The 57671-nt window shown below is 73.3% G+C and carries 44 protein-coding genes and 1 riboswitch (2 of these 45 running past the window's edge); of the genes, 14 read left to right on the top strand and 30 right to left on the bottom strand.

What is annotated here, in order from left to right; translation table 11 throughout:
* Positions 1-246, top strand: the final stretch of a protein-coding gene (locus ACFYQQ_RS11975) for a carboxymuconolactone decarboxylase family protein (RefSeq protein WP_355792371.1). 264 nt of this gene lie to the left of the window's left edge; 246 of the gene's 510 nt are visible here — the last part of the coding sequence; its start codon lies beyond the left edge, outside the window; it ends in the stop codon at positions 244-246.
* A gap of 61 nt (positions 247-307) precedes the next feature.
* Here ACFYQQ_RS11975 and ACFYQQ_RS11980 read toward each other — a convergent pair whose 3' ends face one another.
* The 5 genes from ACFYQQ_RS11980 to ACFYQQ_RS12000 form a co-directional block, all read right to left on the bottom strand.
* On the bottom strand, positions 308-1273 hold the full coding sequence (locus tag ACFYQQ_RS11980) for an ABC transporter substrate-binding protein (RefSeq protein ID WP_355792369.1): 966 nt from the start codon (positions 1271-1273) through the stop codon (positions 308-310).
* A gap of 1 nt (position 1274) precedes the next feature.
* Positions 1275-3233: an ABC transporter permease subunit gene (locus ACFYQQ_RS11985; RefSeq protein WP_355792366.1), complete on the bottom strand. Its 1959-nt coding sequence runs from the start codon at positions 3231-3233 to the stop codon at positions 1275-1277.
* The gene (locus ACFYQQ_RS11990; protein ID WP_388904336.1) at positions 3233-4330 is read right to left on the bottom strand and encodes a glycine betaine/L-proline ABC transporter ATP-binding protein; all 1098 of its coding nucleotides are present in this window, start codon (positions 4328-4330) and stop codon (positions 3233-3235) included. Before ACFYQQ_RS11990 ends, ACFYQQ_RS11985 begins: the two co-directional genes overlap by 1 nt.
* Complete coding sequence (locus tag ACFYQQ_RS11995; protein ID WP_355791723.1) at positions 4327-5859, bottom strand: GMC oxidoreductase; 1533 nt, start codon at positions 5857-5859, stop codon at positions 4327-4329. The genes ACFYQQ_RS11990 and ACFYQQ_RS11995 overlap by 4 nt, the downstream gene beginning before the upstream one ends.
* 169 nt (positions 5860-6028) lie before the next feature.
* The gene (locus ACFYQQ_RS12000; RefSeq protein WP_356243012.1) at positions 6029-7549 is read right to left on the bottom strand and encodes an aldehyde dehydrogenase family protein; all 1521 of its coding nucleotides are present in this window, start codon (positions 7547-7549) and stop codon (positions 6029-6031) included.
* Positions 7550-7810: 261 nt separating this feature from the next.
* Between ACFYQQ_RS12000 and ACFYQQ_RS12005 the strand changes: the two genes are divergently transcribed.
* The gene (locus ACFYQQ_RS12005) at positions 7811-8731 is read left to right on the top strand and encodes a helix-turn-helix domain-containing GNAT family N-acetyltransferase (RefSeq protein WP_355794380.1); all 921 of its coding nucleotides are present in this window, start codon (positions 7811-7813) and stop codon (positions 8729-8731) included.
* A gap of 20 nt (positions 8732-8751) precedes the next feature.
* On the opposite strand, the gene ACFYQQ_RS12010 is transcribed toward ACFYQQ_RS12005, so the two are convergent.
* The 9 genes from ACFYQQ_RS12010 to ACFYQQ_RS12050 form a co-directional block, all read right to left on the bottom strand.
* On the bottom strand, positions 8752-9783 hold the full coding sequence (locus tag ACFYQQ_RS12010; protein WP_356170113.1) for a hypothetical protein: 1032 nt from the start codon (positions 9781-9783) through the stop codon (positions 8752-8754).
* Between the two features lie 163 nt (positions 9784-9946).
* Positions 9947-10306: a hypothetical protein gene (locus ACFYQQ_RS12015; protein WP_355790694.1), complete on the bottom strand. Its 360-nt coding sequence runs from the start codon at positions 10304-10306 to the stop codon at positions 9947-9949.
* On the bottom strand, positions 10303-12042 hold the full coding sequence (locus tag ACFYQQ_RS12020) for a hypothetical protein (RefSeq protein WP_355790697.1): 1740 nt from the start codon (positions 12040-12042) through the stop codon (positions 10303-10305). The genes ACFYQQ_RS12015 and ACFYQQ_RS12020 overlap by 4 nt, the downstream gene beginning before the upstream one ends.
* Positions 12043-12247: 205 nt before the next feature.
* Positions 12248-13237, bottom strand: a complete 990-nt coding sequence (locus tag ACFYQQ_RS12025) for a malate dehydrogenase (protein WP_355790700.1) — start codon at positions 13235-13237, stop codon at positions 12248-12250.
* A gap of 442 nt (positions 13238-13679) precedes the next feature.
* Entirely contained in the window at positions 13680-14792 is a 1113-nt protein-coding gene (locus ACFYQQ_RS12030) for an XRE family transcriptional regulator (protein WP_388904340.1), read from the bottom strand.
* Between the two features lie 730 nt (positions 14793-15522).
* The gene (locus tag ACFYQQ_RS12035) at positions 15523-16191 is read right to left on the bottom strand and encodes a response regulator transcription factor (protein WP_356170101.1); all 669 of its coding nucleotides are present in this window, start codon (positions 16189-16191) and stop codon (positions 15523-15525) included.
* A 58-nt stretch (positions 16192-16249) separates the two neighbouring features.
* Positions 16250-17422, bottom strand: coding sequence for a sensor histidine kinase (locus ACFYQQ_RS12040; protein WP_388904343.1), 1173 nt, complete (start codon positions 17420-17422; stop codon positions 16250-16252).
* Between the two features lie 325 nt (positions 17423-17747).
* Positions 17748-18215 (bottom strand): DUF3017 domain-containing protein, encoded by a 468-nt coding sequence (locus ACFYQQ_RS12045; RefSeq protein ID WP_355781079.1) that lies wholly within the window; start codon positions 18213-18215, stop codon positions 17748-17750.
* Positions 18216-18333: 118 nt separating this feature from the next.
* Complete coding sequence (locus ACFYQQ_RS12050; protein ID WP_355781071.1) at positions 18334-19188, bottom strand: bifunctional methylenetetrahydrofolate dehydrogenase/methenyltetrahydrofolate cyclohydrolase; 855 nt, start codon at positions 19186-19188, stop codon at positions 18334-18336.
* Positions 19189-19456: 268 nt separating this feature from the next.
* On the opposite strand from ACFYQQ_RS12050, the gene ACFYQQ_RS12055 reads away from it, so the two are divergent.
* Positions 19457-20056 carry a hypothetical protein gene (locus tag ACFYQQ_RS12055; RefSeq protein ID WP_355781069.1) on the top strand — a complete coding sequence of 200 codons (600 nt, stop codon included), beginning with the start codon at positions 19457-19459 and terminating at the stop codon, positions 20054-20056.
* Between the two features lie 121 nt (positions 20057-20177).
* On the opposite strand, the gene purH is transcribed toward ACFYQQ_RS12055, so the two are convergent.
* Positions 20178-21740 carry a bifunctional phosphoribosylaminoimidazolecarboxamide formyltransferase/IMP cyclohydrolase gene (gene purH / locus ACFYQQ_RS12060; RefSeq protein ID WP_355781067.1) on the bottom strand — a complete coding sequence of 521 codons (1563 nt, stop codon included), beginning with the start codon at positions 21738-21740 and terminating at the stop codon, positions 20178-20180.
* Complete coding sequence (gene purN / locus ACFYQQ_RS12065) at positions 21737-22357, bottom strand: phosphoribosylglycinamide formyltransferase (protein ID WP_355781064.1); 621 nt, start codon at positions 22355-22357, stop codon at positions 21737-21739. The genes purH and purN overlap by 4 nt, the downstream gene beginning before the upstream one ends.
* A 464-nt stretch (positions 22358-22821) precedes the next feature.
* On the opposite strand from purN, the gene ACFYQQ_RS12070 reads away from it, so the two are divergent.
* Positions 22822-23697, top strand: a complete 876-nt coding sequence (locus tag ACFYQQ_RS12070) for a hypothetical protein (protein ID WP_355781061.1) — start codon at positions 22822-22824, stop codon at positions 23695-23697.
* A 22-nt stretch (positions 23698-23719) separates the two neighbouring features.
* Here ACFYQQ_RS12070 and ACFYQQ_RS12075 read toward each other — a convergent pair whose 3' ends face one another.
* Positions 23720-26074 (bottom strand): DUF6350 family protein, encoded by a 2355-nt coding sequence (locus tag ACFYQQ_RS12075; RefSeq protein ID WP_388904347.1) that lies wholly within the window; start codon positions 26072-26074, stop codon positions 23720-23722.
* A gap of 105 nt (positions 26075-26179) precedes the next feature.
* Here ACFYQQ_RS12075 and ACFYQQ_RS12080 point away from each other — a divergent pair, with 105 nt between their 5' ends.
* The gene (locus tag ACFYQQ_RS12080) at positions 26180-27607 is read left to right on the top strand and encodes a sigma factor-like helix-turn-helix DNA-binding protein (RefSeq protein WP_356170092.1); all 1428 of its coding nucleotides are present in this window, start codon (positions 26180-26182) and stop codon (positions 27605-27607) included.
* A gap of 128 nt (positions 27608-27735) precedes the next feature.
* On the opposite strand, the gene sucD is transcribed toward ACFYQQ_RS12080, so the two are convergent.
* The 6 genes from sucD to ACFYQQ_RS12110 all read right to left on the bottom strand — a co-directional run bounded on the left by sucD (position 27736) and on the right by ACFYQQ_RS12110 (position 37633).
* A complete protein-coding gene (gene sucD / locus ACFYQQ_RS12085) occupies positions 27736-28620 on the bottom strand; it encodes a succinate--CoA ligase subunit alpha (RefSeq protein ID WP_355794457.1) in 885 nt (294 codons plus the stop codon).
* A 21-nt stretch (positions 28621-28641) separates the two neighbouring features.
* On the bottom strand, positions 28642-29820 hold the full coding sequence (sucC, locus tag ACFYQQ_RS12090) for an ADP-forming succinate--CoA ligase subunit beta (protein ID WP_356170089.1): 1179 nt from the start codon (positions 29818-29820) through the stop codon (positions 28642-28644).
* Positions 29821-30694: 874 nt separating this feature from the next.
* On the bottom strand, positions 30695-32068 hold the full coding sequence (locus ACFYQQ_RS12095) for a hypothetical protein (protein ID WP_355791186.1): 1374 nt from the start codon (positions 32066-32068) through the stop codon (positions 30695-30697).
* Between the two features lie 152 nt (positions 32069-32220).
* Positions 32221-33429, bottom strand: coding sequence for a VWA domain-containing protein (locus ACFYQQ_RS12100; protein ID WP_356170084.1), 1209 nt, complete (start codon positions 33427-33429; stop codon positions 32221-32223).
* The gene (locus ACFYQQ_RS12105; protein WP_388904413.1) at positions 33429-36314 is read right to left on the bottom strand and encodes a DUF5682 family protein; all 2886 of its coding nucleotides are present in this window, start codon (positions 36312-36314) and stop codon (positions 33429-33431) included. Before ACFYQQ_RS12105 ends, ACFYQQ_RS12100 begins: the two co-directional genes overlap by 1 nt.
* Before the next feature lie 164 nt (positions 36315-36478).
* Complete coding sequence (locus tag ACFYQQ_RS12110; RefSeq protein WP_355789237.1) at positions 36479-37633, bottom strand: AAA family ATPase; 1155 nt, start codon at positions 37631-37633, stop codon at positions 36479-36481.
* Positions 37634-37765: 132 nt separating this feature from the next.
* On the opposite strand from ACFYQQ_RS12110, the gene ACFYQQ_RS12115 reads away from it, so the two are divergent.
* Positions 37766-39118 (top strand): SWIM zinc finger family protein, encoded by a 1353-nt coding sequence (locus ACFYQQ_RS12115; protein WP_355789232.1) that lies wholly within the window; start codon positions 37766-37768, stop codon positions 39116-39118.
* Between the two features lie 238 nt (positions 39119-39356).
* The gene (locus ACFYQQ_RS12120) at positions 39357-40988 is read left to right on the top strand and encodes a DUF5691 domain-containing protein (protein ID WP_388904351.1); all 1632 of its coding nucleotides are present in this window, start codon (positions 39357-39359) and stop codon (positions 40986-40988) included.
* 346 nt (positions 40989-41334) lie between these two features.
* Here ACFYQQ_RS12120 and ACFYQQ_RS12125 read toward each other — a convergent pair whose 3' ends face one another.
* Entirely contained in the window at positions 41335-41751 is a 417-nt protein-coding gene (locus ACFYQQ_RS12125; protein WP_355784842.1) for a cobalamin B12-binding domain-containing protein, read from the bottom strand.
* Positions 41752-42258: 507 nt separating this feature from the next.
* Between ACFYQQ_RS12125 and ACFYQQ_RS12130 the strand changes: the two genes are divergently transcribed.
* Positions 42259-43137 (top strand): alpha/beta fold hydrolase, encoded by an 879-nt coding sequence (locus ACFYQQ_RS12130; protein ID WP_355784839.1) that lies wholly within the window; start codon positions 42259-42261, stop codon positions 43135-43137.
* 176 nt (positions 43138-43313) lie between these two features.
* Positions 43314-44909, top strand: a complete 1596-nt coding sequence (locus ACFYQQ_RS12135) for a M23 family metallopeptidase (RefSeq protein ID WP_356170073.1) — start codon at positions 43314-43316, stop codon at positions 44907-44909.
* A gap of 99 nt (positions 44910-45008) precedes the next feature.
* Here the strand turns inward: ACFYQQ_RS12135 and pcrA are convergent, their stop codons facing one another.
* On the bottom strand, positions 45009-47492 hold the full coding sequence (pcrA, locus tag ACFYQQ_RS12140; RefSeq protein WP_355784833.1) for a DNA helicase PcrA: 2484 nt from the start codon (positions 47490-47492) through the stop codon (positions 45009-45011).
* A gap of 488 nt (positions 47493-47980) precedes the next feature.
* Positions 47981-48138, top strand: a riboswitch (cyclic di-AMP (ydaO/yuaA leader).
* Positions 48139-48145: 7 nt separating this feature from the next.
* On the opposite strand from pcrA, the gene ACFYQQ_RS12145 reads away from it, so the two are divergent.
* On the top strand, positions 48146-49303 hold the full coding sequence (locus ACFYQQ_RS12145) for an NlpC/P60 family protein (RefSeq protein WP_355784830.1): 1158 nt from the start codon (positions 48146-48148) through the stop codon (positions 49301-49303).
* Positions 49304-49490: 187 nt separating this feature from the next.
* Here ACFYQQ_RS12145 and ACFYQQ_RS12150 read toward each other — a convergent pair whose 3' ends face one another.
* The gene (locus ACFYQQ_RS12150) at positions 49491-49844 is read right to left on the bottom strand and encodes a hypothetical protein (RefSeq protein ID WP_355793761.1); all 354 of its coding nucleotides are present in this window, start codon (positions 49842-49844) and stop codon (positions 49491-49493) included.
* A gap of 544 nt (positions 49845-50388) precedes the next feature.
* Between ACFYQQ_RS12150 and ACFYQQ_RS12155 the strand changes: the two genes are divergently transcribed.
* Positions 50389-51468, top strand: coding sequence for an NlpC/P60 family protein (locus tag ACFYQQ_RS12155; RefSeq protein ID WP_355793759.1), 1080 nt, complete (start codon positions 50389-50391; stop codon positions 51466-51468).
* Positions 51469-51616: 148 nt separating this feature from the next.
* On the top strand, positions 51617-52246 hold the full coding sequence (locus ACFYQQ_RS12160; RefSeq protein ID WP_355793757.1) for a hypothetical protein: 630 nt from the start codon (positions 51617-51619) through the stop codon (positions 52244-52246).
* 140 nt (positions 52247-52386) lie between these two features.
* Here ACFYQQ_RS12160 and ACFYQQ_RS12165 read toward each other — a convergent pair whose 3' ends face one another.
* Positions 52387-53166 carry a response regulator transcription factor gene (locus ACFYQQ_RS12165; protein ID WP_355789556.1) on the bottom strand — a complete coding sequence of 260 codons (780 nt, stop codon included), beginning with the start codon at positions 53164-53166 and terminating at the stop codon, positions 52387-52389.
* Complete coding sequence (locus ACFYQQ_RS12170) at positions 53163-54497, bottom strand: PspC domain-containing protein (RefSeq protein WP_355789559.1); 1335 nt, start codon at positions 54495-54497, stop codon at positions 53163-53165. Before ACFYQQ_RS12170 ends, ACFYQQ_RS12165 begins: the two co-directional genes overlap by 4 nt.
* 142 nt (positions 54498-54639) lie before the next feature.
* Here ACFYQQ_RS12170 and ACFYQQ_RS12175 point away from each other — a divergent pair, with 142 nt between their 5' ends.
* Both ACFYQQ_RS12175 and ACFYQQ_RS12180 read left to right on the top strand, forming a co-directional pair.
* Positions 54640-56022: a PspC domain-containing protein gene (locus ACFYQQ_RS12175; protein WP_355789562.1), complete on the top strand. Its 1383-nt coding sequence runs from the start codon at positions 54640-54642 to the stop codon at positions 56020-56022.
* On the top strand, positions 56009-56248 hold the full coding sequence (locus ACFYQQ_RS12180) for a hypothetical protein (protein WP_355789565.1): 240 nt from the start codon (positions 56009-56011) through the stop codon (positions 56246-56248). The genes ACFYQQ_RS12175 and ACFYQQ_RS12180 overlap by 14 nt, the downstream gene beginning before the upstream one ends.
* Positions 56249-56258: 10 nt before the next feature.
* Here the strand turns inward: ACFYQQ_RS12180 and ACFYQQ_RS12185 are convergent, their stop codons facing one another.
* Both ACFYQQ_RS12185 and ACFYQQ_RS12190 read right to left on the bottom strand, forming a co-directional pair.
* Complete coding sequence (locus ACFYQQ_RS12185; RefSeq protein ID WP_355789568.1) at positions 56259-56789, bottom strand: DoxX family membrane protein; 531 nt, start codon at positions 56787-56789, stop codon at positions 56259-56261.
* Positions 56790-57485: 696 nt separating this feature from the next.
* Positions 57486-57671, bottom strand: the 3' end of a protein-coding gene (locus ACFYQQ_RS12190; RefSeq protein WP_355782646.1) for a hypothetical protein. It continues 1428 nt past the right edge of the window; 186 of the gene's 1614 nt are visible here — the last part of the coding sequence; the start codon falls outside the window, past its right edge; the stop codon is at positions 57486-57488.

A 57671-nucleotide genomic window follows, 5' to 3' on the forward strand; every position in this document is an offset into this window, starting at 1 on the left:
GCCTGGCAGGAGTCGCGGCACTTCTACACGGAGAAGGAGCTCGCGGCGATCGAGCTGACCGAGGCGGTGACCGTCCTGACGGACGGCTTCGTGCCGGACGAGGTCTACGCGACGGCCGCCAAGCACTTCGAGGAGGCCGAGCTGGCGCAGCTGATCGCCGCGATCACGGTGATCAACGCCTGGAACCGCTTCGGGGTGACCTGCCGGCTCGTGCCCGGCCACTACGAGGCGGGTCAGCACAAGTAACCGGCGGGGCGGCCGGCCGCCGGGTGCCCTCTGCGAGGCGCCCGGCGGCCGGTACCGGAGGTCAGGACGGCATCCACGCCCGCCAGGTCGACTCGTGCGAGCGGACCCACTTCTCGGCCGCCTCCTGGGGCGACAGCTTGTCGTCGGCGATCATCAGGGAGACCTCGTTCTGGTCCTCCGTCGTCCACCGGAAGTTCTTCAGGAACCGCGCCGCCTTGCCGCCCTTCTTCGCGAAGTCCGCGTTGAGGTACTTCTGGAGCGGGGTGTGCGGGTAGGCGCAGGCGACCTGCTCCGGGTCGGCGTCGCAGCCCTCCTTGTACGCGGGCAGCTTCACCTCCGTCATGGGCACCTTCTCGAAGAGCCACTGGGGCGAGTACCAGTAGGTGAGGAAGGGCTTCTTCTCCTTGGCGAACTGCTTGATCTGGGTGATCTGCGCGGCCTCGGACCCGGCGAAGACGACCTGGTAGTCGAGCTTCAGGTTGTCCACCAGCGCCTTGTCGTTGGTGACGTAGGACGGGGAGCCGTCGAGCAGCTGGCCCTTGCCGCCGCTCTCCGCGGTGCGCATCCGGTCCGCGTACTTGTCCAGGTTCTTCCAGTCCTTGACGTCCGGGTGCTGTTCGGCGAAGTACGTGGGGACGTACCAGCCGATGTGCCCGGTGACGCCGAGCTTCCCGCCGCGGGTGATCGTCTTCTTGTCCTCGACGTACCGCTTCTCCTGCTCCGGGTGGCCCCAGTCCTCCAGGATCGCGTCGACGCGGCCCTGGCTGAGCGCGTCCCAGGCGGGCACCTCGTCGACCTGGACGGTGTCGACGCGGTAGCCCAGCTCGTGTTCGAGGAGGTACTGCGCGACGGCCTCGTTCGACTGCGCGCCCACCCACGACTGCACCGACAGGGTCACCGTCTTCGCGCCCCGGGCGTTGGCGAACGGCGAGCCCTGCTTCGTCATGTCGGCGGCGCCGCAGCCGGTGGCCAGCGCCAGCACCGTCAGGGCGGCGGTCATACGTGTCTTCGTCAGCGTGCGGGACATGTCACGCTCCCTTCTCGGTGCGGCGCCGCGTCGGCTGGGTCACCCGGTCGAGCATCAGGCCGAGGCAGACGATCGCCGCGCCGGCGACCAGTCCGGTGGCCAGATCGCCCTGGGCGAGGCCGAACACGACGTCGTAGCCGAGCGCGCCGCCGCCGACCAGGCCGCCGATGATGACGACGGCCAGGACCAGGACGACGCCCTGGTTCACGGCGAGCAGCAGGGCCGGGCGGGCCAGCGGGAGCTGGACCTGGCGCAGCTGCTGTCCGCTGGTGGCACCGAGCGAGCGCGCGGCCTCCAGCGCGGCCGGGTCGACCGAGCGCAGCCCCTGTGTGGTGATCCGGACGACGGCGGGCAGCGCGTAGACGACCGCCGCGGCCACGGCGGGCGCCCGGCCGATGCCGAACAGCGCCACCACCGGGATCAGGTACACGAATTGCGGCATCGTCTGGAAGACGTCGAGGACCGGGCGCAGCACCCGCTCGACGCGTTCGCTGCGGGCGGCGGCGACGCCGGTCGCGAAGCCGATGACCAGGGTCACCGCGACGGCCGCGAGGACCTGCGAGAGCGTGTCCAGGGACGGCTTCCAGACGCCGAGGACACCGATCGCGGCCATCGCGAGGACGGCGGTGAGCGCGGTGCGCCAGGTGCCGATCAGCCAGGCGAGGGCGGCGACGAGCAGCAGCACCGCCCACCAGGGCAGCCCTTGCAGGCCGTCGCGGAGCGGGTCGAGGACCCAGGTGGTGAAGTGGCCCGCCCAGTCGGCGGTGCCGCCGACGTAGGGGACGCCCGAGTAGAGGTGGTCGGTCATCCAGTCGACGGCGTGGTTCACCGGTTCGGCGATGTGCACGGTCCAGGCGTCGGGCCAGTCGAGGCGCCCCGCGAGCCGGCCGGCCACCGCCACGGCGACGGCCCCGGCGACCGGGTACGCCCAGTGCGGGCCCTTCGCCTCGGTGTCCGCCCCGAGCCGCTCCCCCGCCGCGGCGGTCACCCGGTCCAGGACGACGGCGAGCAGCACGATCGGGATGCCGGCCGCGAGGGCGGCGCCCACGTCGACGGAGGCGAGGGCCTGGTAGACGCGGTCGCCGAGACCGCCGGCGCCGATCACGGAGGCGATGACCGCCATGGACAGCGCCATCATGATCGTCTGGTTGAGGCCGAGGAGGAGTTCCTTGCGGGCCAGCGGCAGGCGGGCGGTGAGCAGCCGCTGGCGGGCCGTGGCGCCGAGCGAGGCGACGGCCTCCATGACGCCGGTGTCCGCGTCGCGCAGGCCGAGCGCGGTGAGCCGGGCCATGGGCGGGGCGGCGTACACGACCGTGGCGAGGACGGCCGCGGGGACGCCGATCCCGAAGACCAGCACGACGGGCAGCAGGTAGGCGAAGGCGGGCAGCACCTGCATGGTGTCGAGGACCGGGCGCAGCGCCCGGAAGGTGCGGTCGGACAGGCCCGCCGCGAGGCCGAGCAGCAGACCGAGCACGACGGAGACGACGACGGCGACCACCATGAGCGCCAGGGTCTGCATGGTCGGCACCCACATGCCGAGCAGCCCGCAGGCGAGGAACGCGGCGGCCGTGCCGAGCACGAGCCGCACCCCGGCGACCCGCCAGGCGACGGCGGCCGCGACGGCGGTCACGCCGGCCCAGCCCGCCGCGAGCAGCACCAGGTAGACGGCGCGCACGGAGAGCACGACGGCGTTGCTGACGTGGCCGAAGAAGTACAGGAACAGCGGGTGGCTGTCGCGGTTGTCGACGATCCAGTCGCTGGTCGTGCCGAGCGGTCCGGTGAGGTCGACGGTCAGCGCGTGCGGCCAGGAGCCGCTCGACCAGCGGGCGTCGAGCAGCGGGACGGCTACGGCGGCGATCACGGCGAGCAGCAGGAGCTTGCCGGCGCCCCGGTGGCGCAGGAGGTTCCTGGCCCGGTCCGCCGGGCCCGTATGGCCGACGGGCGCGGTGGCGGTGGCCATCAGAGGGCCCCCTCGCCGTCGCCGGACCGGTCCGTGCCGGCCACCACTCCGAGCAGCGCCTCCGAGTCGACGACCCCGACGCACCGGCCGTCGTCCACCACGCGCGCCGGGCAGCCGGAGCGGGCGACGGCCTCGATGGCCTCCGAGACCGTCGCCCCGGGGGCGACGGCCGGGCCGCGCCCCGCCTCGGCGGCGGACGCGGCGCGCATCGCCGACCGTACGGTCATGACCTGCTCGCGCGGCACGTCGCGGACGAACTCGCGGACGTAGTCGTCGGCGGGCGAGCCCACGATCTCCTCGGGGGTGCCGAGCTGGACGATCCGCCCGTCGCGCATCAGGGCGATGCGGTCGCCGAGACGCAGCGCCTCGTTCAGGTCGTGGGTGATGAAGACCATCGTGCGGCCCTCCTCGCGGTGCAGGCGGATGACCTCCTCCTGCATGTCGCGCCGGATCAGCGGGTCGAGCGCGCTGAACGGCTCGTCGAACAGCAGGACTTCGGGGTCGACGGCGAGCGCCCGGGCGAGTCCGACGCGCTGCTGCTGGCCGCCGGAGAGCTGTCCGGGCCTGCGCTGCTCCATGCCTTCGAGGCCGACCTTGGCGACGACCTCGGCGGCTCGTTCGCGGCGCTCCGCGCGGCCGACGCCCTGGATCTCCAGGCCGTAGGCGACGTTGTCGAGGACGGAGCGGTGCGGCAGCAGGCCGAAGTGCTGGAAGACCATCGCGGCCCGGCGGCGGCGCAGTTCGCGCAGCCGCCCGCGGTCCATGGCGAGCACGTCCTCGCCGTCGATGGCCAGTTCGCCGGAGGTCGGCTCGATGAGCCGGGTCAGGCAGCGCACCAGCGTGGACTTGCCGGAGCCGGACAGGCCCATGACGACGAAGACCTCGCCCCTGTGCACGTCGAAGCCGACGTCGCGGACGGCGGCGGTGCAGCCGGTGCGGGCGCGCAGGTCGGCGGGCGACAGCGCGGCCAGCTCGGGATCGGCGGGCACGCGCTCGGCCTTGGGGCCGAAGACCTTCCACAGGTTGCGCACGGAGAACACGGGGGACGCGTCCGCCGGCTTCCCGGGGGTCTGCGGGGTTTCCAGGATCGCGGTCATCGGGCCTCGCCTCCGAGCAGATCGGCACATTTCTCGCCGACCATGAGGACCCCGACCATGGGGTTCACGGCGGGCATGGTCGGGAAGACGGACGCGTCGGCGATCCGGATGCCTTCGAGTCCGCGGATACGCAACTGCGGGTCGACCACGGCGAGTTCGTCCTCCGGGTCGCCCATCCGGCAGGTGCCCGCCGGGTGGTACACGGTGTGCGCGACCTGCCGCGCGTATTCGCCGAGCTCCTCGTCGCCGGTGACGTCGGGCCCGGGGCACACCTCGCGCTTGAGCCAGCCGGCCAGCGGCTCGGTCTTCGCGATCTCCCGCGCGATCCTGATGCCGTCGACGAGCGTGCGGCCGTCGTAGTCGTCCTCGTCGGTGAAGTAGCGGAAGTCCAGGGCGGGCTTCTCGGCCGGGTCGGCGCTGGTCAGGTAGAGCCGTCCGCGGCTGTGCGGCTTGGGGATGTTCGGGGTCATCGAGACGCCGTGCTCGGGGCGTTCGTAGCCGAGGCGCTCCGGGTTGTCCGTGAACGGGATCTGGTAGAAGTGGAACATCAGGTCGGGGCCCGGCTGCCGGGGGTCCCGGCGCACGAACAGGCCCGCGTCGGAGTCCATCGCGGAGTTCTCGGGGATGGGTCCGTCGGTCTCCCAGACGATCACCGACTCGGGGTGGTCGAGCAGGTTCTCGCCGACCCCGGGCAGGTCGTGCGCGACGGGTATGCCGAGCCGCTCCAGGTCCTGCCGGGGACCGATGCCGGAGTGCAGCAGCAGCCGCGGCGAGTCCACGGCGCCCGCGCACAGCAGCACCTCGTTCCTGGCCCGTACGAGGGTCTCGGTGCCGTCCTTGCCGCGGACGTGCACCCCCGTGGCGCGGGTGCCCTCCAGCTCCAGCCGGTACGCCCAGGTCTCCAGCAGGATCGTCAGGTTGGGCCGCTCGTCCATGACGGGGTGCAGATACGCCACGGACGCGCTGGAGCGCTTGTTGGTCTCCGGATGGTAGGCCAGGTCGAAGAAGCCGACGCCCTCGGTGAACGGCTTCTTGTTGAAGCCCTCCACGCGCGGCACGCCGAGCGCGGTCTGCGCGGCGTCGACGAAGTCGCGGGCGATGGCGTTCCGGTCCTTCTCGTCCACCGCCACGATGTTGTTCAGGAGCCGCTCGTAGTACGGCTCCATCGGGGCGGCGCCCCAGCCCTGCGCGCCCGCCGTCTCCCACTCGTCCCAGTCGGACGGCAGCGGCTTGAACGCGATGAGCGTGTTGTGGGACGAGCAGCCGCCGAGCACCCGGGCGCGGCTGTGCCGGATGTGCGAGTTGCCGCGCGGCTGCTCGGTGGTCGGGTAGTCGTAGTCCAGCTCCCCGCCGAGCAGGCCCATCCAGCGGCGCAGGGTGAGGACGTCCTCGCGGTCGACGTCGCTGGGGCCGCCCTCGATGACGGCGACGGTGACGTCCGCGTTCTCGGTCAGGCGGGACGCGATGACGGAGCCCGCGGTGCCGCCGCCGATGACGACGTAGTCGTACGTGTTCTCGTGCTCGGACATGAAGAGGTGCTCCTCCGGTCGTACAAGGTGCTGCGCGTAATCGGTCGTGGGTGCGCGGCGGTCGGGGGGACGGTCCGGTCGGCGCGCGCCGGTGTCGGGGGGACGGTCCGGCTGGGGGTGCGTGCGCGCTGTCGGGCGGTCCGGTCGGGTGGTGGTGGCGGGGCCGGTGTCAGCCTGCGAACCAGCGGACGGGCTTCGGCGCGAGGTTCTGGTAGACGTGCTTGGCCTCGCGGTACTCGGCGAGGCCCGCGGGTCCGAGCTCGCGCCCGACGCCGCTCTTGCCGAAGCCGCCCCACTCCGCCTGCGGGAGGTAGGGGTGGAAGTCGTTGATCCAGACGGTGCCGTGCCTGAGGCGTCCGGCGACCCGGCGGGCGCGGCCGGCGTCGGCGGTCCACACGGCGCCGGCCAGCCCGTACTCGGTGTCGTTGGCCAGCGCGACGGCCTCGTCCTCGGTCCGGAAGGTCTCGACGGTCAGGACGGGCCCGAAGACCTCCTCGCGGACCACCCTCATCTCCCGGTGGCAGCCGTCGAGGACCGTCGGCTCGTAGAAGTAGCCGGTGGCCGGCCTGGCCTCGGACGGCTCGGGGCGCTTGCCGCCGCTGCGCAGCACCGCGCCCTCCGCGAGGGCGGACGCGACGTACGCCTCGGTCTTCTCCCGCTGCTGCGCGGAGACGAGGGGGCCGCACTCGACACCGTCCTCGGTGCCGCGTCCCAGCCTGATCCTCCCGGCGCGGGCGGCGAGTTCGGCGACGAAGCGCTCGCGCACGGACTCCTCGACGATGAGGCGGGAGCCCGCCGAGCACACCTGGCCGCTGTGGATGAACGCGGCGTTGAGCGCCTGGTCGACGGCGGTGTCGAAGCCCTCCTCGGTCGCGCAGGCGTCGGCGAAGACGACGTTGGGGTTCTTGCCGCCGAGTTCCAGGGCGACCTTCTTGACGGTGACGGCGGCGGCCTGTGCGACCTTCGTGCCGCTGACCAGGCCGCCGGTGAAGGAGACCAGGTCGACGCCGGGGTGTTCGGCCATCCGCGCGCCGACGGTGTGGCCCGGGCCGGTGACGATGTTGGCGACCCCGGCGGGGAGTCCGGCCTCGACGAGCAGCTCCACGAGGGCGACCGTCGTGAGCGGGGTGATCTCGCTCGGCTTGACCACGAAGGTGTTGCCCGCGGCGAGCGCCGGAGCGATCTTCCAACTGGCCTGGAGCAGCGGGTAGTTCCAGGGGGTGATCAGTGCGCAGACGCCGACCGGCTCGTGCACGACGACGCTGTGGACGTCCGCGGAGCCGGCGTCCACGACGCGCCCGCCGCCCTCCCCGACGACGAGGTCGGCGAAGTACCGGAAGGCGTCGGCGACGCAGTCGATGTCGACGCGCCCCTCCTCGACGGTCTTGCCCGCGTCGCGGCTCTCCAGGAGCCCCAGCTCCTCGCGGTCGCGCACGAGGAGGTCGGCGACGCGGCGCAGCAGGGCCGCGCGCTCGGCGACGGGGGTGCGGGGCCAGGGCCCCTCGTCGAAGGCGTGCCGGGCGGCCTCGACCGCCAGGTCCACGTCCTTCTCGTCACCCTCCGCGACCAAGGCGAACGGCTCGGCATCCGCGGGATCGAGGATCTCGCGCGTGGCACCGGAAGCGGCGTCGCGCCACTGCCCGCCCGCGTGGATGGTCTGCTGTGCCTGTCGTTCGGTCTGTCGCGCCATGAGCGGCATCGCCTTCCGTTCCTGTTTCCTGCCCCTGCGTCACGCTCGGTCACCCTTGGGGGCCGTGAGCACCTGCCCATCGGCCCCTCATGCATGCGAACCCCTGGCCGAAAGTGCGCGGGGTCACTGAATAACCACGGGAAATGGGGTCACCGCCCGGCGAAACGGGGCATACCGTGCCACTCAGGGGCCCTTTCGCGGCCCTGCGCCCCCGCGCAGCCATGGACACACGGCCTTTTCTTTGACTAAGGTCAAAGAAATATGGAGCCAGTCTCAGTGGACGACGTACGGACGCTTCGCCGCTTCAACCGGTACTTCACCCGGCGGGTCGGAGCGCTCGACGAGCACTACCTCGGCCGGGAGCGTCCGCTCGGCGAGGCGCGCCTGCTCTTCGAGGTGGGCGAGGGCACCTCGCTGCGGGAGCTGCGGTGCAGGCTGGGGCTCGACGCCGGGTACCTGAGCCGGATGACCAAGACCCTGCAGGCCCAGGGACTGATCCGGGTGACCGTGCACCCCGACGACAGCCGGCTGCGCGTGGCGGAGCTGACGGCCGCCGGGCGCGCGGAGGTGACGGAGCAGAACCGCCGGGCCGACGGGCTCGCCGCCGGGCTGCTGCGGGGGCTCAGCGAGAAGCAGCGCGGCGAGCTGACCGCCGCCGTCGCCGTCACCGAGCGGCTGCTGCGGCTCGCCGCCATCGCCGTCGAGGTCGTCGACGGCGCCTCCCGCGACGCGCGGACGTGCCTCGCGGCGTACGCGGCCGACCTCGACGCGCGCTTCCCGGAGGGCTTCGACGCCTCGGCGCTGGTCCGGCCGACCGAGGTCTCGGGCCGGGCGGGCGCCTTCGTCGTGGCGTACGAGGAGGGGCGGCCCGTGGGGTGCGGGGCGCTGCGCCGGCTCGGACGAGGCGTGGGCGAGATCCGGCACGTGTGGGTCACCCCGGACGCGCGGCGGCTCGGACTGGCCCGGCGCATCCTGCGGGAGCTGGAGCGCCAGGCCCTGGAACGCGGCCTCGGCACCGTGCGGCTCGACACGCACGCCGTCCTCACCGAGGCCCAGGCCATGTACCGGGCCTGCGGGTACACGGAGATCCCGCGCTACGACGACAACGTCTACGCCGCCCACTGGTTCGAGAAGCGCCTCGGCCGCACGCCGGGCCGGCCGGGTTCGCGTATCCCGGGCTGACGGGTCGCGCGGCCGGCCGGTCAGGCGCTCGGGCAGCTCGCGCCCGTCGGGCAGAACGAACTGAGCGCCGCCCGCAGCGGACTCAGCACGTCCGTCCCCTCGGCGCCGACGGAGCGGATCGCGTACGCCGTGCCGTCCGCCGCCTGGAAGCGGTGGTCGACGACCTGGAGGGCGCCGTCCTGCACGTCGTCGTAGCGGTAGCCGATCTCGGCCCAGTCGTCACCGGACTGCCGGTCCAGGACGCGGTAGCCGGCCAGCTTGGTGACGAACCCGAACGAGGGGTCGTTCTCGGCCTGGTACAGCGAGTCGGCCGGGCTGCTCTCGATGACCTCGAACAGTTCCAGCTCGGCGCCGCCGCCGGGGGCTGTGTAGTGGACGACGGACGGCTTCCCCGCGCGCCGGTCCACCGAGCGGACCCAGCCCTCCGGCACGTCGACCGTGTAGCCGACGGCGTCCACCGACCGGCTGTAGCCGGGGGACGGTGACGCGGAAGGGCTCGCCGTGGGCGACCCGCCCTCCGCGAGGGTGCCCCCGCCCTCCTCGCTCCCCGATCCCTGGGCCGAGGGGACCCCCTGCGTGGCGGTCACCGTCACCGACGACCGCGCCCCGCCGGCCCGGTCGGTGGAGTCGTCGCGGTTCAGCGCCCACACCCCGCCGCCGACGCCCCCGGCGAGCAGCGCCACGGCGACGATGACGAGGAGCAGCCTGCGTGGGCTGCCCGGCCCGGGCGGTGGCGGACCGGTGCCGGGCACGGGTGCACCCCACGACTGCGGCCCCGCGTAAGGGGGTTGGGGCTGCGGCGGGGCCTGCGGCTGCCCCTGCGGAGGAGGGGGCGGCGGGGGCTGCGGGAACACGGCCGACTGCGTCTGCGCCGACGCCCACCACTGCTGCTGCGGATCCCGCGCCGCCCCGCCCGGGCCCGCGCCGTCCGGCCCGCCGCCCTCCCGCTCCGGGTCCCGCGCCGGCCCGGCACCGCCCGGCCGTCCGGCCGACCCGCCCGCTCCGTCGTCGTCCACCCACCGCTGGCCGTCGGCGTCCCACCGCTGTCGCATGTCGTTCCCCATTCCTCACCCCCCGCGATCGCACGCGACCCGGGCCTGACCGGCGGGGTGCCCCTCGGATCACCCCGGGTGCCGCAGCGGCAGCCGTTCCCAGCGGCACCACGGCCACCGGACGCCCGCCCGCCACGGACCCCCTTGGCCCGAACAGCTGGTTTTAGCGCGCGAGTTGCGCGATCGCCTGCACCACGGCCGCCGTCGACGCCAGCCCGGCCACCGCGGCTGCGGCGGTCTCCAGCCGCAGCCGCAGCCGTCCGAGCCGCTGCGGATCGACCGCTCCGGCCCGCTCGATCTCCCCCTGTACGACGGCGAGTTCACCGTCCAGTACGGCCGTCCCCTCGGTCCGCGTGAGCAGCGGCAGATGCTCCCGCAGGGTGCGGACGGCCTCCAGCAGCGCCTCGGTCGCCTCGTCGGCCGCCGTCCGCGGTGCCTCGCGGTACTCGGCCCTGCCGTGGTCGCCGAAGCTCACCGCGCTGCGGTCGATCCGGCCGACCCGCCCTCCCGTGCCGTCGCTCATCCCGTGTCCCCTTCCCCGTAGACCGCGCCCCCGCTGCCTGTCGTGACGGCGCTCCTGCTGATCCGGCCCACCGCGGTCCCGCCGCTCATCTGCCCGATGAACTGGCCGCCCGCGGCGACGTTGACGATGTTCTGCTCGAAACTGCCCGTCTCGCAGCCGCTGCGCCGCAGCGCCTCGCGCACCCCGCTCGCGATGCGGTCCTCGACCGTCTTGACGTACCGGCTGACGTCCATCTCCTGGAACAGTGACAGCCGGTCCGTGCTGCCCAGCTCCCGCACGGAGAGCAACGGCGCGTCGGGCGGCGCCTGTTCGGGGTGGGCCAGCCAGGTCCGCAGGCACTGGGCGAGGGTGCGGACGGCGGAGATCCCGGCCACGACGTTCGTCGCGGGTCCGGACAGCAGCGTCCGTACGCCCTCGCGCAGCGCCTCGTCCTCGCGGCGGGCCGCGATGAGGTCCACGTGCCGGTACTCCTCCGCGATCGGGCCCAGGACGTGCGGCACGACCTCCAGGACCAGCATCCGGCCCTGGGTGTGGACGCGGACCAGCACCGAGACCACCACCTGCTCGTGCCAGGCGCCGACCCGGACCCGGAGGAAGTACCGGCGCGCCTCGCCGCCCTCGTCGACCGCCCCCTCGACGTGCGTCCGGACCGAGGCGGCGTCGTACACCCCCGCGCCGCGGCCGACCCCGGAGGGCAGGTAGACGAACTCCTCGATCTCCAGGTCCTTGAGCCGGTCGCGGCTGGTCAGCGCCGCCGACTCGCGCAGCGCCTCCAGCTTCGGGCGGACCAGGTCGATGATCTGGCGGTTCGTGAGCCGCACCCGGGCCGGGCCGCCGGCCTCGTCGTCATCGGCCTCGTGATCGACCGGCAGACCGCCGCCGTACCCGTCGGGCAGGCCCCCGTTCAGGCGCCCGAGCCGCCTGGCCGGGGTGATCTCCATGGCGAACGACCAGGGCTCGTGCGGTTTCCCGGCGCCCACGAACGGCCGGTGGGCGTCGTAGAGCGCGACGCCCGCGTGCTGCTCCCACGTGATGGCGCGGGCGACCCGCACCTGGCGCTCGCTCCCGGCGGGCGTCGCGGGCGCCGTACCGGGGAAGGCGTCCCGGCCCAATTCCGTGCGCATCACCTCGGCCACGCGGGAGCGGTGCACCCAGGTGGCGAAGGTGATCGCGAGCGGGAAGAGCAGCGGGAACGGATCGTCCGGGAGCCGGTGGAGCGCGTACCCCCAGTAGACGAGTTCCAGGCCGCGGGCCAGCAGCGTGAGCCCCCAGGCGGTCGCCCGCCGGGGCAGCCGGAGCCGCCTGGACTCCGCACGGCTCACCGCGTACATGGTCGTGCCCTCGCCCGAGGCCGCCCCTGCCGCCCAGAGCAGCCCGCACACGCCCGCGTAGAAGAAGACGGTGGAGGCGCTGAGCAGCGCGTCGAGTTCCGCGAGGCCGGGGACCGGCTCTCCGGCGGACTCCATGGCCTGCCCCGCCATCGCCGCCTCCGCCGCGAGGAAGACGACCCAGACCGCGCACAGGAACAGCGCGGTGGACACCTCCTGCCGCCGTGCCCGCACGGCGTGCGCGAGCACCGAGACGACGTCGACGCCCAGCGACGGAGCGGCCGGCCGCTCCTCGTGTCCGATGAGTTCGTCGATGACGCGCGCCCTGAACCGCGTGTCCAGATGTACCCCGGCGCACAGCAGCCGCGTGGACTCGCTGTGCGCGTACCGCCGATCCGATCCCGTCAACGGGACCACCCCCGCCATGTCTCCCCCGGCCCCGCCGGTGAACCCCCGGCGGACCGTCCGTCACGACGATAGCGAGGGTTACTCCCGTTCCAGTGCCCATATGCCGACAAAGCACATACGTTCGATACGTACTTTCCGTACGCATGCGTCAGCCCCCACCGGAGTGCTTCCCGGTGGGGGCTGACGGAGTGTGAGCCGGCTGGGCCTAGAGGAGGCCGAGACCGCGGACCGCCTCGCGCTCCTCCTCGAGCTCCTTGACGGAGGCGTCGATCCGGGCGCGGGAGAACTCGTTGATGTCCAGGCCCTGGACGATCTCGTAGGAGCCGTCCTTCGTGGTGACCGGGAAGGAGGAGATGAGGCCCTCCGGGACGCCGTAGGAGCCGTCCGACGGGATGCCCATGGAGGTCCAGTCGCCGTCCGCGGTGCCGTTGACCCACGTGTACACGTGGTCGATGGCGGCGTTGGCGGCCGACGCGGCCGAGGACGCGCCGCGGGCCTCGATGATCGCGGCACCGCGCTTGGCGACGGTCGGGATGAAGTCCTCGGCGAGCCACTTCTCGTCGTTCACGGTCTCGGCGGCGTTCTTGCCGGCGACCGTGGCGTGGAAGATGTCCGGGTACTGGGTGGCGGAGTGGTTGCCCCAGATGGTCAGGCGCTTGATGTCGGCGACCGTCGTGCCCGTCTTCTTCGCGAGCTGCGTCAGCGCGCGGTTGTGGTCCAGGCGGGTCATCGCGGTGAAGCGCTCGGCCGGTACGTCCGGGGCGGCGGCCTGGGCGATCAGGGCGTTGGTGTTGGCCGGGTTGCCGACCACGAGGATCTTGACGTCGTCCGCGGCGTGGTCGTTGATGGCCTTGCCCTGCGGCTTGAAGATGCCGCCGTTGGCCTCCAGGAGGTCACCGCGCTCCATGCCCTTGGTGCGGGGGCGGGCGCCGACGAGCAGACCGACGTTGGTGCCGTCGAAGGCGACGTTCGGGTCGTCGGTGATGTCGATGCCCTGGAGGAGCGGGAAGGCGCAGTCGTCGAGCTCCATCGCCGTGCCCTCGGCGGCCTTGAGCGCCGGGGTGATCTCCAGCAGGCGCAGCTTGACCGGAACGTCAGCGCCGAGCAGCTGGCCGGAGGCGATGCGGAAGAGCAGTGCGTAGCCGATCTGGCCGGCCGCGCCGGTGACGGTGACGTTCACGGGAGTGCGGGTCATGGCGTTCTCCGTATGACAGCTGGCGGTGGGGCGTCCCTGCCCCGGGTGCAGGATCCCCGCCGCCGCCCGGATGGCCGGCGCCGACCGCCGCAATGATCGATCAGGGGTACAGATGATCGATCTCTCGGCGTCAAGAGAGATCCGCGGTCAGGCTATCGCGCATCCGCGGCGCCGTACGGCCGGGTCTCGTGTGGCCCGTCCCACAGCCGCCGTACGGGGCACGAAAGAGGCGGCCGCCCGTCCGGGAGAGGGGGACGCGGCGGCCGCCGGGGGGGGTACCGGGGTGGCCGGGAAGGGGGGTCTGTCTCCCGAACGCAACCGGATCCCGTGGGGGTACGGTTCGCCTGCCCCGCCCGGCGTGGGCCATTCCCCCGTACGGCGATGTTTTTCCGCACACCAGCGCGCGGGGGCACCGCGCGCGCCCCCGCGTACGCCGTCACGCCTACCGAGTGCAGCCCTTCTGCCCCGACTTGAGGGTCGCGCAGGCCTTCGCGTCACCGGCGTCCCGCACGGCCACCATCGGGGTGTACGCGTCGGTGTCCCCGTCGACCGAGCCCCGCTGCGCGGCCGCCGCCGCGGAGGACACCTCGACCCGGTCGCCCTGTGCCGCCTGGGTGATACGGGCCCAGGCGGCGCCGCAGGTCTTGCTGTAGCGGACCTCGACGAGGGTCGCGCCGACGGTGACGCTGCTGGTGGTCCTGGCCAGTTGACCTCCGCAGTCCATGCTCTCCGGGTCCTTGCCGGTGCAGCCCTTGCCGCTGCACTTCACCCCGGCCGGCAGGTCGGCGCGGGTGCTCGCGGAGGCGGCGGGTGTCCTGGGCGCGCCCTCGTTCCCCCCGTCCCCGCCACCGTCCCTGAGCAGGACGGCCGCCGCGATCACCGCGAGCGTGCCGACGGTGCCCGCGAGGAACATCGTGACGCGCCGCCTGCGCCGGGCGCCGTCGGGTGAACCGCCGTCCGGCGGCCGGGTGTCGGCCGGCGCGGACGGGCGGGGCGGCGGACCGGTGAGCCCCCACCCACCGCCGCGCCCGGACCCGCCGGAGCCGTGCGCCCCGTCACCGCCGGACCCCCGCGAGGCGTCCTCCACGTCCCGCGACGACGGCTGGGGCGGCACCGTGGGCATCACCCCGGCCGGTCCGGCGATCCCCGGTGTAGCCGTCGCGCTGCCGCCCCTGCGGGCCTGTCTGCCGCCCGTACCGCTGCCCGGCGGCGGCCCGAACTCCCCGAGCGCGGCGCGCGCCTGGGAGATCCGGATCGCCTCCATGGTCATGTCGTGGCGCATCTCCGAGCGGCTCCAGGCGCGCTCGGCCAGCTCCCACATGGTGACCAGGTGCAGAGGGCTGGTGCCGGTGACCTCGGCCAGCGCGACGATCGCCCCCTTGGGCGCCAGCAGCCGGCCGTTCAGATACCGCTCCCAGGACGTCTTGCTGTACCCGGTGCGGTCCGCCACCGCCGCGACGCTCAGCCCGCCGCGGTCGACGAGCCTGCGCAGCTGACCCGCGAACTCCTTGACCTGCGGATCGAGTTCATCCGGCAGGGCCTTCCAACGAGGCATTGCCTCCCCCTCTTTTCCCCCCGTACGAGCCTGATCTCCGCCGCGCCTTCCCGCGCGAGGCGCCCTGTGCCGAGTCCCCGTTCTGGCTACCCACAGGGATGCTCCGGGCGAGGCTCTCAGTTCCCGGGGCGGGGGCGCACGGGAGCGTTTCGAGGCGGTCCTCGCACCGTCGCACGCCGCCGGCCGGCGGTCCAGGGCCCATCCACGGCGGCCGTGCCGCGTTCCCGAACCCCTGTCCCTCGCACAGGGGGTCCCGGACCGCCCCGGTCGGACACGCTAGCCCCGCCGCGGGGTGCCGTCGCGGCGGATCCCGAACTTGACCGCACAGCGGCACAAGAGGAGCGCTTGCGCGGTCACTTGGGTCCCGGAACCGACCGGATGCACCAGCAGTCGCACACCGGCGACGGCGGCGGGACCGGGACCGGGTGGCCGGGCCCGGTGAGGGCGGTTCCCGTTGCGGAGCGCGGACACCGTGGCGGAATGGTCACTTCCGTGCCACAGCGAAGGGTCTGCTGTTGAACAGGGCGCTCACCGTGCGTGAGTGTGGAACCCGGGCGGAACACCCGCCCGGCCGCGGCTCGTCCTTACTCGGGGGAGAGGATGGGCCGCGGTCACCCCGCCCCCGGGCGCGGGTCCCGCCCGCCGGACGGGGGCCGCCTCGGACCGGCCGGGCGGACACCGGCTTCGGACCCGGCCGGACGGACGCCGGCTTCGGTCCCGGCCGGGCGGCTCAGCCGCCGGGGGTCACCAGCCCCGACTCGTACGCCACCACCACCGCCTGGGCCCTGCTGTCCAGGTCCAGCTTGGTCATGGTGCGGTTCAGATGCGTCTTGACGGTGGCCTCGCTGATGTAGAGGCGGTCGGCGATCTCCAGGTTGGACAGTCCGCGGGCGGTGAGTTCGAGGACCTCCCTCTCGCGCGAGGTCAACGCGGCGAGATCCGGCGGGGGTTCACCGCCGGACGCGGAGCCGCCCTGCCGGGCGAAGGCCTCCACCAGGCGGCGGGTGACGCTCGGCGCGAAGAGCGCGTCGCCGCCGCCCACCGCGGCCACCGCCGCCAGCAGCCGCTCCGGCCCCGAGTCCTTGAGCAGGAACCCGGAGGCACCGGCCCGCAGCGCCCCGTACACGTACTCGTCGAGGTCGAACGTGGTCAGCACGAGGACGCGCGGGGCCGGTTCGGCGGCCTCGGCGAGGATGCGCTCGGTGGCCCGGATGCCGTCGGTGCCGGGCATCCGGATGTCCATCAGGACGACGTCGGGCCGGGTCTCGGCCGCGAGCCGCACGGCCTCGTCGCCGTCGGCCGCCTGCCCCACCACCTCGAAGCCGGGGGCCGCGTCCAGCAGCCCCACGAGACCGGCCCGGATGAGGAACTGGTCGTCGACGACGAGCACCCGAGTCATCCGGTGCGCCTTCTCCGCCGGGCGTGGAGGCCGGCTCCGCTGCGCGTGCGTGATCCGCTCATGGCGTCCGGTCGTCCCCCTGGCGTGCGGCCTGCCCCGACGTGGGGAGGGTCAGCCGCACGGCGAACCCGCCCCCGCTCCGCGGGCCGATGCTGATCGTCCCGCCGTAGAGCTTGGCGCGCTCCCGCATGCCGATCAAGCCGTGCCCGCCGACGGCCGGGACTCTGTCCTGAATCACCCCCTGCCCGTCGTCCGTGACGCGGACCGTCACATCGTGGCGTCCGTAGGCGACTTCGACTGTGGCCCCGGCGCCGCGGGCGTGCTTCAGGACGTTGGTGAGCGCCTCCTGCACGACGCGGTAGGCGCAGAGGTCGACGCCGGGGGCGAGCGCGCGCACCGTGCCCTCGACGCGCAGGTCGACGGGGACGCCGCCGGCCCGGACCCGCTCGACCAGTTCGCCGAGCCGGGCGAGGCCGGGCATCGGGGCGGCGGGGCGGGCGTCCGGGTCCCGCAGGTCCTCCTCGCGCAGCACCTGGAGCATGCGCCGCAGTTCGTCGAGGGCCTCGGCGCTCGTCTGCGTGATGGTGCCCAGCGCCGAGCGGGCGGTGGACGGATCGGAGTCGAACACGAAACGCGCGAGGCCCGCCTGCACGGAGATCACCGACATGTGGTGGGCGACGACGTCGTGCAACTCCCGCGCTATACGGCCGCGTTCCTCGGCCACCTCGCGGCGGGCCCGCTCGGCCTGCTCGGCGCGCAGCTCACGCGTCAGCTCGGCGGACCGCCGGGCCACGTACCCGAAGCGCCACAGCACGGCGGAGAAGAGCAGGGCCTGGCCGACGACGGACGCCATGGCGCCGCTCTCGCTGACGACGCCCGCGTAGACCCACATCCCGACGAGCAGACCCGCACAGAGGGCCGTGGTCCGCGCCGGGCGCAGCGAGGCCACCGTGTAGAGGGCGAGCATGGGCCCGAACGTGCACACCACCGGCCAGTGGCCTGTGGTGATGTACGCGGCGGCGGCGGCCTCCACCACGGCGAAGACGGCGAGCGGCGCCCTGCCACGGAACGCCGTCGGCAGATGCGCGAGGGCCACCAGCGCGTACGCGGGTCCGTCGAGCGCGGGCCAGCCCTGGCGCACCGACTCCCCGCCCAGCAGGACGGCCACGGTCACCATGGCCACCGCGATCAGCGTGTCGACGGCGAACGGACGGGACGGCCGGATGCGCATCGCCGCAGCGTAACGCCGCCTCCCGGACAGCGGCGTCAACCTTTCGCGGTACCGCGGAAGTTGCAGGAACCGGGGGGCTACCACCGCGGGTGCGGCCGGAGTTCGGACCACCGGTGGACGCGTGGCGCGGGCGGCGGCGCCTACGTTCGGGGGCAGGACGCGGGCGGCGGTCACCGGCACCCGCCGCGTCCGAGGGGGAACCGGGGCCCGCGGGGGGCGAGTTCGGCGCCGGGGCCCGTGCCGCCGGGTCCGCGGACGTCCTCCGGGACCGGCGGTGACGCAGGTGGCCCGCACTCTCCGGGGGAAAGTGCGGGCCACCGGCCGCTCACTGGATCGTGAAGTGCAGCGTGTCGTCCAGGAAGGGGATCTCCAGCAGCGGATTCGGCTGCGCCATCAGCGCGAGCAGCACGATGGCCACGCCCAGCACGCCGTACGTGACCATGTCCGTGAAGCGGGAGCGGACGGCGAGCATGCCCACGTCGGGCACCGCCCAGCGCAGCGCGCCACCGGCCAGCAGGGCCACGCCGATCAGGATGGTGCCGGCGCGGAACGCGTCGAACGCGGTCAGCAGCAGACCGAGACCGACGCCGGCCAGCACGACGAGGATCGGCCACTGGCGGGCGGGCGCGGGAGCGTCCCGGGGTGCCGCCCGGCCGCCGCCCTCGGGCCGCGCGGTGTCCCGCGTGAACAGCGGGAAGCGCCGGGTGGTGCGGCGCGGCCTGCCCTGGGCGTCCGGCGCGCTGACGGCGTCCCGGACGGTCGGCTCCGCGCTGGTGCCGATCACCTCGTCGATGCTCGCGCCCGACGTGTCCCCGGTGCCCGCGTCCGCCGTGCCGGTGCCGTCCGTGGCCGTCGTGGCCTCGGGACCCGCGGCCGAGCCCTCGGCGGGCGCGGCGTTCTCGGGCCTGCCGTCAGCCGACACTGCGCTCCGCCGCCTCGACCACGTTGACGAGCAGCTGCGCGCGGGTCATCGGACCGACGCCGCCCGGGTTCGGGGAGATCCAGCCGGCCACCTCGGCGACGCCGGGGTGGACGTCGCCCACGATCTTGCCCTCGGCGCTGCGCGAGACACCGACGTCGAGCACGGCGGCGCCGGGCTTCACGTCCTCGGGCCGGATCAGGTGCGCGGAACCGGCCGCGGCGACGATGATGTCGGCCCGCTTCAGGTGGGCGGAGAGGTCACGGGTGCCGGTGTGGCACTGGGTCACCGTGGCGTTCTCGGAGCGGCGGGTCAGCAGCAGCGGCATCGGGCGTCCGATGGTCACGCCGCGGCCGACCACGACGACCTCAGCGCCCTTGATCTCCACGCCGTAGCGGCGGAGCAGGGTCAGGACGCCGTTCGGGGTGCAGGGCAGCGGGGCGGGCTCGTTCAGCACCAGCCGCCCGAGGTTCATCGGGTGCAGGCCGTCCGCGTCCTTGTCCGGGTCCATCAGTTCCAGGATGCGGTTCTCGTCGATGCCCTTGGGCAGCGGGAGCTGGACGATGTAGCCGGTGCAGGCCGGGTCCTCGTTCAGCTCGCGGACGACCGCCTCGATCTCCTCCTGCGTGGCGGTGGCGGGCAGTTCGCGCTGGATGGAGGCGATGCCCACCTGTGCGCAGTCGCGGTGCTTGCCCGCGACGTACTTCTGGCTGCCGGGGTCGTCGCCGACCAGGACGGTCCCCAGGCCGGGCGTGACGCCCTTCTCCTTGAGGGCCGCCACGCGGGCGGTCAGATCGGACTTGATCGCGGCTGCGGTGGCCTTGCCATCGAGAATCTGGGCGGTCATGACCCCATCCTCGCGGATGACCCGGCCCCGGTTCCAATCCGGGCTCCCCTTGCCGCCGCGCGGCCCTCTACCACGCGGGTCCGCCAAGATCATGGATGTTGCACTTGCACAACACATATGGATGACCGCTGGACAAATGAGCGAAAGTTTTAGAACGATGAGCGGCACAGTGCCGCGGGCAGTACCGGGGGGACGGACCGCTCTGTAGAACTCTCCTCCGAACCGTGCCGCGCGTAGTCCCCGCATCAGGCATCGGAGGAACCCCGCCATGAGCTTCGGCGACCCGAACAACCCCTACGGCCCCCCGCAGGGCGGTCAGCAGCCCGGCTACGGCTATCCCCAGGGCGGCGCGCCGCAGCAGCAGCCCGGCTACGGCTACCCGCAGGCCCCGCCGGTCCAGCAGCCGTACGGCGGCGGCTACCCGGGCGGCTACCCCGGCGGCCCGGCCGTGATCCCGGGCGGGGTGAAGGCCGCGCGCGTGATGCTCTTCGTCATCGGCGGTCTGCAGATCCTCGGTGCCATCCTGATCGCGCTGTCCGCGGTGGCCGTCTCCGCCGCGAAGAACGACGAGACCCTCAAGGACGACGTCCAGTTCCAGCAGCTCGCCGACTACTCGGCCGGCGTGCTGTGGGGCGTCACCGTCGCGGTGCTGGCCTGGGGCATCCTCGCCATCTGGCTCGGCGTGAAGGTCGGCAGCGGCGGCAACGGCGTACGCGTCACCATCCTGGTCTTCGGCATCCTCACCGCGATCCTCGGCATCTACCCGTTCATCGTCATCGGCCTGGCGCACACCGTGATGGCGATCCTCATCGCGGTGTTCGTCGGCAAGGAGGACGGCGCCGCCTGGTTCAACCGCCCGCGGTACTGACGGCAGGCGGGCACCGCGGCCGGCCACGGTACGGGGCACACGCACACGACGGCGGCCTCCGGCCCTCCCGAAGGGGAGTGCGGAGGCCGCCGTCGTACGTGATCCGCCCGACGCGCGCGGGTCAGTGGAAGAAGTGCCGCGTCCCGGTGAAGTACATCGTGACGCCCGCCTTCTCGGCGGCCTCGACGACCTGCTCGTCACGGACCGAACCGCCGGGCTGCACGACCGCCTTGACCCCGGCCGCGGTGAGGATCTCCAGGCCGTCGGGGAACGGGAAGAACGCGTCCGAGGCCGCGTACGAGCCACGGGCACGCTCGGCGCCCGCCCGCTCGACCGCCAGCTTCGCGGAGTCCACGCGGTTGACCTGGCCCATGCCGACGCCGACCGAGCCGCCGTCCTTGGCGAGCAGGATCGCGTTCGACTTCACCGCACGGCACGCCTTCCAGGCGAAGGCCAGCTCGGCGAGCTCGTCCGCGCTCAGCGCCTCACCGGTCGCGAGGGTCCAGTTCGCCGGGTCGTCGCCGTCGGCCTGGAGCCGGTCGGTGACCTGGAGCAGCGCACCGCCGTCGATCGGCTTGACCTCGACCGGGTTGGCCGGCCCGCGGTCCGCCCGCAGCACCCGGATGTTCTTCTTCTTGGTGAGCGCCTCCAGCGCGCCCTCCTCGTACCCGGGCGCCACGATGACCTCGGTGAAGATCTCGGCGACCTGCTCCGCCATCTCCTTCGACACCGGACGGTTGACGGCGATCACACCGCCGAACGCGGACAGCGGGTCGCAGGCGTGCGCCTTGCGGTGCGCCTCGGCGACGTCCGCGCCGACCGCGATGCCGCACGGGTTGGCGTGCTTGATGATCGCGACGCAGGGCTCGTCGTGGTCGTACGCGGCACGGCGCGCGGCGTCCGTGTCCGTGAAGTTGTTGTACGACATCTCCTTGCCGTGCAGCTGCTCCGCCTCGGCGAGGCCGCCCGTGCCGTCGACGTACAGCGCGGCGCCCTGGTGCGGGTTCTCGCCGTAGCGCAGGGTGTTCTTGCGCTCGTAGGTGTGGCCGAGGAACTCGGGGAAGCCGCTGTCGTCCGCGGGGGCGTACCCGTCCGCGAACCAGGAGGCGACGGCCACGTCGTACGCGGCGGTGTGCCGGAACGCCTCGGCCGCGAGCCGCTTGCGGGTGGCGAGGTCGAAGCCGCCGTCCTTCACGGCGGCCAGGACGTCGCCGTACCGGGCGGGGCTCGTGACGACGGCGACCGACGGGTGGTTCTTGGCGGCCGCGCGGACCATGGACGGGCCGCCGATGTCGATCTGCTCGACGCACTCGTCGGGCGAGGCGCCGGAGGCGACGGTCTCGCGGAACGGGTAGAGGTTGACGACGACGAGGTCGAACGGCTCCACGCCCAGCTCGGCGAGCTGCCGGCGGTGGTCCTCAAGGCGCAGGTCGGCGAGGATGCCCGCGTGCACCTTCGGGTGCAGGGTCTTCACACGGCCGTCCAGGCACTCGGGGAAGCCGGTCAGCTCCTCGACCTTGGTGACCGGGACGCCCGCGGCGGCGATCCTCGATGCGGTGGAGCCGGTGGAGACGAGCTCGACCCCGGCCTCGTGCAGCCCGCGGGCCAGCTCTTCCAGACCGGTCTTGTCGTAGACGCTGACGAGCGCCCGGCGAAGGGGCCGCTTGTTGCTGTCGGCGGTCACTGGATAACTACCTTTCGTCCCTCAATGCGATAGCCGTGGCGGGCGAGCCGCCCCACGACATCGACGAGCAGCCTTCGCTCGACTTCCTTGATGCGCTCGTGCAGAGCGGCTTCCTCGTCCTCGTCCCGCACCTCGACCACGCCCTGGGCGATGATCGGGCCGGTGTCGACGCCGTCGTCGACGAAGTGGACGGTGCATCCGGTGACCTTCGCGCCGTACGCGAGCGCGTCGCGTACGCCGTGGGCTCCCGGGAAACTGGGCAGCAGTGCGGGGTGCGTGTTCACGAACCGTCCGCCGAACCGGGCCAGGAACTCCTTGCCGACGATCTTCATGAACCCGGCGGAGACCACCAGGTCCGGCTCGTAGCCGGCCGTCGCCTCGGCGAGCGCCGCGTCCCACTCCTCGCGGGTCCCGTGGTCCTTGACCCGACACACGAAGGTGGGCAGTCCGGCCTGCCGGGCGCGCTCCAGACCGACGATGCCGTCCCGGTCCGCGCCGACGGCCACGATCTCGGCTCCGTAGGCCTCGGCGCCCTCGGCCGCGATGGCGTCGAGCAGTGCCTGGAGGTTCGTGCCTGATCCGGAGACCAGCACGACGAGGCGCTTGGCCTTGGCCACGGCGGGGCCCTTTCTCGGGGGAGCGTTTTGTACGGTCGTACGAATGCTTCGCGCCCCGGGATACGGGGAAGTCTACGAAGCGGCCGACCGGCAGCAACGATACCGGCACACCGGGCGGCCCCCACGGGACGGGGGCGGGGCCGGAAGGTAGCGTGCGGTGAGGCTCCGTCCCGGGAACGCCGCCCGACGCGGGGAACGCCCCGCACACGTGGGACGTTGACCTGGACGGGCACGCCTGCCCGGGCGCGGGTCCCGGACGTCACGTCGGGGCCGGGCCCCGGCCGAGTGTCGCGGGCACGGGTGCCCGGGACGCGAGTCCCGCACCGCACACCCCGGGGCGAGAGTCCCGGACCCGGACCGCCGGGGCGCGAGCCCCGGCCTCGAACACCCGGGGCGGACGCCGTGAGCGCAGAGCTCGCGGCCACCCCGCCCGCCAGAACCACTTAGGGGAAGACGCACACCTGATGCCGGACCGCAGTCTCCGACTCCCTCCGCTCCTGCTGCGCGAGCGGCGCCCTTCGCCCATGTCGCCGCAGGAGAACGGGGACGCCCCCAGCACCGGGCCCGGGTCCACCGGCGGGCGCGACGGCTCGGGCGGCCGCGACTCCTCGGGCGAGCGTGACTCCTCCGGCGGACGCGACTCCTCGGGTGCGGACTCCGGTTCGGGGTCCGACGGGGACCACAACCCGTTCGCACCGCCGCCCGAGGGCACCCCGGACCGGCCGTGGCAGCCCCGCCGGCCCGCCGACCAGGGCGGCGCCGAGGGCGACCAGGACGAGAGCGGGCGCTCCCCCTGGGGCAGCCAGTGGAGCGACCGCCAGCCCGGGCCCGCGCAGGGCGGCGGCTTCGGCGACCGCCCCGGCGCCCCCGGCCAGGGCGGCCAGAACGGCGGCCAGGGCGACAACCGCGAGGGCGGACCCGGCGGCTCCGGCAGCGGCATGCGCTGGGACCCCGCGGACCCGGCTCAGCGCCGCGCCCGCTACTCCCTGCTCTCCGGCATGTGGGCCTTCTTCTTCGCGCTCTTCAGCTGGCCGTACGTGGCCCTGCTGCTCGGCGCGCTGGCCATGTACTGGGGTGTCAGCTCCGTCCGCGCCAAGCCCCGCACCCCGGAGCCGGGCACCCAGGCTCCCGAGCAGCCCGCCCGGCCGCAGACGAGCGCCGCGGTGAGCGGCCTGGTCACCGCGTCCCTGGCGCTCGCCATGGTCGCCGCCACCTTCACCGCCCAGCTGGTCTACAGCGACTACTACACCTGCACGAACGACGCCCTCACCGCCACGGCCAAGAAGTCCTGCGACGACCTGCTCCCCAAGGAGCTGCGCGGAATCCTCGGCACGGGCTGACGCCCGGCGGTCCCGGGTCCGGTCAGGACCCGGGGCGCGACGGCGGGTCCGCGGGCGCCGCCGCCTTTTTCAGGGCCGCCCAGCGGGAGGCGCGGGACGCGTCGTCGTGCCAGCCCGGGGCGTCGGACGGCAGCAGGTCGTACGGCGCCAGATCGGGATCGTCGTCCACCGGTACGGATGCCGACCGGGACGTCCGCCGCGCCGTGTCCCGCTCGGGAGTGCGGGCGCCGTCCCGTCCGCGACGCGGGCGCTTCCCCCGCCCGAACCAGGAACCGGCCGCCGGCTCGGCCGCCCTCGGAGTGCGCCCCCGTGAGGCCGCCCCACCGGTCGACTCCGGTTCCCCGGGACCGGCCGTGTCGTGCTGCGTCGCGTCCCCGGGGGGCGTGGCGTTCGGGGTCGCCGGGTCGGGGGCCGGGTTGCGGGTCGGGGTCGCCGCTTCGCGGGCTGAATCGCGGTTCGGGGTCGCCTCGTTGCGAGCCGGGTGAGAGGGCGCGTCTGAGGTCGCGGTTGCGGCGGAGGTCGGGTGCGCGTCCGAGGTCGCGGCCGAGGTTGGGTGCGCGTTTGAGGGCGTGACCGGGGCCGGCTCCGGCGTTACAGCAGGGGGTACGGGCGACTTTTCCGAGCCCGGGGCCGAGGTTGAGGCCGAGGCCGAGGCCGACTCCGACCTCAACCCCGGCTCCGGTGCTGGTGCCGGTGCCGGTGTCAGTGCCTCCGTGGGCTCCACGCCGGGCTCGCCCGAAGCCGCGTCCTTCAGCGTCCCGGCCTCGCCCGGACCCGAGTACAGGTCCGCCATCGCCTTCGTTCCCTGGGCGCCTGTGCCCGCGTCCCGTACCGCGCCGGCCGCCGGTTCCGGACCGGGGTTGCCCACGTCCCCCACCCCGGACGCCGGTTCCCGACCGGGGCCGCCCGGGTCCCGTACCGCCGGGGGCGGCACCACCGGCTCACGCTTCGCCGGGCTCCCCGGCGTCGGGGCTCCCGTCGAGGGGCCCTTCGACGCCTGCTTCCGCCTCGACTTGCGCCCCGGCTTCGGGGCCGGGACCGGCACCGTCCGCTTCGGCTCGGCGGCGGCCGGCGGCTGCTCCTGCTCGCGCGGCTCCCGAAGCCACCAGCCCCGCAGGACCAGCGCCATCGGAATCCCGACCAGGGCGGTCCACCCGGCGGCGGCGCCCCCGGCCTGCCACCAGACCGGACCGAACCGGGCCAGGGCGGCCACGCCCAGCGGTCCGCCCGCGGCTCCGGCGAGCAGCGCGAGCGCGAGCCCGCACACCGCGGCGGCGGCTGCGGTGATACCCATCGTGCGCCGCCAGGGCCAGGCCGCCGCCCGCTCCCGGGAGGCGGATCTCGCCACGTACCACGCCACGGTCACCCCGCCGGCCAGCGGAACCACCGCGGCCAGCCAGCCCAGCGGCGTCCCCGCGTCCTGCGGAACCGCGGCCAGCAGCGGGAACGGCGGCAGCGGAGGCCCTGTCACCGCGTCGGACAGCGGCGCCGCCACCTGCCCCGCCCCCAGCGCGAACCCGGGCCCGAGCCCGTACGCCGCCGCCCACACCGCCGCGTTCGGCACGAGGGCGAGACACAGCAGCAGGACCGCGAAGCGCCCCGACCACACCCCCGTGAGCTGTGCAAAGGAGGCGCGGGCCGGCCCCCCGTGCCACAGCAGGGAGACCGCGACGAGCAGCGCGCCGGCGCCGACCAGGGCCGCCGCCCCCGCACCGGCCGCCCGCAGCACGGCCGCCAGCCTGTCCCGTTCCTCGGGCGCGACGACGGCGAGGACGAGACGGCGTACGCCGGAGGGAAGCCGGCCGAGCCCACGGCGCACGGCCGGGGGCAGGTGCCCCTCCGGAGGGCCGTTAGCCGCCCACACCCCGGCCCCGGCGGCGGAGGCAGCCAGCACCGGCAGGCACAGCACGGTCCAGATCCAGGAAGGACGCGGCTCCCCGCCCGACGCGTACAGCGCCACCGGACCGCCGACGGCGAGATAGCCGACGACCACACCGGCCCACGCCGTACGGGGGACCTGCACGGACTCCACCGCGTCCCGCGCCGCCCGGTACAGCAGCCAGGCGGGCAGCGCGACCAGCAGCAGCGGGGTCACGCCGACGGGGGCGGGGACGCCGGAGAGGGTCTCGGTGCGGACGAGTTCGACACCGTGGGCCAGCAGCCAGAGGGCCGCGGCGACGTGCAGGGCGCCGCTCGGCCCGCTGTCCGGATACGGGGAGCTGATCCACAGCACCATGACGAGCACGGCGAGCGAGCCGAGGCCGAGCCCCGCCGCGAGGGCGCCGCCCAGCGCGCCCGTGCCCAGGCCCGGGGATCGGTCGCGCCACCTGAGGCGCAGGTACGACAACGACGAACTGCGGTCGGTCAGATGGGTCACGCACGCCATGCTGCCAACGACACGCGCTTTATCCCCGTAACAGGCAAACCCCGGATGTGTCGCTCAATATACGTTTATGTACTTTTTCGCACGAAGGGGCGCCCGGTGACGCAGAGTCCTGCCACCCCTCTTCCGTCCCCCAAGCGGCGCCGACGCCTGCGTGAGGCGGCCGGGCTGACCCAGGCACAGATCGCGGCCCGCCTGGGCGTGAGCCGCGAGACCGTGCGTGCCTGGGAGAGCGGGCGCTCGGCGCCGCGCGGCCGCAAGCGGGAGGCGTACGCGAAACTGCTGGCCGAACAGGAGGCGGGGTGCGCGCCCGAGTCCGTGGCGGACGACACTGGCGAGCGGGTCCAGCGGTCCCAGCTCGTCCTCGTGCCCGCCGGCACAGTCGGCGACGCCCTCGTGTCGACGGACCCGGACGGTGCGGGGTTGGTCGGCCCCACATCCTCGCCGGCCGGGCAGGACGCGGGCGCGGACGGGCGGGGCCCTGAGGGCAAGGGATCTGACGGCGACGAACCTGACGGCCGAGACCGTGACGGCGAGGACCGCACCGACGGCCACGACGACGCTGACGGCGGGGACCGTGACGACCAGGACACCGACGGACCGGTCACCGGCGGTGGGGATGGTAGCGACGGGGACACCGGCGAGGGGGACCCGGACGATCCGGCCGGCGTTCCGGTGGAGGGCGAGGGCGATTCCGGCGGGGACTCCGAACTACCGTCCCGCCAACGGCCTCTGACGCCCACTCAGGCGTTCGACGCCCTCTACGAGTTCTGCGCCCCCGCCCTCGTACGGCAGACGTATCTGCTCACCGGGCGGCGTGAGCTGGCGCGCGAGTCCGTGGAGCGGGCCTTCCAAGTGGCCTGGCAGCGCTGGCCGGAGGTGGCCGTCGACCGGGATCCGGCCGGATGGGTGCGGGCGACGGCGTACGAGTACGCGCTCTCCCCCTGGCACCGGCTGCGGCTGCGCCACCGGCATCCCGAGGCACCACCCGCCGACCCGGCCGACCGCGCGCTGCTCGCCGCCGTCCTGAAACTGCCGCCCGTCTACCGGCGCACCCTGCTCCTCTACGACGGCGTCGGCCTCGACCTGCCCGAGACCGCGGCCGAGACGGAGGCGAGCACCCCCGCGACGGCCAACCGGCTGCTGCACGCGCGGGAGGCCATGGCCACGTACCTGCCGGAGCTCTCGGCGCCCGAGGAACTGCACCGCCGCCTCGCGGCGCTGGCCGGCTCGGAACGGCTGCGGGCGGCCAAACCGGTGGCGGTGCGCACCGGCAGCGAACGCCGTGCCCGCAGCTGGACCCGCGCCGCCATCGCCGTCACCACGCTCCTCGTCACCACCACGACGCTGACCCTGGCCACCGCCCCCGACCACTACGAGCCCCCGCTGTCCCCGGGCGAGACGGTGCGGGGGGTGCCGCCGCGCGCGGCCCCCGGCACGCTCTCCCAGGAGGAGTTGGACCTGCGCACCAAGCTCAGGTCGGAGACCGAGAACGGCCCGGGAAGACTCGTCCCGCAGGGCAGGTGACCCCGGGACACCGGGACACCGCCGAGGCCGCCCGTCCGGTGGGCCGGACATGCCGGTGGGCCCGCACCCCGACAGGGGTACGGGCCCACCCGGTGTTCATGCCGGACTCAGCCGAACACGGCCGGAGTTCAGCCGGCGAGGATCTCGCGCGCCAGCTTCGCCGTCTCGGTCGGCGTCTTGCCGACCTTGACACCGGCGGCCTCGAGGGCCTCCTTCTTCGCGGCGGCCGTGCCGGAGGAGCCGGAGACGATGGCGCCGGCGTGGCCCATGGTCTTGCCCTCGGGCGCGGTGAAGCCCGCGACGTAACCGACGACCGGCTTCGAGACGTTGGCCTTGATGAAGTCGGCCGCGCGCTCCTCGGCGTCGCCACCGATCTCACCGATCATCACGATCAGGTCGGTGTCGGGGTCGGCCTCGAACGCGGCGAGCGCGTCGATGTGCGTCGTACCGATGACCGGGTCGCCACCGATGCCGACGGCGGACGAGAAGCCGATGTCACGCAGCTCGTACATCATCTGGTACGTCAGCGTGCCGGACTTCGAGACCAGGCCGATGCGGCCCGGCTTCGTGATGTCGCCCGGGATGATGCCGGCGTTGGACTGGCCCGGCGTGATGAGGCCGGGGCAGTTCGGGCCGATGATGCGGGTCTTGTTGCCCTTGGCCTTCGCGTACGCCCAGAAGGCGGCGGAGTCGTGCACCGCGATGCCCTCGGTGATGACGACCGCGAGGGGGATCTCGGCGTCGATCGCCTCGACGACGGCGGCCTTCGCGAACGCCGGCGGCACGAAGAGGACGGACACGTTGGCGCCGGTCTTCTCCATCGCCTCGGCGACCGTGCCGAAGACCGGGATCTCGGTGCCGTCGATGTCGACGGAGGTGCCGGCCTTGCGCGGGTTCACGCCACCGACGATGTTCGTGCCATCGGCCAGCATGAGCTTGGTGTGCTTCATGCCCGTGGCACCGGTCATGCCCTGGACGATGACCTTGCTGTCCTTGTTGAGGAAGATAGCCATGGTGGTCTGGTCCTCTATCCCTTACTTCGCGGCCGCGAGCTCGGCGGCCTTGTCGGCCGCGCCGTCCATGGTGTCCACGCGCTGGACCAGCGGGTGGTTGGCGTCCGACAGGATCTTGCGACCCAGCTCCGCGTTGTTGCCGTCGAGACGGACGACCAGGGGCTTGGTGACTTCCTCGCCCTTGTCGGCGAGCAGCTGCAGCGCCTGGACGATGCCGTTGGCGACCTCGTCGCACGCGGTGATGCCGCCGAAGACGTTGACGAACACGGACTTGACGTCCGGGTCGCCGAGGATGATCTCCAGGCCGTTGGCCATGACCTGCGCGGAGGCGCCGCCGCCGATGTCGAGGAAGTTGGCGGGCTTCACGCCGCCGTGGGCCTCACCGGCGTACGCGACGACGTCGAGGGTCGACATGACCAGACCCGCGCCGTTGCCGATGATGCCGACCTCGCCGTCGAGCTTCACGTAGTTGAGGTTCTTGGCCTTGGCCGCGGCCTCGAGCGGGTCGGCCGCGTCCTTGTCCTCGAGCGCCTCGTGCTCCGGCTGGCGGAACTCGGCGTTGGCGTCCAGGGACACCTTGCCGTCGAGGGCCAGGATGTCGCCGGAGGCGACCTTGGCCAGCGGGTTCACCTCGACGAGGAGCGCGTCCTCGGCGACGAAGGTCTTCCAGAGGGTCACGAGGACCTCGGCGACCTTCTCGGCGACCTCGGCCGGGAACTTCGCCTGGGCGACGATCTCGCGGGCCTTCTCGATCGAGACGCCCTCGTTGGAGTCGACCGGGACCTTCGCGAGGGCCTCGGGGGTCTTCTCCGCGACCTCCTCGATGTCCATGCCGCCCTGCACCGAGGCCATGGCCAGGAAGGTGCGGTTGGTGCGGTCGAGGAGGTACGAGACGTAGTACTCCTCGAGGATCTCGGGGGCCGTCTCGGCGATCATCACCTTGTGGACCGTGTGGCCCTTGATGTCCATCCCGAGGATGTCCGTCGCCCGGGCGACGGCCTCGTCCGGGGTGGCGGCCAGCTTCACGCCACCGGCCTTGCCACGGCCTCCCACCTTCACCTGGGCCTTGACGACGGACTTGCCGCCAAGACGCTCGGTCGCCTCGCGGGCTGCCTCAGGCGTGTCGATGACTTCACCGGCCAGCACCGGTACACCGTGCTTGGCGAAGAGGTCCCTCGCCTGGTACTCGAACAGGTCCACGCGCGTCCGTCCCTATCAGTGATCTCGCCGCTCTGCGGTCTGCTATCTCCGTGGGCGTGCCGCGAAGGGCAACGTGACGTCCGCTGTCACAAGGGTGGCGCACACGGTGTCCGAGCGCGCGGCATGTCCGTCCCGCAGGTTATCGCCGCTCGCCTTGGGTCCCTAAATCGCAGATCACACCTGAGCGGTGATACCTGTCACAGATTGTGCCAGGGGCGGGGTCTCACCGGGCTGGGGTTGGCCCGGTGAGACCCCTGGGAAGGCCTCCGACGGCTTCGGAGGTCCCGGCCTCTCGACGGCTTCGAGAGGCCCGGCTCGCCCGGTCCCCACCCCAATGGGGACCGTGCGGGCCTGGCCGCGGGGGGCTCGGTGGACGGACCGACGGCTTTCGGCCGTCCGGGTTCTCGCCCCCGCGGGGTCGGTGGGACGCCGTACGACGGACACGCCCCGGCGTTTGTTCGCCGGTCGCGCGCCGCTCGTCGACGCCGTGCTTCGGGACGGACCGGCCCACGAGGGACCGGGACGGTGGGGAGGGGCCGACTGGGCTGAGCGGGATCACACGGGACGGGGCGTCTGACGCCGCCGTGGCCGCTGTTCCTGCGGCTGCCGCGGTCGCCTCGGTCGCCGCCGGTACGGCGGTTTCCGCAGGTGAGGCCGCTGGTGAGCCGCAGGTGTCGCAGGGGGCCTGGCGGATGTCCTCCGGGTGACCCGGTGCGGTCGTGCCGTGAACACGACACCGACACCGACACCGGAAGTGTCACCGTCACCGTCACCGGAGTGAGGACGAAACCGTCGGCCGACCCGCGCCGACTCCCGCGAGCGCAGACCGGTTCCTTCCCCACGCGACGGTCGCCGCGTGGGACGGAGGGCTGTCCTAGCCGGGGAACTCGGGGATGTCCCGGTGCCTGTCCCGGGTTCCGGTCACGATGTCGGCCTCGGCGGCGCCGGGCACCAGCCGCAGCGGGGCCCGCAGGTCCGACGTGACGGCGTGCGCGTCAGCGTGACGCGGGGCACCGCCGTCGGCCGCCGAACCGTTGTTGAGTACATGGGCCGGGTCGCCGTCGGGCGCCTGGTGCGAGGGCAGCGGCACGGTCCGTACGCCGCCCGCGTACCGCCCGCTCACCTGTCCTTCGCTTCCCACGGCGCTCACGACCACCGTGCCGGCCCTCGGCCCGTACGCGACCACCGCACCGGCGCTCACGTCGTCGGCTCCCCGCTCTGCCGTGGCCGGCTCCTGCGGGGACACGGGGGCGGGTACCGGGGCGGGGAGAACCTGGTCCGCGCCCGGCGGAGCGGGCAGCTCAGGCGTCCCAGGGAGCCCCGGGAGTCCGGGAAGCTCCGGGAATCCGGGCACCGAGGGCACCGACGGGCCGGACGGCTCCTCGGGCCACGCCGGGAACTGCGCCGAAACCTCCCCCAGCCCCTCGACAACCGTCCCGACGACATCCCCGACGAGATCACCGACGGGCTCCACGACTCCGGTGACGGGCTGAAGAACGCCGGTGACGGGCTGGAGGGCGCCGGTGACGGGCTGAAGAGCGTCGGTCACGGGGTGCAGGACATCGCCGGTCGGTGGAACGGCGTCCGTGACCGGCTGGAGGACATGGGTGACGGGCCGCAGGGCGTCCGGCGCGGGCTGGGAAGCGTCGCTGACTGGCGAGGACATGTCCGTGGCGGGCGCCGTCTGGGCGGACGGCGTTGTGCTGGGGGTGGTCCGGGACTCCGGCCGCTCGACCGTGACAGTGATGGAGGCGGAGCCCCTGGCGGTCGCGGTGGCGGAGGGGCTGGCGATCGCAGTGGCGGGGAGGTCGGTCACCTGCGCGGTGGTGCCAGTGGGCGCGGCGTCTCGATGCCTGGGCGCGGTCGAGGTCAGTGGGGCGGCGGCGTGGGCTGCCGAGACCGTCGACGGGTCCGGGCGGTGGGCCGGGGTGCCGGGCGCCCGGACCGGCTCCCCCAGCACGCCCCCGACCGCTCGCGCGACCGTGTCGCCCACCGACTCGACGCCGTCACGCGGGGACGTGAGCGTGAACGGACCCTGCACCGACCGCACCACATCGGTTGGTGCCGCCGGAGACGACGCGTCCGCCGCGTGAGCCTGTCCCCCGCCGATGAACCCGAGTGCGGACAAACCACCGACGAGCAGGCCCAGTTGCAGCGCACGCCGCCCGGCCGCCGTGCGCATCACGCGCAGAGCGGCACCGGGGAAGGGCGGTGCGACCGGCAGGGCCACGACGGCAAGATCTCCCATGCGGCGGAACTGGGCAGAATTCGGCGGTGCGGTGCAGAACATGGCGCACACACCACCGAATTCGAAGAAGATGCCGATACTCGCACGGGAGTGCGGAGGTTGCGCAAGCCCCCTGTTACCGATGGGTACTCATGACCGGTATCCAACCCTCCTCACGTGTTGTCCGGTATCGGCAGCGGCCGCTTCTCGATCGCCGCCGCCATCACCTCGGGAAACAGGTCGGGCGTACACGCGAACGCCGGTGCTCCGAGCGCCGCGAGCGCGGCGGCGTGCTCCCTGTCGTAGGCGGGCGCTCCTTCGTCGGACAGCGCGAGCAGCGTCACGAACTGCACCCCGGACGCCTTCATCGCGGCGACCCGCTTGAGCATCTCGTTCCGTATGCCGCCCTCGTACAGGTCGCTGATCAGGACGACGACCGTGTCCGCCGGGCGGGTGATCTGCGACTGGCAGTACGCCAGCGCCCTGTTGATGTCCGTCCCGCCGCCCAGCTGGGTGCCGAACAGGACGTCCACCGGGTCGTCGAGCTGATCGGTGAGGTCGGCGACGGCCGTGTCGAACACGACGAGCCGGGTGGCGATGGACCGCATGGACGCGAGGACCGCCCCGAAGACGGACGCGTACACGACGGACGCCGCCATCGACCCCGACTGGTCGATGCACAGGACGACCTCCTTCTTCACGGACTGGGAGGCGCGCCCGTAGCCGATCAGCCGCTCGGGCACGATCGTGCGGTACTCGGGTAGGTAGTGCTTGAGGTTGGCCGCGATGGTGCGGTTCCAGTCGATGTCGTGATGGCGCGGTCTGCTGATCCGGGCGCTGCGGTCGAGGGCGCCGGTGAGCGTCGCCCGGGTGCGGGTGGCGAGCCGCTTCTCCAGGTCCTCGACGACCTTGCGTACGACGGCCCGTGCCGTCTCCTTCGTCGTCTCGGGCATGGCCTTGTTCAGGGAGAGCAGCGTGCCCACGAGGTGGACGTCGGCCTCGACCGCCTCCAGCATCTCCGGTTCGAGGAGCAGCGTGGCCAGTCCGATCCGGTCTATGGCGTCGCGCTGCATGACCTGGACGACGGAGGACGGGAAGTACGTCCGGATGTCCCCGAGCCAGCGTGCGACGGACGGCGCCGACGCCCCGAGCCCCGCGGTCCGCTCGCGTCCCGACGGCGCCTTGTCGCCCTTGCCGTACAGCGCGGCGAGCGCGTCGTCCATCGCCGCGTCCTGACCGGCGAGCGCGCGCCCGGTCCCGTCGGCCGCGTCTCCCCCGAGGACCAGCCGCCAGCGCCGCAACCGCTCGTCGGCGGCGGTGCCGGCAGCCGCCGCGTCCCCGGCCCCCTCCGACTCGACCCCGTTCGTCGATGCCGCGGCCATCAGGCCACCCCCCTGAGGTTGTCGCTGCCGTTGTCGCTGACGCTCACACCGGCGTCGGCTCCGGCGCCGACGCTCGTACGGTCGCCGGCGCTCGCACCGGTGCCAGCGCCGGTACTGCCGTCGGCGGGCGCGCTCTTGGCGGCGTACGCGCTGCCGCCGGTGCTCGTACTGCCGCCCTGGCGGGTGCCCGTGCGCGTGCCCTCGGAGCCGTGCGGGTTGTCGGCCCCGGGGACACCGCCGCCCGCCTCGGAGTAACCGGGCCCACCGGGCCCACCGGGCTCACCGGGCTCACCGGGCTCACCGGGCTCACCGGAGCCCAACAGCAGCCGCAGCACCGGCAGTACAGCGTCCGCCCGCCCGGTGTCGAGGTCCGCCGCGAATCCGGGGACGGCGGAGGCGGTGGCGGAGACACGTGCCCCCGCCCCTGGCCCCCGTCGCACCAGCTCCCCCAGCGTCCTGCGCACCCCCGTCTCGTACGCCGAGAACGTGCGCCGCAGCAGCGGCAGTACGTCGGTGAACGCCTCGGCCGGCACCCCCGTCAGCCACGCGTCCACCAGCCCGAGCAGGCGTTCGTCGTGCACGAGGAGCATTCCGCCGCCCGAGCCGCCACCGACGAAACCCTCGATCCAGGCAGCCGCGTCGGCCGGTGCCGTCCCCGGCGACAGCACGAGTCCCATGAGCCGCGCGGCCTCCTCCTGCCCCAACTCCCCGCCGTCCAGCAGCAGCCGCACCGCACGCCCCCGGATCACCCCCGGCACGGTGTCCCGTCCCGACAGCACGCCAAGCACCTGGTGCCAGCGGTCCCGGATGCGCTCCCGCCCCCGCGTCTCCCCGGGCTCCGCCTCCCGCCGTGCGCCGGCCTGAGCCTCGGCCAGCAGACCCACGGCCCCCTGGACCGCGTCGACATGGCGCCGCATCTCCTCGGCGGCCTCGGCGTCGAGTGCCGCACAGGCGGGCGGCAACCCGACGAACACGCGCTCGGCGAGACCCGCCGCCACCTCGGTCAGGGCACGGGTGTCCGTCCCGCGCACGTCGCCGTAGCGCAGTGACCGGACCAGGGCGGGCAGCGCCTGCGCCAGATGGCCGACGTCCGCGTCGAGAGCGGCACGGTCGGCCAGCACGCGCATCACCACCGGCAGCGCGTCCGGCAGTTCGGCCAGCAGGCAGCGCTCGGCGAGCGCCGTGACGTCGGCCAGGGAACTCGCGGCGACCGCGTCCGACTCGGCTCTCGCCGTCGCCGCGGACAGGACGGTCGTGCCCCACACCCCGGCCTCGGCGACCCGCACGGACAGCTCCGGCTCCCACCTCAGCCGCCAGGTCTCCCGGAAGGTGCCCGTGCTGCCGCGCGACGCGGTGGGCTCGCCCCAGCCGACGCCCAGGAGCCGCAGCCGGTGCAGCAGGCGGCTGCGCCCCGCGTCGGTCTCCTTGCGCAGGTCCAGCTCCAGCTCGCGCTCCAGCGGTTCCGGCTTGATCCGCAGCCGGCGCTGAAGCCGGGTCAGGTCGCGCTGGAGGGGGACCGCAGGCGCGGACTCCGGCACCTCTCCCAGGACGTCCCCGACGATCAGCCGGTCGTGCACGAGCGCGAGCGGCACGTCCGAGCCCTCGCACATCACGGCGCGCACGGCGTCGGTCGTCTCGGTCAGCCCGGGCAGCGGACGACCGCGCATCGCGGCGAGCGTGTCCGCCAGCCGCACCGCCTCGATGACATGAGCGGACGACACCATCCGGTCCTCGTCGCGCAGCAGCCCGGCCACCTTCGTCATCCAGCGCTCGACTGGGCGGTCCGGCGCGCTGAAGAGATGCCCGTACCAGCCGGGCGAGTCGATGCCCGCGCCGTACCCGCTGGCCCGGGACAGCCGGCGGTGCGTCCACGGCACCCAGGTCATGTCGGCCTTGACCTTGGGCAGCCCCTTGAGCAGGGCGCGGTCGGCGGCGACGGTGCGCTTCTCGCGCAGCGCGGGCACGTGCCACGCCCCGCACACCACGGCCACCGCGTCCCCGCACTCCCGCTGCGCCGCGCGCAACTGGAGCCGCATGTGCGCCTCCCGCACCAGGTCCCGGTCGTGCCCGCCGACCCCGTACTCCTCCCGCAACGCCGTCATCGCCTCGCCGAGCGCGGCGAACGGCGCGTACACATCGGCGCCCGCCCCGCTCCGGTGCTCGATCACGTCCTCCCACCACCGCTCGGGGTCGTCGTAGCCGGCGGTCTCCGCCAGCACGGCGAGCGGATCGATACGCAGTGCCTCGTCCCTGTCTCCGACCCCGCTCCCGATATCGCCCCCCGCCTCGGCCTGGGCCTCGGGCTCACCCGCGGACTCCCCCTCAACCCCGGCCCCGGGATCCCCCTCGGTGCCGGTCCTGGGGTCCCCCTCGGCCCCGGTCCCGGGATCCCCCTCTGTCCCGGCCACAGAGTCCCTCGGGGTCCCGGCCCCCGCCTCGGTCCCCGCCTCGCCCCCGCCTCCGCGACCGCTCCCGGAGCCCGCCCCGACCGGAGTCTCGGCCTCCACGTCCGGCTCCGCCCCGGCCCCGGTCCCCACCGCGTCCGGTTCCCCCGCCGGTTCCGCCTCCTCCCTCCCCCACGCCAGCGTGTGCGCCGCGGGCAGGTCGATGAAGCGGGCCGGGACGCCGTGCTCCACGGCCCAGCGGATGGCGACCCACTCCGGGGAGAACTCGGCGAGCGGCCAGAACGCGGACCGTCCGGGTTCGTCCACCGCGTGGGCGAGCAGCGCGACGGGCGGCCGCATGGCGGGGTCGGCGGCGAGCGGGATCAGGGGATCGGCCTCGGGCGGCCCCTCGATCAGGACCACCCGGGGCCGGGCCTCGTCCAGTACGGCCCGCACCGCTCGCGCCGACCCGGGCCCGTGATGCCGCACCCCCAGCAGCAACGGTCCCCGGCCTCGGAGGGACAGACCCCCGTCCAGTCCCTCCGAGGTCGTCTCAAGGCCCCGATCGGAGCTCACCGGTTCCGCGCTCTCCCCCCGGCCCGCGGGCGCTCCGTCGCGCTCCCCGGCGACGCTCACCTCCGGCTCGGCCTCCCCCGGCGACCCGCTCACGCGCTCACCTCCCGGCACGCCCGGTAGAAGTCCTTCCAGCCGTCCCGCTCCCGCACGACCGCTTCCAGGTACTCCTGCCAGATGACCCGGTCGGCCGCCGGATCGCGCACGACGGCACCGAGGATGCCGGCGGCGACATCGCCCGCGCGCAGGACACCGTCGCCGAAGTGCGCTGCCAGGGCGAGGCCGTTGGTGACGACGGAGATCGCCTCGGCGGTGGACAGCGTGCCGCTGGGGGACTTCAGCTTCGTGCGCCCGTCGGCCGTGACGCCGTCGCGCAGCTCACGGAAGACCGTGACGACACGGCGGATCTCGTCGATGCCCTCGGGCGCGGCCGGCAGATCGAGGGATCGGCCGATCTGGTCGACGCGGCGCGACACGATGTCGACCTCGGCCTCGGCGCTCTCGGGCAGCGGCAGCACGACGGTGTTGAACCGGCGGCGCAGCGCGCTGGAGAGCTCGTTCACCCCGCGGTCCCGGTCGTTGGCCGTGGCGATGAGGTTGAAGCCGCGAACCGCCTGCACCTCCTGCCCCAACTCCGGTATGGGCAGCGTCTTCTCGGACAGGATCGTGATCAGCGTGTCCTGGACGTCGGCGGGGATGCGGGTCAGCTCCTCGACCCGCGCGGTCATCCCCTCGGCCATGGCGCGCATGACGGGGCTCGGTACGAGCGCGTCCCGGCTCGGGCCGTGGGCGAGCAGCTGGGCGTAGTTCCAGCCGTAGCGGATGGCCTCTTCGGGCGTGCCCGCCGTGCCCTGGACGAGCAGGGTCGAGTCGCCGCTGACGGCGGCGGCCAGATGCTCCGACACCCACGTCTTCGCGGTGCCCGGCACGCCGAGCAGGAGCAGGGCACGGTCGGTGGCGAGTGTGGTGACGGCCACCTCCACGATGCGGCGCGGCCCCACGTACTTGGGCGTGATGAGCGTGCCGTCCGGCAGGGTGCCGCCGAGCAGATACGTCGCGACGGCCCACGGCGACATCCGCCAGCGGGCCGGCCGGGGCCGGTCGTCCTGCGCGGCCAGCGCGGCGAGTTCGGCGGCGAAGGCGGTCTCGGCGTGCGGCCGCAGTGCCTCGCCCGCCTCTTCCGCGGGCCGTGCCGCGAGCTCCGCCGCGGACGGATTGACGGATGACGGGTCTACGGACACGGACATGGCTCGGTCCCCCTCCAGCTCGGCCGGTTCGATCTGGGTCAACCGTGCACCACGCCACTGACAATGCACTCTGACCTGCGCAAACGTCGTCGCGAGGGCCGATTGTCAGTGGCGGGATCTACCTTCGGTGTCATGACTCAGCAGGGGGTGCGCTGGACTGCGGATCAGGTGCTGGCACTGGCGCCTGACGCCGCGTCACGCAAAGCGGGGAGCAGGCTCGGGTCGGCCGGACCGTGGTCGGAGGCGGGCGATTCGGGCGAGGGGGCGGTGTGGGGGCTGTGCAAGGGCAGCGGCAGCAAGCCGTATCAGACGGTCATAGACGTGGCGGACTCCGCCGGGCCGGCGTACAAGTGCAGTTGCCCGAGCCGGAAGTTCCCGTGCAAGCACGCGCTCGGCCTGCTGCTGCTCTGGGCGGGCCAGGACGGCACGGTGCCGCGGGGGCCGGCGCCGGAGTGGGCCCGGCAGTGGCTTGAGGGGAGGCGAAAGCGCGCGGAGGAGAAACGAGCTGAGGGGACGGCAGGTTCCCCGGGCACCGGCGATCCGGAGGCGGCCCGGCGCCGCGCGGAGCGACGGGCCGAGCGGATCACGGCGGGGGCGACGGAGCTGGAGCAGCGTCTGACGGATCTGCTGCGCGGCGGTCTCGCCCAGGCCGAGCAGGCGGGTTACGGGATGTGGGAGGAGACGGCGGCGCGCATGGTCGACGCGCAGGCGCCCGGTCTCGCCTCGCGGGTGCGGGAGTTGGGGGCGATCCCGGCGTCGGGTCCAGGCTGGCCGGTGCGGTTGCTGGAGGAGTGCGCGCTGCTCCACCTCCTCGACCGTGGCTGGCTGTGCCGCGAGGGGCTGCCGGACGAGCTGGCGGCGACGGTCCGCTCCCGGGTGGGGCTGCCGGCCTCCGCCGACGGTCCGCCGGAGCGGGACCACTGGCTGGTCCTCGCCCAGTACGACACGTCGGAGGGGGCGCTGACGACGCGGCGGATCTGGCTGTACGGCACCGGGTCGGGCCGCACCGCCCTGCTCCTCTCCTACGGGGCGGCCGGACGCGCACCGGAACTGGCGCTGCCGGTCGGGCTGGCCTTCGAGGCGGAGTTGTCGGCGTACTCCGGGGGCGGCAGCGGGCGGGTGGCGCTGGCTGAGCAGTTCACGCCCCCGGTCCCCACACGGATACGTCCGCCGGGTGTCACGACGACCGAGGCCACCGCCCGTTACGGCGAGGCGCTGCGGTCCGACCCCTGGCTGGACTCCTGTCCGGTGACGCTGGACCGGGTCGTGCCGACCCCGGCCGGCGACTCGTGGCAACTGGCGGACGTGGACGGCGACCTGGCGCTGCCCCTGACGCCGTCCGCCGTGGCCCGAGCGGGGCTGTGGCGGTTGGTCTCGCTGTCCGGCGGCGCTCCGGTCACGGTCTTCGGCGAGTTCGGCCACCGCGGCTTCACCCCTCTGACGGCCTGGCCCGAGGGCCCCGGAGAGGCGGTGCCCCTGTGCTGACCCACCCGAGCCCTCGTCGGACCGCCCCGTGTACGGATGGCCACGTCGACACCGACCCGCGTACGGCCACCCTGCGTACGCGCCTTCGTCGGGCCACCCCGCGCCCAGACGACCACCTCGCCACCGCTCCACGCACGCCCACCCTCCGTAAAGAGGACCCGTTCACGACCGATCCGCGTACCACCGACCCCCGTAATGCAGCCCAGTTCACGACCGACTCGTCACCGGAAGGACGCTCATGAACAGGACGCCCGCAGACGCGCCCGCCGGTGACGCCTGGGAGGAACTGGTCACCTCGGCACTGCTCGGGACCGACCGGCGTACGCCACCGGGGTGGACGCCGGGACGGGAGGCTCCGGCGGCCCTCCTCGACGCGGCGGCCGTGGAGACCGTACGGCGCCGGGCAGGGCTGCGACCCGCGCGTGCCGCCGAGCGGCTGGACCGGGCGGCGGGCGATCCTCGCCGTCCGCTGCCGCCCGCCGCGGCACGACGCCTCGCGATGCTGCTGGCCGACCGGCCGGGGTCGGGTCACGGGGGCCGCAGAGGGGCGGCGCCGGACCTGATGGAGCTGCTGCCCCAGTGGCTGGCCCTGGCGAACGCGCGCGGTTTCGCCCCGCCCCCGCAGGCGCTGCCCGCGCTGCTGGACGCCGCCCGGGGCCGCACGGACCTCAGGCCCGCCGCCCTGGCCTTCGCGGGTCCGCGTGCGCTGTGGCTGGCGCGGCTGAACCCGGACTGGCGGTTCGCGTTGCGTGCCGCGCCCGGCGGAGGCGCGTCACTGCCGGGCCCCGGGGAACCGGAGCGGATACGGGAGTTGTGGGAGGAGGGACTCTTCGCCGAACGCGTGGCGCTGCTCTCGGCGATCCGGGCGCAGGACCCGCCGGCCGCGCGCGAGTTGCTGTCGACGACGTGGGCGACGGAGCGCGCGGAGGACCGTCTGATGTTCCTCGACTCGCTGCGGACGGGCCTGGACGCGTCGGACGAGCCGTTCCTGGAGCGGGCGCTGGCCGACCGGAGCCGCAACGTGCGCGCCACCGCGGCGGAGTTGCTGTCCGCGCTGCCCGCCTCCGCGCTCGCCTCCCGGATGGCGGACCGTGCCGGTTCGTGCGTCGCGGTGGACCGCACGCGGAGCGTGCCGGCGATCGTGGTCGAGGCACCGCACCAGTGCGACGCGGACATGGAGCGCGACGGGGTGGTGCCCAAGCCCCCGGCGGGACGGGGCGAACGGTCATGGTGGCTCGGCCAGTTGGTGGAGTCGGCCCCGCTGGGGACGTGGTCCCGGCGGCTCGGGGGACGTACGCCGGAGGAGATCGTGGCCCTGCCGGTGGCGGACGACTGGCGACCGGAGCTGCATGCCGCCTGGTGCCGGGCGGCGGTGCGGCAGCGAGACCCCGACTGGTCCCGGGCGCTGCTCGGTGCGCCGTCGGCTCCGGAGGCGGGCGGACCGGGCGCCGTGTCGCTGGCGGAGCGGGCGAAGCTGCTCGCGACGCTGGGTGCCGCCGAGCGGGCGGACTGGGTGGCCCGGTTCATCGCCACCCACGGACTGTCCGAGGCGTTCCAGCTGCTCGGTGTGTGCGCGGTGCCGTGGAGCGGGCCACTCGGCCGGGCCGTCGTGGACGCCCTGAACATCGCGCGGGACGCGGGGAGCTACCCGTGGAGCTTCAGCGGGGTGATGGGCCTTGCCGAGCGGTGCCTGGATCCGGCGGAGGCCGGACGCCTGGAGGGCCTCACCGCCGTCCCGGACGAACCGGAGGACGCCTCCCCCGGAGCCGGCGGCTACTGGGCCGAGGCGTTCCAGCGCCTGACGACCACCCTGCGCCTGCGGGCCACGATGTCCGCGGAGCTCACGGCCCCCGCCGGACCGACCTCGTGACCGGCACGCCGCCCACGCCCGGACCCGTACGCCTACGAAAGTGCCTTTCCGCACCCCCGCCGCAGTCCGAGCCGCGCACCACGGAGGTCCTACGGCATCAAGAAGGCACCGCCCCAGGACGTCACGACCCGTAGCGCCCCGGCGAAGGAACACCCCGCCGACCGGCAGAGGGCGCCGTCAGGCACAGCCCCGCAGGGCCGCCCCGCCAGAGCTCGGCCGCCGGAGAGCCCGCACCGCGCAGCCCACCGGAGCCGCCATTGCTGGACTCTGCCGGACTTCACGGACCGGCTCAGCCCTCCGGCCCGGCCGGCCGGGGCCCGTCAGACCTGGCCCCCGCCGGTGACCGTTACGCGCCCGCCGGCTGGCGTACGTTCGCGCGCACCCAGTCCACGATCGACGCCGTCGTCGCGCCCGGCGTGAAGATCTCGGCCACGCCCTTCTCCTTGAGGGGCGCGATGTCCGCCTCGGGGATGATGCCACCGCCGAAGACCTTGATGTCCTCGGCCTCGCGCTCCTTGAGGAGGGCGATCACGGCCGCGAAGAGCGTGTTGTGGGCCCCGGAAAGGATGGAGAGGCCGATCGCGTCGGCGTCCTCCTGGATCGCGGTGTCCACGATCTGCTCGGGGGTCTGGTGCAGGCCCGTGTAGATGACCTCCATACCGGCGTCGCGCAGCGCCCGCGCGATCACCTTGGCCCCGCGATCGTGGCCGTCGAGCCCCGGCTTGGCCACCACCACGCGGATCGGACCGGCTGCCACACCCATCACTGCCTCCATGAACCGACTACACAACCTGTTACCGGACAACCTGTATCGAACAACCTGCGCGGAAAAACCGCACCGCACAACCCGTACCAGTAGATACGGGCGGATATCGCACACACCGCCGCTCACCACACGGGATGCACCCTGCGGCCCGGCCCCCGCGCCGCGCGGACCGGGGAAGTGAACGAACGTTATCGCCAGCATCCCGCACCCGGCAGTTTCACGGTGGAGAGCGAGGGGGAAATCACACGGTGGGACACGTTCGCCGCGCACGTCTCCGATTCCCTGCGGCACACGCGCCGCACGGGCCTCGCGGACCTGCGGTACTCACCGCAGCGGGGCGTACGCAAAGGAGAGCCGCTTCAGTACGGCCGCACCACCGCGCTCCGAGCCGGGCGCCGTGGCGGCGGGGACCTCAGCCACCACCTTCACTCATCGCACCGCGGCTTTCCATGAGGGCACACGGGGGACAGAGGCGTCCTCCGGCGTGCCGACAGGAGGTCGGCCATGAAGGTCACCCGGGCAGTGCGGCCCTTTCTTCCCCTCTGCCAGCGCCTGTTCCCCGGCAGCCTGGCCGGACTCTCGACGGCCCTCCTGAAGGCGACCGCCCTGGAGATCACGATCCTCGCGGGGCATCTGCTGCTCTATCCGTCCGGGATCGCCCAGGAGCGCCGGGCCGCCCCACCCCTTCCGTCACCGGACGCCACCGCGCTGCCGACCGACGCCCGGCCCCCGGTCGTGCTGCTGCACGGCTTCATCGACAACCGGTCGGTCTTCGTACTGCTGCGCCGCAGCCTCGCGCAGCACGGCAGGCAGCGCGTGGAGTCGCTCAACTACTCCCCGCTCACCTGTGACATCCGCACCGCGGCGGAGCTGCTCGGGCGGCACATCGAGGAGATCTGCGAGCGCACGGGCCACGCACGGGTGGACGTCGTGGGGCACAGCCTCGGCGGGCTCATCGCCCGCTACTACGCGCAGCGGCTCGGCGGGGACAGCCGCATCCGTACGCTCGTCACGCTGGGCACCCCGCACACGGGTACGCGGGTCGTCCCGCTGATGAACGCCCACCCGATCGTGCGCCAGATGCGCCCCGACTCGCCGGTGATCGACGAGTTGCGCATGCCGGCGCCGGGTTGCCGGACGCGCTTCGTGAGTTTCTGGAGCGATCTCGACCAGCTGATGGACCCGCTGGAGAGCGCCCGCGTCGACCACCCGGACCTGCTCGCACAGAACGTGCAGGTGAGCGGCATCGGCCATCTCGCCCTGCCCGTCCATCCCGCGGTCGCGACCGGGATACGCCAGGCGCTCGACGCCGAAGAGACGGAAGGGACCGAGGAGATCGGAGCGCCTGAAGCCGCCCGAAGTGGCGGTCTGACCGTGGCTTAATATCGAACATTCATCGAACGCCAGGCCAAGGTCGTGCCCGCCGTCCCCCGAAACACGGCCGAATGCCCGTTTCCAGCCAGCACGAAACCTGCCGAAGATTGTCGCGCCCGCGTACCGCCGGGTACAGTCGCCGCACTGCTCTGCCAGCCCCTGTTGTCGAGGCGAAAGAGAAGTTGGTGAACGACCGTCACCCGTCGGGGACCGTTAACCCCCCGGCTTCGGCTCCCGATGCCGCTGAGGCGCACTACGCGCCGTACGGCCTGCAAGGAGCCCCGTACGGCGACTTCACCACGCACGACGGGTACCCCGCCACCGGATTTCAATCAGGCGGCGGCAGTTACGAGGCCGCGAGTTTCGCGACCGACCCCCTCTTCGGTGACATGCCGGGTGCCGACGCGAGCGCGTCCACCGGTTCTTACGACGCCACGCAGTGGTCCGGCGACCCCTCCATGAGCACGGGAAGCCACCACATGCCCGGGGCCGGCGACCACGGGACGACTTACGACCCGTACGCCGGGCAGCACCAGGCCGCGTACGACACCGGCGGTTACGAGACGAACGCCTGGGGCACCGACTACCAGCAACTCGCCGGTATCCCGCCGCAGTCGCAGGGCCACGACGGCACCGGACAGTGGGACGCGACCGCCTGGAACCAGGCCGAGCACGTCAACCCGCTGGACCAGGGCGACCAGACGCAGCAGTGGGGCACGCAGGTGCTCGACACGGGTGCGTACGACGCCACGCAGTGGAACTCCGACGGCGGCCAGGACACGTACGAGGCGTACGACCAGGCCGCTTCGCCGTCCGAGACGTACGAACAGCCGGCGGCCCAGCCCTTCGACCAGCTGCCGACGGCCACGTTCGAGCAGGTTTCCTTCGACCAACCCGAGCACGGACAGGCCGAGTTCGACACGGCCGACGACGAGGACGGCCCGGCTACGGGGTCGTTGCTGCTCGACGGTGTCGAGGAACTCGTCGCCGCGCCGGCCGCGGTCGTCCCGGGTGCGCGATCGGCTTCGCGCACCGGAAGCCGATCCCGGCGCCGAGCCCCGGCCAAACGTTCCGCCCTGCTGACGGTGGCCGTTCCCTCGGCGTGCGTGATGGGGGTCGCGGGCATCGCCGCCGCCTCCGTCGTGAGCGTGAGCGCGGACGACAACGGCACGGAGACGACGGCCGCGGCGCCGGAGAAGGCATCCGTGAAGCCGTCCGCCGCCAACAACAAGCTGGACACCCAGCTCGCCAACCTCTCCGCGGACGCCGACGACTTCGCCGACCGCGCCAGCCGGACGCAGGAACGCATCGACCTGAAGGCCGAGCAGGAGGCGGAGAAGAAGAAGGCGGCGGAGGAGGCGGCCCGCAAGGAGCGGCTGCGCCCCAAGTTCGCCCTGCCGGTCGCGCAGAAGGGCCTCAGCGCCTATTACGGGCAGTCCGGCATCAACTGGATGTCCGTGCACACCGGCATCGACTTCCCCGTCTCCTACGGGACGACGGTGATGGCCGCGACCGACGGCACCGTGCGCACGCAGTGGAACAGCGCCTACGGCAACATGGCGATCGTGACCGCCAAGGACGGTACGGAGACGTGGTACTGCCACCTCTCGACGTACAAGGTCGCCTCGGGGACCACCGTGAAGGCCGGCGACCCGATCGCGTTCTCCGGGAACTCCGGCAACTCGACCGGCCCGCACCTGCACTTCGAGGTCCGTCCGGCGGGCGGCTCGGCGATCGACCCGCTGCCGTGGCTCCGCAGCCACGGCATCGACCCGACCTGATCGCCCACTCCGCCCGGGACGGCAACTCGTCTCTGAATCGCGGTCGTTGTCCGGCCCGCCCGTCAACCGCGGGCGAGCCGTGTCCCGTTCAGCCTCGCGTCAGAGCTTCTCGACCGGCGCGTACCGCAGCAGCAGCCGCTTCGGCTTCGGTTCGCCGAAGTCGACCGTCGCCTCCGCGTTGGCGCCCGTGCCCTTCACGCCGACGACCGTGCCGAGGCCGAACTGGTCGTGCGTGACCCGGTCACCGACGGCCAGCGAGACCACCGGCTTCTCGGCGACACCGCGGCGCGTCGCGAAGCCGGACGCGCCCGAGGCCGCGGACCGCGAGCGCGACGAGGAGAGCGACGCCGCCACCCCCGAGACCGGCCCCGAGGACACCGGTCCCATGGAACCCGTGCGCTTCCACTCCAGATGCGCGTCCGGGATCTCCTCCAGGAAGCGCGACGGCGGGTTGTACGACGGCTGGCCCCAGGCGCTGCGCATGGAGGACCGCGTCAGATAAAGCCGCTCCCGCGCGCGGGTGATGCCGACGTACGCCAGGCGCCGCTCCTCCTCCAGCTCCTTGGTCTGGCCGAGTGCGCGCATGTGCGGGAAGACGCCGTCCTCCATGCCCGTGAGGAAGACGACCGGGAATTCGAGGCCCTTGGCGGTGTGCAGGGTCATCAGGGTGATGACGCCGTTGCCGTCCTCCTCGTCGGGGATCTGGTCGGAGTCGGCGACGAGCGCGACCCGCTCCAGGAACTCGGAGAGGCTGCCCGCGGCCTCGCCCTCACCGGCCTCCTGCTCGAACTCCAGGGCGACGGCGGCGAGTTCCTGGAGGTTCTCGATGCGGGTCTCGTCCTGCGGGTCGGTCGAGGCCTGCAACTCGGCCAGGTAGCCGGTGCGTTCGAGGACGGCCTCCAGGACGGTGGCCGGACCGGCGCCGGACTCGACGACCGTCCGCAGGTCCTCCATCAGCGTGTTGAACCGCTTGACTGCGTTCGTCGAGCGGGCCGCCATGCCGTACGCCTCGTCGACGCGGCGCAGCGCCTGCGGGAAGCTGATCTTCTCCCGCTGGGCGAGGGCGTCGATCATGGCTTCCGCCCGGTCGCCGATGCCGCGCTTGGGCACGTTCATGATGCGGCGCAGCGGGACGGAGTCCTCCGGGTTCGACAGCACGCGCAGATACGCGAGGACGTCCCGGACCTCCTTGCGCTCGTAGAACCGGACGCCGCCGACGACCTTGTACGGCAGGCCGACGCGGATGAAGACCTCTTCGAAGACACGGGACTGGGCGTTCGTACGGTAGAAGACGGCGACGTCTCCCGCCTTGGCGTCGCCCGCGTCGGTGAGGCGGTCTATCTCGTCGGCGACGAACTGTGCCTCGTCGTGCTCCGTGTCGGCGACGTAGCCGGTGATGCGTGCGCCGGCGCCGGCGTTGGTCCACAGGTTCTTCGGGCGGCGGCTCTCGTTGCGCTCGATGACGGCGTTGGCGGCGCTCAGGATCGTCTGCGTGGAGCGGTAGTTCTGCTCCAGGAGGATCGTCGTCGCGTCCGGGTAGTCCTCCTCGAACTGGAGGATGTTGCGGATCGTCGCGCCGCGGAAGGCGTAGATCGACTGGTCGGCGTCACCGACGACGCACAGCTCGGCGGGCCCGAGGTCGCCCTCGGCGGGCGGCACGTCCACGGGGTGCTCGGCGGTGCCGACGAGCTCGCGGACGAGGGCGTACTGGGCGTGGTTCGTGTCCTGGTACTCGTCGACCAGCACGTGCCGGAAGCGGCGGTGGTAGTGCTCGGCGACGTCGGGGAAGGCGCGGAGCAGATTGACCGTCGTCATGATCAGGTCGTCGAAGTCGAGGGCGTTGGCCTCGCGCAGCCGCGACTGGTACATGGCGTAGGCCTGGGCGAGGGTCTTCTCGAAGCCGTCGGCGGCCTGGGCGGCGAAGTCCTCCTCGTCGATCAGCTCGTTCTTCAGGTTGCTGATCTTGGCGCTGAAGGACTTCGGCGGGAAGCGCTTCGGGTCGAGGTCCAGGTCGCGGCAGACCAGGGCCATGAGGCGCTTGGAGTCGGCGGCGTCGTAGATCGAGAAGGAGGAGGTGAAGCCGAGCCTCTTCGACTCGCGGCGCAGGATGCGGACGCAGGCGCTGTGGAAGGTCATCACCCACATCGCGTTGGCCCGCGGGCCGACGAGCTGCTCGACGCGCTCCTTCATCTCGCCCGCGGCCTTGTTCGTGAAGGTGATCGCGAGGATCTGGCCGGGGTGCACATGGCGCTCGCCCAGCAGGTACGCGATGCGGTGCGTGAGCACGCGGGTCTTGCCCGATCCGGCGCCTGCCACGATGAGCAGCGGGGAACCGGCGTGCACCACGGCCGCCCGCTGGTTCTCGTTCAGCCCGTCCAGCAGCGCCGCCGGGTCCACCGCGGGGCGCGCGGCGCCGTCGCGGTAGTACGCGTCCCTGCTCGGGGGCGCGTCGAAGCGGCCGCCGAACAGGTCGTCCGGGAGGTGCTCCGGCGTCCCGTCCTCGGGCGGCGGCGGGGGCTCTTCCTCGTGGGCCCCGGAGGGCTTGAGGTCCGCCAGGAAGCTGTCGTCAAAGAGGCTGCTCATCGCCTTCCGAGTCTAGGCCGCCCCACTGACACCCCGCGGCCACCTCGGGAACTCCGCCGCATTCCGGGACCGGCCCGCCGGTCACCGCCGCCCCGCTCCCCTCGTAGGCGCATCGCCCCCGCACCACTCGCCAGGCCCGCCGTCTTCCCGTACCCGGGCCGCCGCTTCGCCCCGTCGGGCAGCGTGCCGCTCCGTCCGGTGCCGCCCCCGCCGCCCGGCCGCTCTCGCCGTCCGGAACCACCCGGTCACCTGGGGTGACGGCCGGACGAGACGCACACCACGTCCGCCGAGGAAGGCGCACATGTCAGGACAATCAGTCGGAAAACGATCCGCGACGGCGGCGCGACCCGGTCCCCGCGAAAAAGGTCACGAAAACGTATCGGGCATATCGAACATCAACCTTCACAGAAGCCACACGCGTTGGCTAGCGTGCCGGTCAGGCCGCCCGACCCAACCGGCGAACGACGCCGGGCCGCGCGGCCTCCGCCGAGTCCGGCGCGCCCACGCGGCAACCGGAGCCGGGGACCCACCGACCTTGGGGTGAATCGGTCCGACCGCCTTGTCGGGCGCGGACCGTAGGGCAACCCTTCCGAACCACCCGCCCGAACCCGACAGCTAACTCGGTAGGCGGATCGTGGAAGGAGTCGCCTCTCTTGGCGTCGCATCGCAAATGGCGTCCTGCGGGAACGCGCGTAGCGGGTGTCCGGGCCCCGGGCCTCGCCACGGCGGCCCTCACGTCCGTGGCCCTGCTCTCGCAGACGGCGAACGCCGCGCCCTCGGCCGAACCCAGGCCGAGTCTCGAGGAAGTCCAGAAGAAGGTGGACGACCTCTACCACCAGGCCGAGACGGCCACCCAGAAGTACAACGCGGCCAAGGAGAAGAGCTCCAAGCAGCGCCAGCGCGTCGACACCCTGCTGGACGACGTGGCCAAGCGCACCGAGAAGCTCAACACGGCGCGCGAGGAGCTGGGTTCGTACGCCGCCGCCCAGTACCGCACCGGGGCCGCAGCCCCCGACACCGCGACCCTCCTGCTGGCGGACGACCCGCAGGACTACTTCGACCAGACCCAGCTCATGGGCCGTCTGACCAGCCGCCAGAAGGTGGCGGTGGACGACTACGTCACCGAGCAGGCGGCGACGGCGAAGAAGCGGGCGGAGGCCTCCGAGAGCCTGGAGAAGCTGACCACCTCGCAGCGGACGCTCAAGTCGACCAAGGCCGAGGTGCAGCGGAAGCTCGCCGACGCCCGCGGACTGCTCTCGAAGCTCACCGCCGAGGAGAAGGCGCGGCTCGCGGCGATCGAGGAGAAGAAGCGCGAGGAGGCCGACCGCAAGGCCGAGGAACTGGCCAGGCAGCAGGCCGCGCAGGAGGAGCGGAGCCGCGAGGAGACCGCCCAGCAGGACCAGGGCGACTCGGACGCCGGCGCGGGCGGCACGGCGGAGGACCCGGCGTACGCCACCACGGCCGACAAGGCCATCGCCTTCGCGCGGGCCCAGGTCGGCAAGCCGTACGTGTGGGGCGCGACCGGCCCGGACTCCTACGACTGCTCCGGTCTCACCCAGGCCGCCTGGAAGGCCGCGGGCGTCTCCCTGCCGCGCACCACCTGGGACCAGGTCGACGCGGGCACCACGGTCCCGCTCTCCGACATCAAGCCCGGTGACCTGGTCTTCTTCTACGACGACATCAGCCACGTCGGCCTGTACATCGGCAACGGCATGATGATCCACGCCCCGAAGCCGGGCGCGTACGTCCGCGAGGAGTCGATCTACTACGACGGCACCTCGTCGATCCACAGCGTGGTGCGCCCCGCGTAGGGGACGCCACCACGCCGGCACCCCCTCGCGTTCGTGTCCGGTACGGCCCCCGGGTCGCACCGGACACGGCCGCCGGGCCTGCCGATGACCATGGGGTCACGCCGGGCGCGGCCGTCGGGCCGGTCGGGGCGGTCGGGCCGGTCGGGCCGGTCGGGCCGGTCGCCCAGGGTTCCCCGGGCGGGCGCCGTCAGGTCCAGAGCACCGCGATGAAGATGTTCGCGACGGTCAGCAGGCCGACCGCGGCGAAGGCGCCCTTGTCGACCTTCTCCTCGTCGCGCTTCACGTAGACGAGCCCGAGGATCACGATCAGCAGGGCCAGCTTCACGCCGAGCTTGACGTTGTCGAGCGAGTTGTCGTCGGCTTGGTTGAGACCGACCAGCACGACTCCGGTGACCAGCATGGTGAGCGCGCCGTGCAGCATCGCGGGGACGAAGCGGGCCGTGCCCTGGCCCATCGCCTTCATCTGGGTGAGGAAGCCGCCGAGGAGCGCGGCGATGCCGATGATGTGCAGGCCGACGAAGAGATGGATGAGTACGTCCATGCGCCGGAGCCTAATCGGGGCCCCGCCGGCCGCCTCCACCAGCCCTCCCTCCGGCTCCGGTAGCCGTCTCCAGCGACCCGCTTCCGGCTCCGGCAGCCGTCCGGCCCCCCGGTCGGTCGCACCCCACGGGACCCACCCGCCGCAGTGTTCACCTCCGTCTCGGCGGTCACGCGACATCTCTCACGACCGCCCAGTGGGCTCATAGCACCAGGGTCTCGGGCCCCGTCGGAAAATCCCCGCTTCGGTCAGCACTCAGCGTCAAGCCGACGCCCACGGACCGGGAGCGCGGTCACATCCGGTCACCCGGCGGACCTCTCCCGCCACTTCCGCACATGGCGTCACCGGCCGCTCACGCTCAGGTTTAGCGTCCTCCCCCAGGTGACCGGCTCTCCACCGCCGCCCGGGCCAGGGGCGGCAACCGGTCGCTTCCGCCGAAAGGTCCGGCGGCGCCCCGCTCCCCCTGTGCGGGCCGTCGCCGGACGCGTCGCCGTGCCCCGCCGGGCGGCCGTGCGGAACGAGTCTTCGCGAAAGGATGTGTGCCCTCGTGGCATCGCACCGCAAGCCCAGACAACGCTCACTCGGCGGTCAGACGGCCCGCACCGCCGCCACCCTCGCCCTCGCGGGCGCGGCGACGGCCACCGCCTTCGAGGGGACGGGACACGCCGAACCGCAGCTCTCCCCGGCGCAGGTCAAGGCCAAGGTCGACAAGCTGTACCAGGAGGCGGAGGTCGCCACCGAGAAGTACAACGGGGCGAAGGAGAAGGCCGACAAGGGGGAGCGGCGGCTCAGGACGCTGCGCGACGAGGCGGCCCGCAGGACGGACCGCCTCAACTCGGCCCGGGACGCGCTGGGTTCGATCGCCACGGCGCAGTACCGCACCGGCGGCCTCGACCCCGCCGTGCAGCTCGCGCTGTCCGAGGACCCCGACCGGTACCTGGACGGGGCCGCCTTCGCCGAACGTGCGGGAAGCCGGCAGGCCGCGGCCGTGGCGCGCGTACGCAAGCAGCTGCGCGAGATCGAGCAGCTGCGGGGCGCCGCCCGCGTCGAGCTGACCTCCCTCAAGTCCCGGCAGGCCGAGCTCAAGCGGCAGAAGAAGACGGTCAACACGAAGCTGGGCGAGGCACGCCGGTTGCTGTCCCGGCTCACGGACGAGCAGCGGGCGCGGCTCTCGGCGGACGGCGGCGGCACCGGGCACGCCTCGCGGGCCGGCGCACGGGAGACGGCGGGCCTCCCGTCCGGCACCGGCACGAGTGCCACCCCGGCCAAGGCGCCCGGTTCCCGGGCGGCGGAGGCGGTCGCGTACGCCTATCAGAAGCTCGGCAGCCCCTACGTGTGGGGCGCCACCGGCCCCAACGCCTTCGACTGCTCGGGCCTCACCCAGGCCGCGTACCGCGCCGCGGGCGTGTCGCTGCCCCGCACGACGTACGCCCAGATCGGGGCCGGCCGGCGGGTCTCGCGCGCCGAACTCCAGCCGGGGGACCTCGTCTTCTTCTACTCGGGAATCAGCCATGTGGGCATCTACGTCGGAGGCGGCCGGATGATCCACGCCCCCAACCCGTCGGCGCCGGTACGACTGGCGCCGATCGACGAGATGCCGTTTGCGGGGGCTACGCGGGTGGTGTGAGGACCCCGTACGGCAGGCGGAGGATTCCGGCCGGACGCGGGTACGCGCTGATGGCATGGCCACGTTCGCGCGGTAGCGTCGACCGCAGACGCGCACCGTCCGTCGTGGTCCAGCGGCATCGCCGCCCGTCGCCGTCCGAGAGGTCCCGATGTCCCCTTCCCTGCTGCCGCTTCCGCCGCCCTGGCAGCTGCGGACCTGGCCGGACCGGTCGGCGCTGCTGGCCGACCGGGGGCGGGCCCTGGAGGAGTTGCGGGCGCGAAGCCTCGGGGTGCACCGGGTGCTGCTGCTGTGGCTGTTGTCGCTCGTGGCGATCATCGGGTGGGCGCTGCTGGTGCTGCCGCTCCAGCAGTTCGAGCAGGGTGATCCGACCCGCGTGGTGCTGGGGCCGATCTTCGCGATCCTCGGGCTCGCCTCGCTCGCCCCGCCCGTCGTCGCGGTCGCCGTGGCCGTCCGCCGCGACCGCCAGATCGAGCAACTCCTCGACGCCTGGCTGGTGTTGGACAGTCACCCGCCGACGGACGCCCGCCTGCGCTCCCCCGGCCTCAGCCTCTTCTGGCTGCTCTCGTCCACCGTCATGTGCGCGATCGGGCTGTGGGCGTCGCTCGCGGCGGTCTCAGGCGCCGAGCCGGGCCGCGACGCGCACAGCGACGTCGTCCTGGGGATGGGCATCGGGCTGATCCTGTGGCTGACGGGCCTGCTCGGGATCGCGAAGGCCGTACGCCACTACCGCTGGGTGCTACGGGTCCTGGGACCGGCGCCGGCCGCGACGCCCCGCTGACACCGCTCACCCCCGCCGACCCGGACGACCGGCGGGCCCCGACCGCCCTCGGCCCGCCGCAGCCCCGCGCCTTCCCCGGGTGCGGGCCCGCCGAGTACGGGCGCGTGACCACCGGGTACGGGCGCGAGAGGCCCGGTCGCTCACACCAGCCGGCGCGCCGTCGCCCAGCGGGTCAGCTCGTGCCGGTTCGACAGCTGGAGCTTCCTCAGCACCGCCGAGACATGGGACTCGACCGTCTTGACGGAGATGAACAGCTGCTTGGCGATCTCCTTGTACGCGTAGCCGCGGGCGATGAGGCGCAGGACCTCGCGCTCGCGCTGGGTGAGGCGGTCGAGGTCCTCGTCGACCGGCGGGGCGTCGGTCGAGGCGAAGGCGTCCAGGACGAACCCGGCCAGGCGGGGCGAGAAGACCGCGTCGCCGTCCTGGACCCGGAAGATGGAGTCCACCAGGTCGGTGCCGGTGATCGTCTTGGTGACGTAGCCCCGGGCGCCGCCGCGGATCACGCCGATCACGTCCTCCGCGGCGTCCGAGACCGAGAGCGCGAGGAAGCGCACCGGCTGCTCCGGGTCGGCCATCAACGGTGCGCAGCGGCGCAGCACTTCGACGCCTCCGCCGCCCGGCAGGTGGACGTCGAGGAGGACGACCTCGGGCCGGGTGGCCGTGATGACCGTGACCGCCTGGTCGACGTCGGCGGCCTCGCCGACCACCTCCACGCCGGTCCGCTCGGTCTCCCCGATCTCGGCCTGCACCCCCGTACGGAACATGCGGTGGTCGTCGACGAGCACGACCCGCGCCCGGCGCCCGCCCGCGGCCGGCCCGGCCGGTTCCGTGGGCTCGCCGGCCCCCGTGGCGCCCGCCTCGGCAGAACTTCCGGGTCCCGCGGGCCCCTTGGCCTCGTCCGGCCCGTTCACGTCGCTCATGACGTACTCTCCGCCCTCTCCATCTCCAGCTCGACCTCCGTGCCGCCGTCCGGCACCGCACGCAGCCGCGCCGTGCCGCCGTTGCGCTCCATGCGGCCGATGATCGATTCTCTGACGCCCATGCGGTCGGCGGGTATCGCGTCGAGGTCGAAGCCCGGGCCGCGGTCCCGCACGGACACGAAGACCGTCCTGCCCTCGACTTCGGCGAAGACCTGTACCGCGCCGCCGTCGCCACCGTACTTGGCGGCGTTCACCATCGCTTCCCGCGCGGCCTGCATCTGTGCGGCGAGGCCCTCGTCGAGCGGGCAGTCCCCGACGACGACGACCTCGATGGGGACGCCGTGCTTGTCCTCGACCTCCGCGGCGTTGCGCCGGACCGCCTCGGCGAGGGTGTCCGGTTCCTCCGCCTCGTCCTTGCCGGTGCCCTCCGGTTTGTAGAGCCAGGCGCGCAGGTCGCGCTCCTGGGCGCGGGCGAGCCGGCGGACCTCGCCCGCGTTCTCCGCGTTGCGCTGGATCAGGGTCAGGGTGTGCAGCACCGAGTCGTGGACGTGCGCGGCGACTTCCGCCCGCTCCTGGGCGCGGATGCGCATCAGGCGCTCCTCGGAGAGGTCCTGGGTCATGCGGACGAGATAGGGGCCCGCGAGGAGCGCTATGCCGACCAGGACGGCGAGCGCCGCCTGGAGGACGGAGCCGAGGTGGGCGGCGGAGCCCTGGAGCACGAATATGCCGGAGACGCCGGCGGTGACCAGCAGGACACCGGCGGCGGAGCGCAGCAGCGTCAGCGTGCGTCTGCGGCGGCCGACCTCCATCCAGCGGGCCCGGCGCGCGTTGTCCGCCTGGCGCCAGACCAGGGCGACACCGGCGCCGACGAGGACGGTCGGCCAGAGATACGCCTTGGCACCGCCGCCGAGATTCACGTTGCCGACGAAGACCAGGGCCACGACGACCATGAGCAGCAGCGCGACGATCTGGCCCCGGTCCGGCTTGCGGGCGACCAGTCTGCGCCGGCCGTCGGGCGCGGGCTCGGTGGTGACCGCAGGGGGGCGCCCGGCGTCGACGCCGCCGACTCCCAGCGGCACGAAGAACCAGAACGCCGCGTACAGCAGCGCGCCCAGGCCGTCCGCCATGAACAGGCCGACGAACATCAGCCGCAGCCACACGACAGGCAGCCCGAGATGCCCGGCGAGCCCCCGCGCCACGCCACCGAGCCAGCGTCCGTCGCTGCTGCGGTAGAGCTTGCGCGGCGGCCGCGGACCCTCGAGCGGGGCGAGTGGCACTGCTGCGGCTTCCGGCATGCCATCGATGTTCACACGCCCGGCGGACCGGGGCATCAGGGTCGGCCCCCGAGACTCCCCTGATCTTCGAAGGACCGGCGTCCGAACGCTTCCCCCCGGCCTCGTCAGGGACGATCTCAGGGTCGGGCCAGGGTCATCCCGACTCCCCTCACGGCCCCTCGCCCGTCACCATGGACCCATGACAGATCACCAGCACGCGGCGGCACCGGATCCCGGTCCGGGCCCGGGCGCCGGAGCGGCCGGCCCCGGCCCCGCCGGCGAGCCGCGCGCGCACGGGGCGCACGGAGGAGCGGCCCCGCCCGGCCCCCCGCACCGCTTCCGGCGCGACCGCCGGCAGAAGATGCTGGGCGGGGTGTGCGCCGGGCTCGGGCGGCAGTGCGAGATGGACCCGGTGATCTTCCGGATCGTGCTGGCGGTGCTCGCCGCGACCGGCGGCCTCGGCCTCATCTTCTACGGCTTCGTCTGGCTGTTCGTCCCGACCGACGACGACGAGGAGAACGAGGTACGCAAGCTGCTCACCGGCCGCGTCGACGGCCAGGCGCTGGCAGCGGTCCTCTTCGCCCTGGTCGGCTGCGGCGTCTTCCTCTCCATGCTGCACAACGGCGGGGTGCTCGCCTTCGCCGTGATACTGGCCATCCTGCTGGCGGGCGCCGGGTACTGGTCGCAGCAGCGCGGCGACCCCGATCCCGACCCGCTCGCCGCGCAGGCCGCGGCCGACGCCCCGCCCGAGGCCAAGGCGCCCCCGGTGCCGTACGCGTACCCGTCCTGGTGGCGCGACCCGATCGTCAAGGACGGCACGCATGTCGGCGGCACGGGCTATCTGTGGGGTCCCCCGGACTCCCGGGACCGGGACATAGCGGCTGCGGTGAACATCGCGCGCGGCACGTCCCGCAGCCACATACGCGTGTCCCAGGAGCCGCAGCCGCGCGGCCCGCGCTGGATCGGCGGCTGGGTGTTCCTGACCGCACTGGTCGCGGGCGCCCTCGGCACGGGGCTCACCTGGGACGACCACGCGCTCGGCACCAGCGTGCAGACCGGGCTCGCCTGCGCGCTCGTCGTCTTCGGCGTCGGCATCGCGGTCAGCGCCTTCCTCGGCCGTACGGGGGCCGGTTCGGTCTTCCTCGCCGTCGTCACCGCCGGGTTGCTGGCCTGCGCCGCGGCTCTCCCCGGCGACATCAGCACCCACTGGGTCCGCACCACGTGGACCCCGGCGGCGGTCTCCGACGTACAGCGGACCTACGACCTCGGCACCGGTGTCGGCACCCTGGACCTCAGCGGCCTCGACCTCGCCAAGGGCCAGACGGTGTCCACGCACGCCGAGGTCGGCGTGGGCCGGCTGAAGGTGGTGGTCCCCGACGACGTGACCGTGCGGCTGGACATCGAAGTGGGTGTCGGCGACATCCAGTTGCCGGGCGACGACAGCAAGGACGTGGACGTGCAGCCGGGCAGGAACAAACATGTGACGCTCCCCCCGGCCACGGGCGGCAAGAGCGCGGGCACGCTCGACCTCCAGCTGGAAGTCGGCGCCGGACAGGCGGAGGTGGCCCGTGCTACGTCATGAGTTCCAGCCGGGAAAGCTGATAGCGGGCTGCTTCCTGGCCCTCGCGGGCGTCGTCTACGCCGGTGACGCGGGCGGCCTGTGGGAGACCCCGTGGTTCGCGGTGATCCCGATCGTCGCGGGCGGCCTGTGCCTGGCGGGCGCGGCGGCGTTCCTGACGAGCGCGCTGCGCCGACGCCGCTCGTCCAGAGCGGAGCGGGCCCCTTCTGAAGCGGGGGCGTCCCGCTGACGGGGCGGCCTTATGAGTAGACGCCCGCGCGGCGGCGCCTGGCGCGAAGGGCGGCGTCCACGGACAGGACCGCGGCGCCGGCGAGGACGAGAGGCAGCCAGGCCATCAGGTACGCCAGGTCGTTGCCGTAGTAGTAGGGATCGGAGGCCCAGCTCACCGTCAGCCAGAGGCTGAGGGAGATCAGCGCGCCGCCGAGCGCGGCGAGGCGGGCCAGCAGACCGAGGAGGGTGCCGATGCCGACGGCCAGCTCGCCGAAGGCGATGGCGTACCCGAAGCCGACGGGGTTGTTGAGAGCCAGGTCGACGAGGGCGGGGATCGCGGACGAGTTGCGGGCGGCGCGCATCATGTCGCCGATCGAACCGGCTCCGGCGTCCTTCATGAAGGCGCTGTCGGTGAGTTTGTCGAGACCGGCGTAGATGAAGGTGACGCCGAGGAAGACGCGCAGGGGGAGCAGGGCGTAGCGCGTGGCGGAGTCCCGCCACGTCCGGTCTCCCTCGGGATACGTGCTGTCGTGCGTGTCCGGACGCATGCCGTGAGTCATCGCTGCCGCCGCCTCTCGCCCCACCATGCCGTTGACCCCTCAACAGACCATACGTACGCCACGCTCCCCCCGCTCACCCCACCAAGGGAGCCCCCACACGAGACGGCCCCTGTCCCGACCCCCGAGGCCCACCTGCCCGGCGGGCCTCTACAGGGACCCACCAAACTCGGCGCCTCCGAGACACCGCACCCCGTTGGGAACACGCCCACTCCCCCACGCACACCAGCGCCCACCGCCACGGCCGACGCCGAGGTAGAACGGCAAACCGGCGCCAACGGGGTGCCACCCGGGTGGGGCCCACTCCAAATCGGCTGCATCGGCACCGGCGCCACGGCTGAGGTCGGGGTAGGTCGGCGACCCCGGCGCCAACGGGGAGCCGCCTGCGCCCACCCTCCCCCACTCTCGGCTCCGCTCGAGCGGGGGGACCCCCATCGCCCCGAGCGGCACGCATGCCCGCAGCTAGGTCCACCGGGCTCGCGCCCCGCAGCTCAACCACCCACGACCGCAAGCCGCCCTGCGACCGAAGGGGCCGTGCCGGTACATCAAATGGCCGTCGAGACGGGGACGTACGCAACCGAGGAACGCTGGTAACGGACGCCGACACCAACTACCGACGGCCGGATGTACCGGCACGGCCCCGACCCACCCACCGGACGGAAAGCGTCCGACGCCCACAAGGCCGGACACCGCGCCCGCTCAGTCCGTCACGTCGATGGTGCAACGGTTCGTCTCCACTCCCGCCGCGGTGACCACCTGCACCTCCACCCGTCCCGGTTCCACATCCACCGGCACCGGCACCGTCAGCACCGCGTCCGTCGGGTTGCTGAAGCCTCCGGGCACCGGAACCAGCGGCACGTGGACGTTGACCGGCCCGATCCGGAC

The organism is Streptomyces sp. NPDC005496, from assembly GCF_042872045.1.
Taxonomy (GTDB): domain Bacteria; phylum Actinomycetota; class Actinomycetes; order Streptomycetales; family Streptomycetaceae; genus Streptomyces.

Excerpts from the sequence above, each read along its gene's own strand:
- ACFYQQ_RS11980 (WP_355792369.1), bottom strand. The coding sequence starts at position 1,273 with ATGTCCCGCACGCTGACGAAGACACGTATGACCGCCGCCCTGACGGTG.
- ACFYQQ_RS11985 (WP_355792366.1), bottom strand. The coding sequence starts at position 3,233 with ATGGCCACCGCCACCGCGCCCGTCGGCCATACGGGCCCGGCGGACCGG.
- ACFYQQ_RS11990 (WP_388904336.1), bottom strand. The coding sequence starts at position 4,330 with ATGACCGCGATCCTGGAAACCCCGCAGACCCCCGGGAAGCCGGCGGAC.
- ACFYQQ_RS11995 (WP_355791723.1), bottom strand. The coding sequence starts at position 5,859 with ATGTCCGAGCACGAGAACACGTACGACTACGTCGTCATCGGCGGCGGC.
- ACFYQQ_RS12000 (WP_356243012.1), bottom strand. The coding sequence starts at position 7,549 with ATGGCGCGACAGACCGAACGACAGGCACAGCAGACCATCCACGCGGGC.
- ACFYQQ_RS12005 (WP_355794380.1), top strand. The coding sequence starts at position 7,811 with ATGGAGCCAGTCTCAGTGGACGACGTACGGACGCTTCGCCGCTTCAAC.
- ACFYQQ_RS12010 (WP_356170113.1), bottom strand. The coding sequence starts at position 9,783 with ATGCGACAGCGGTGGGACGCCGACGGCCAGCGGTGGGTGGACGACGAC.
- ACFYQQ_RS12015 (WP_355790694.1), bottom strand. The coding sequence starts at position 10,306 with ATGAGCGACGGCACGGGAGGGCGGGTCGGCCGGATCGACCGCAGCGCG.
- ACFYQQ_RS12025 (WP_355790700.1), bottom strand. The coding sequence starts at position 13,237 with ATGACCCGCACTCCCGTGAACGTCACCGTCACCGGCGCGGCCGGCCAG.
- ACFYQQ_RS12030 (WP_388904340.1), bottom strand. The coding sequence starts at position 14,792 with ATGCCTCGTTGGAAGGCCCTGCCGGATGAACTCGATCCGCAGGTCAAG.
- ACFYQQ_RS12035 (WP_356170101.1), bottom strand. The coding sequence starts at position 16,191 with ATGACTCGGGTGCTCGTCGTCGACGACCAGTTCCTCATCCGGGCCGGT.
- ACFYQQ_RS12040 (WP_388904343.1), bottom strand. The coding sequence starts at position 17,422 with ATGCGCATCCGGCCGTCCCGTCCGTTCGCCGTCGACACGCTGATCGCG.
- ACFYQQ_RS12050 (WP_355781071.1), bottom strand. The coding sequence starts at position 19,188 with ATGACCGCCCAGATTCTCGATGGCAAGGCCACCGCAGCCGCGATCAAG.
- ACFYQQ_RS12055 (WP_355781069.1), top strand. The coding sequence starts at position 19,457 with ATGAGCTTCGGCGACCCGAACAACCCCTACGGCCCCCCGCAGGGCGGT.
- ACFYQQ_RS12070 (WP_355781061.1), top strand. The coding sequence starts at position 22,822 with ATGCCGGACCGCAGTCTCCGACTCCCTCCGCTCCTGCTGCGCGAGCGG.
- sucD (WP_355794457.1), bottom strand. The coding sequence starts at position 28,620 with ATGGCTATCTTCCTCAACAAGGACAGCAAGGTCATCGTCCAGGGCATG.
- ACFYQQ_RS12095 (WP_355791186.1), bottom strand. The coding sequence starts at position 32,068 with ATGGGAGATCTTGCCGTCGTGGCCCTGCCGGTCGCACCGCCCTTCCCC.
- ACFYQQ_RS12100 (WP_356170084.1), bottom strand. The coding sequence starts at position 33,429 with ATGGCCGCGGCATCGACGAACGGGGTCGAGTCGGAGGGGGCCGGGGAC.
- ACFYQQ_RS12110 (WP_355789237.1), bottom strand. The coding sequence starts at position 37,633 with ATGTCCGTGTCCGTAGACCCGTCATCCGTCAATCCGTCCGCGGCGGAG.
- ACFYQQ_RS12115 (WP_355789232.1), top strand. The coding sequence starts at position 37,766 with ATGACTCAGCAGGGGGTGCGCTGGACTGCGGATCAGGTGCTGGCACTG.
- ACFYQQ_RS12120 (WP_388904351.1), top strand. The coding sequence starts at position 39,357 with ATGAACAGGACGCCCGCAGACGCGCCCGCCGGTGACGCCTGGGAGGAA.
- ACFYQQ_RS12125 (WP_355784842.1), bottom strand. The coding sequence starts at position 41,751 with ATGGGTGTGGCAGCCGGTCCGATCCGCGTGGTGGTGGCCAAGCCGGGG.
- ACFYQQ_RS12130 (WP_355784839.1), top strand. The coding sequence starts at position 42,259 with ATGAAGGTCACCCGGGCAGTGCGGCCCTTTCTTCCCCTCTGCCAGCGC.
- pcrA (WP_355784833.1), bottom strand. The coding sequence starts at position 47,492 with ATGAGCAGCCTCTTTGACGACAGCTTCCTGGCGGACCTCAAGCCCTCC.
- ACFYQQ_RS12150 (WP_355793761.1), bottom strand. The coding sequence starts at position 49,844 with ATGGACGTACTCATCCATCTCTTCGTCGGCCTGCACATCATCGGCATC.
- ACFYQQ_RS12160 (WP_355793757.1), top strand. The coding sequence starts at position 51,617 with ATGTCCCCTTCCCTGCTGCCGCTTCCGCCGCCCTGGCAGCTGCGGACC.
- ACFYQQ_RS12165 (WP_355789556.1), bottom strand. The coding sequence starts at position 53,166 with ATGAGCGACGTGAACGGGCCGGACGAGGCCAAGGGGCCCGCGGGACCC.
- ACFYQQ_RS12170 (WP_355789559.1), bottom strand. The coding sequence starts at position 54,497 with ATGCCCCGGTCCGCCGGGCGTGTGAACATCGATGGCATGCCGGAAGCC.
- ACFYQQ_RS12175 (WP_355789562.1), top strand. The coding sequence starts at position 54,640 with ATGACAGATCACCAGCACGCGGCGGCACCGGATCCCGGTCCGGGCCCG.
- ACFYQQ_RS12185 (WP_355789568.1), bottom strand. The coding sequence starts at position 56,789 with ATGACTCACGGCATGCGTCCGGACACGCACGACAGCACGTATCCCGAG.